Source organism: Pseudomonas sp. URMO17WK12:I7, from assembly GCF_003269045.1.
Taxonomy (GTDB): Bacteria; Pseudomonadota; Gammaproteobacteria; order Pseudomonadales; family Pseudomonadaceae; genus Aquipseudomonas; species Aquipseudomonas putida_J.
The window spans coordinates 1-55,049 of record NZ_QLTL01000027.1 but is presented as its reverse complement, the minus strand read 5'-3'; the positions used below and the strand labels follow the sequence as shown (position 1 = coordinate 55,049).

Below are 55,049 nucleotides of genomic sequence, written 5' to 3'. Positions count from 1 at the left end.
CCATGGCGCGGGGCCTGGCTGCCGTCGTCGCAGAGCAGGGCGAGGCTGACGGGTTGGCCGATGAGTTTTTCCGGGTCGTACTCGGTGTCCTGCACCAGCACGTCGAGGGTGTAGCGCGGGGTGCGGCCGATGCGCTCGACGCCGTGGGCGCGCAGGGCCTGCAGCTGATCGGCACCCAACGGGGTGGTCAGCTGCAGCAGGCGGCCGCTTTGCGAAAGCGGGGTGCCGAAGGTCAGGTCCATTGAAAAGTTCTCCATTTACTGACGATACACATCAGAGGCAACTTAACGCCGCGCCAGTACCAAGTGCCCGACCAACGCGCCCAAGGCTCTGGGCCACTGGCTCGCTCAGTCAGATCCTTGAGCGTTGTTGCTTACGCGTCTTTGAGGTTCGAAAACCGGAAGCTAGGCCTTCGGTCATAGACCGTCAACAAACGAAATGTTCAATGCGAAGGCATAGTTTGTAGGACGCGAACCACAATATGCCCAAGGCCGTTCGCGTCCTGCACGAAGTGAAGGGTGTGGCTGAGAGGTGTATGCCTTCGGATCTTCAGTCATACACCTGGGGCCCCTGCCGCAAGCAAAAACTCAGATAACCCGCTGTCCCTCAAACGGGTTCCAGCCATTCAGCCCTTTGGTCTGCTTCAGGTAGTAAGCCCGGTTGCTCAGGAAACTATAAAGAAATGCAAACGCCATGCTGAGCCCGTTATCCACCGGCCGCGGGATCTCACTCCCGGTCACCGCCTCGACGACGCCCAGCAGCAACCCAAGGGCAATCATGATCGCCAGCATGACCAGGTTCTTCTTCCACAACCCCAGCACGAACCAGTAGATCGGGCCAAAGAAAAAGCCGATGAAGTTATTGTTGATCAGCAGCTTCTTGCGAAATGGCAAGGCGCGGAAAGCAGCTTTGTAAGACGCTGAAGTCGGGGCGCCGTACTGATCGAAGAAGGCGAAACGCTCTTGCCATTTAGGCTTGAGGTTGCCAGCGGTGGATTGGGATTGCGGGATACCTTCCATGGGGAGCTCCGTGATGATCGTCCGTGGGTGTTAAATGGCCATGAACTTGGCCGGTTCGGAAGGTAGGTCAGCATTGGCTTGCCAGCAACTCCAGAAATGCCGGCAGAGCGCGAACCGGATCACGGAATGGGCAAAACGCCTGGTTTGGCGCTGCCATAAAGGCGTGACTGCCGTGTAACCCGGGGTTGGGTTACCATACCCGGCTCCGCGAAGCCCATCATTCACGCCAAGCCCCCCGGCTTGCTGACTCGACACCAACAGGTCATCCATGCGTCTGTTTCACACCTCCGACTGGCACCTGGGCCAAAGCCTGCACGGCCAGGAACGCGACTTCGAACACGCCTGCTTCCTCGACTGGCTGCTCGGCCAGCTGCGCCTGCGCCAGCCGGATGCGCTGCTGATCGCTGGCGACATCTTCGACACGGTCAACCCGCCGGTCAAAGCCCAGGAGCGGCTCTACGACTTCATCGTCCAGGCCCACGAGCAGCAGCCGAAGCTGGATATCGTGATGATCGCCGGCAACCACGACTCCGGCTCGCGCATCGAGCTGCCCGCCGCGCTCATGCGCCGCCTGCGCACCCACGCGCTGGGCCGGGTGCACTGGCTCGACGAAGGCCAGCTGGATGCCGAGCGCCTGCTCATTCCGCTGACCAACGGCCGTGGCAAGGTCGCCGCCTGGTGCCTGGCCCTGCCCTTCCTGCGCCCGGCCGAAGTGACCGGCCCGCAGCTGGGTGACGACTACCTGCAGGGCATCACCCAGGTGCATCAGCAGTTGATTGGCGCGGCGCAGAAAAAGCGCAAGAAGGACCAGGCGCTGATCGCCATCAGCCATGCGCACATGGCCGGGGGCGCGGTGTCCGAAGACTCCGAGCGCAGCCTGATCATCGGCAATGCCGAGGCCTTGCCGGCCAAGCTGTTCGACAAGTCGATCAGCTACGTGGCGCTCGGTCACCTGCACAAGCCGCAGAAGGTCAACCGCGAAAGCCGCATCCGCTACAGTGGCTCGCCGATCCCGCTGTCGTTCGCCGAAATCAACTACCCGCACCAGGTGCTGGAAGTCGAGCTCGATGGCAGCGAGCTGGTCAGCGTCGAGCCTCGCCCGGTACCGCGTGCGGTGGCCCTGCAGCGGGTCGGCCCGGCGCCGCTGGGCGAACTGCTCGAGCAACTGGCCGAGCTGCCCGTGATCGACCTGCTCGAAGACCCTAACCGCCAGCCTTGGCTGGAGGTGCGGGTACACCTGGACGAACCGCAACCGGACCTGCGCCAGCAGATCGAAGCCGCCCTGCATGGCAAGGCGGTGCGGTTGATCCGCATCAGCGCCGAGTATGCCGGCGCTGGCCGTGGCGAAGACGATGACCTGGCATTCGTCGAGCTGTCGCAAATGACCCCTCAGGACCTGTTCAGCCGTGCCTGGGAACAGGCCTACGGCAACCCCGTCGACGAACAGGCCCTGGCCGACTTCGCCCTGCTGCTGCAGGACGTTCAGCTGGAAGAGGAACAGCCATGAAGATTCTCGCCATCCGCCTGAAGAACCTGGCATCCCTGGCCGGCCCGGTCGACATCGACTTCACCGCCGAACCCTTGGCCAGCGCCGGCCTGTTCGCCATCACCGGGCCGACCGGCGCCGGTAAGAGCACGCTGCTAGACGCCTTGTGCCTGGCCCTGTTCGGCACCGTGCCGCGTTTGAACGACATCGGCCGCGAAGCCAAAGTGCCGGACGCCGACGGTGAAATTCCCACGTCCGACCCGCGCAACCTGCTGCGCCGCGGCACCGGCAGCGGTTTTGCCGAAGTCGATTTCGTCGGCATCGACGGCCACCGCTACCGCGCCCGCTGGGAAGCCAACCGCGCCCGCGACAAGGCCAACGGCAAGCTGCAATTGAGCCGCCAGAGCCTGTATGACCTGGACAGCGAGCAAATGCTGGGCAGCAGCAAGAACGAATACAAGCAACTGATCGAAGCCCGCCTGGGCTTGAATTTCGAGCAGTTCACCCGTGCGGTGATGCTGGCCCAGAGCGAGTTCGGCGCCTTCCTCAAGGCCGACGACAAAGAGCGCAGCGAGCTGCTGGAAAAGCTCACCAACACCGCCATCTACACCCGCCTCGGCCAGCGCGCGTTCAGCAAGGCGCGGGAAACTGCCGAAGCCCACAATACCCTCAAGGAGCGCGCCAGCCACTTGCTGCCAATGGCCAGCGAGGCCCGCGCCGAGCTCGACCAGCGCCTCGAGCTGGCGTTGCAGCAGTTCAAGGCCGACCAGGCCGGCGAGCGCCAGCTGGAGCAGCAGCGCAACTGGCTCAATGAACAACGCCAGCTGCAAACCCAGCACGGCGAAGCCGGCGCCGCCCTGCAAGCCGCCGAACAGGAATGGCAGCAACTGGCCGAGCAACGCCTCGACCTGCAGCGCCTGGAACGCCTGGCGCCGCAGCGCCACCAGTTCCACCGCCAGCAGATGCTCGCCGCGCAACTGGCACCCGTCGCGGCGCAGATCGCCGAGCAACAGCGCCAGCAAGACGCATTGCAAACGCGCACCGCAGCGCTGGAACAGGCGCTGCTGGCAACTCGTGAAGCCTTGGCACAAAGCCAGACCCTGCACAGCGAAAATGCGCCGCGCCTGCGCCAGGCCTTCGCCGGCCAGGACAACCTGGCGCGCCTCGAACAGCAACAGCTGGAACAGCAAACGGCCTGTCAGCAAGCCGAACAGCAAGTTGCCGAAGGTCAGAAGCAACTACAGCAAACGGAACAACACCAGCAGCGCAGCCAGCAGCAACTGGCCCAGATCGACACCGCCCTGGCCGACAGCCAGCACCTGGCCAGCCTGGCCAATGCCTGGCAGGCCTACCTGCCGCAACTCAAGCAAGTGATGCTGATCGGTGGCCGCCTGGCCAAAGGGCGTGAAGAGCTGCCAGGCCTGCAGGCCCAGGCCAGCCAGGCCAATGCCCAGCTGCAGGCCCAGCGCGACCACTTCGAGCTGCTGTTCCGCGAAGCCAAGGCTGAGCCCCAGGCCCTGGCCGAGCAGATCGACTTGCTCGGCAACATGCTGCAGGACAACCGCAAACAGCAACGCGCCGTCGAGGAGCTGTCACGCCTGCACGGCCGCGAACTGGAACTGCGCCAGCAGCTCGATGCCCTGCGTGAGCGCCAGCAGCAAGCCATGCAGCAACGCCAGCAACTGATCGGCGAAGGGACTGCGGCCAAGGCTGAACTGGAAGCCGCCGAACAGGCGCTCAACCTCACCCGCCAATTGCTGCAACGCCAGCGCCTGGCGCGCAACACCAGCGTTGAAGAACTGCGCGGCCAGTTACGCGATGGCGAGCCCTGCCCGGTCTGCGGCAGCGCCGAACACCCGTTCCATCAACCCGAAGCACTGTTGCAGAGCCTCGGTCGCCATGACCAGGCCGAGGAGGACGCGGCGCAGAAACAGGTCGAAACCCTCAACGGCAAGCTGGTCGAACTGCGCACCGAGCTCGGCGTGGTCAATGCCCAGCTCAAGGACTACCAGCAGCAACAGCAGCACTTGGGCGAGCAGCTGCAGCCGCTGGTGGCACAGGTGCAGGCGCACAGCCTCTGGCCCGCCCTCGCCCCGCAGGATGACAAGGCCCGCAGTGCCTGGCTCGACAGCCAGCTGCGGCGCCTGGACGAAGAAATCGGCAAGGACGAGAAACGCCAGAGTGCCCTGCTCGCCCTGCAGAAGGATGCCGCTCGCCTCAACCAGCAACTGCAGGCGGCGCAGGATGCCCAGCAGCAAGCCCAGCGTCATCTCGACCAGCAACACCAGGCGCTGGCCAATGATGAGCAGCAACTGGAACAAGGTCTCAATGACCTGGCCAATGTACTCCCGGGCGAGGTACTCAAAGCGCTTGGCGATGACCCGGCCAATGCTTTCCTCGCCCTCGACCAGCAGATCGCCCAGCGGCTGCAGCAACTGGAACAGCGCAAGGACGAGCAGGAAGAACAGCAGGCGCGCCAGCTGCAACTGGACAAGCTGCGTGACCAGCAACAAGCGCGCGTGCAGACCCTGGCGCATGCGCAGCAACAGCTCGCTGCACTCGACACGCAGCGCCAGCAAGCCCAGGGCGCGCTGGCCGAGCTGCTCGGCGAGCAGGCCAGCGCCGAAGCCTGGCAGCAGCATATGGACAACCAGCTTGCGCAGGCCCGTGCCGCAGATGCAGACACTGCCCAGCAGCTGCAAGACCTGCGCACCCAGGGCGTGCAACTGGCCAGCGAACTCAAGGCCAATACCCAGCAGCAGCAGGCACTGGAGCATGAGTGCCAGCAGCTGCAAGGCGACATTGCCCAGTGGCGCGCCGAGCATCCAGAGCTGGACGACGCCGGGTTGGATCGTCTGCTGGCCATCGACGATACCCAGCTGAACGCGCTGCGCCAGCGCTTGCAAAGCGCCGAGATGGCTATCGAACAGAGCCGCGTGCTGCTCCAGGAACGCGCGCAGCGCCTGCAGCAACACGCCGCACTGATGAGCGTCGAGGCTTCGGTCGAAGACCTTGAGCAAACACTGGCCGAGCTGCGCGAGCGGCTGACTGGCCATGAACAGCAATGCGCCGAACTGCGCGCACAGCAGGCCGACGACCAGCGCCGCCAGCAGGCGAGCCAGGCCCTGAGCGGGGAGATCGAACAGGCCTACCAGCAATGGCAGCGCTGGGCGCGGCTGAATGCACTGATCGGCTCGGCCTCGGGTGACGTGTTCCGCAAGATCGCCCAAGGCTACAACCTCGACCTGCTGCTGCACCACGCCAACGCCCAACTGCGCCAACTGGCGCGTCGCTATCGCCTCAAGCGCGGTGGCAGCGCCTTGGGCCTGCTGGTGCTGGACACCGAAATGGGTGACGAACTGCGCTCGGTGCACTCGCTGTCCGGCGGTGAAACTTTCCTGGTCTCGCTGGCATTGGCCCTGGGCCTGGCGTCGATGGCCTCAAGCACCTTGCGCATCGAGTCGCTGTTCATCGATGAAGGGTTCGGCAGCCTCGACCCAGAATCGCTGCAACTGGCCATGGATGCCCTGGACGGCCTGCAAGCGCAGGGCCGCAAGGTCGCGGTGATCTCCCACGTGCAGGAAATGCATGAGCGCATCCCGGTGCAGATCCAGGTACGCCGCCAGGGCAATGGCTTGAGCGACGTGGAGGTGTGCGGGTGATCCTCTACTCGTTCCGCCGCTGCCCATGGGCAATGCGCGCCCGCCTGGCGTTGCGCTATGCCGGCTGTGCGGTGGAAATCGTCGAGGTGGCGATGAAGAACAAGCCGGCAGAACTGCTGGCCTTGTCGCCCAAGGGTACGGTACCGGTGCTGGATACCGGTGCCGACGTGCTGGAAGAGAGCCTGGACATCATGCGCTGGGCGCTTGAACAGCACGACCCGCAGGACTGGCGCCTGCAGGCAGACCCGGCCGCCGCACAGCACGCCGAAGCCCTGGTGGCCCGCAACGACAGCACGTTCAAGGCGCAGGTGAACCTGTACAAGTATGCCGAGCGTTACCCCGAACATTCACGCGAGCACTATCGCCAACAGGCTGAAGCCTGGTTGGCAGAGCTTGAGCAGTTGCTCGAAGGCCGGCCGTACTTGCTGGCCGCCCACCCGAGCCTGGCCGATGCCGCCCTGTTGCCCCTGATGCGCCAGTTTGCCGGGGTCGAACCGCAGTGGTTCGCCGAGGCAGCTTATCCGCGGCTGCGGAGCTGGCTGGAGGGGTGGTTGGCGTCGGAGCTGTTCAAGTCGATGATGGCTCGCTAAGCATCTTCTTCAGGCATGTCACGGCCCCTGTGGGAGCGGGTTTACCCGCTCGCGAAGAAGCCACCACGGTGGATGGCACCGGCTTCGCCGGTGTTCGCGGGTAAACCCGCTCCCACAGGGTCCGAGTCAGGCCGGGATTAGTGGCTGTGCTTACCACTCAGCGCCGCATGGAAGTTGGCGCTCTGGCGCAGGTACTGCTCGGTGTAGCTGTGGGTGGCCGTGGGCTTGCTGCTGTCTGCATGGGCATGGGTCGGCAGCACGACGGAAGCGGAAATGGCGGATGCGGCAATCACGGGGAAGAGATTGAAGTTCATGGTGGCTGACCTCGACTTGAGTGGTTTGACGTTCAGCCGCTTGGGCCTTGGGTCAAACTTACGCCGCCGAGGTCGCCCGCAGAAATTCATTGCGCTGGTAAGGATTATTACCCGTATCGATAGTCCCTCCAGCGAACCTCACTCGATGAACTTGAGGTCCGAAGGCGCATCCTGAGTGAAGGTCTGCACTGTCTCGCCGAGCTTGCCACTGCGCGGGTCGCGGCGCATGACCACGATCTGGTTGCTTTTCTGGTTGGCCACCAGCAGGAAGTTGTCGCTCGGGTCCAGGGCGAATTCGCGCGGGTGGTCGCCTTCCACCGAACGGCGTTGCAGGAAGGTCAGCTGGCCATCGTCCTTGCCCACGCGGAACACCACGATCTCGTTCGCCGTGCCGCGGTTGCTGACATACAGGAAGCGCCCGTCCGCCGACAGATGCAGGCCACCCGAGGCCTTGGCGGCGGCATCCTGCTGTTCGGTAAGCGGCAGGCGCTGACGCTCCAGCAAGGCATCGTCCTTGACGTCGAACATCACCACTTCGCCACTCATCTCCAGTGTCAGGTAGGCATGCCGGCCCTTGGCATCGAACAGCAGATGACGCGGCCCGCTGCCAGGCGGCAGGTCCACCGACGCCGGGATTGCAGGGGTCAGCGGGTGATCGACGCTGGCGCCGTCATAGCGATAGATGAACACCTTGTCGGCTCCCAGGTCGCAGGCGTACAGGTGCTGGCCATCCGGGGACAGCACCAGCGAGTGCACATGGGCCCCGGCCTGCCGCTCGGGGTTGACGCCACTGGGCTTGTGCCGCAGCTGCTGGATCACCTCCTTGAGCTTGCCGTCCTTGGCCACCGGAATCACCACCAGGCTGCCACCCGGGGCGGGGGCGACGGCGTAGTTGGCGACGAACAGGTAACGCTGGTCGCGGCTGAGGCTGGCGTGGGTGGGCTCATCCCCACGGCTGCTCACTTGGTTCAGTGGCGTGATCTCGCCGTTGGCGCTGACGCTGAAACTGCTGACATGGCCATTGGGGGTTTCATTGACAGTGAACAACTGGCGCTGGTCGGCTGACAGCACCAGCCATGACGGGCTGACGCTCTTGACCACCTGCTGTGGCGTGGGGTCGATTTTCCCCGCCTTGCTGTCGAACGGGTAGCGATAGATGCCTTGGCTCTGGCCATCGGTGTAGCTGCCCACCAGCAAGGTGGCAGCGTGGGCGGTGATAGTCAGGCTCATCAGGCTAGCGGTCAGCAGGCTCGTCCAGATCCGGTTCATCGTCGTCTTCATCCGGGGCGCGAAAGGCACTCATACAGACTAGACGATGCTCGCCCTGGGCATCGTTGAGTTGCCACTCATCACCGGCGCCGACAGCGGCAGCGAGCTGCTCGGGGGTGAAGGACCAGCGGCGGTGTTGGCGGCCATCCATGCATTCGATGGTCAGGCCGGATTCGTCGCAGGTGAAATCGAAGGCGTGCAGGCCGTCGATCAGGAGCATGTCGCAGGAAGCGAGGGCGGTAGCGAGGGAGGACATGGGGGTACCGGTTTTGAATGAGCCGGCATTATAACCTCTGGGGCTGCTTTGCAGCCCATCGCGACACAAGGCCGCTCCTACAGGGGGCGCGTTTCTCTGTAGAAGCGGCCTTGTGCCGCGATGGGCCGCAAAGCGGCCCCCTGCGATTCAGTGGGCGAAAATGGATCCCCCTTCCTTACCCACCATTTTCTCAGGCTTGATCAGGAACCGCGCCAGCGCTGGCAGCAGCCACAACGCGCCAAACATGTTCCACAGCAACATGAAGGTCAGCATCAACCCCATGTCGGCCTGGAACTTGATCGCCGAGAAGATCCAGGTGCACACGCCGATCGCCAGGCACAGGCCGGTGAACAGCACGGCCTTACCGGTCGAGCGCAAGGTCTGGTAGTAAGCCTCCTGCAACGGCAGGCCGGCACGCAGGAAGCTTTCCAGCCGGCTGTAGATGTAGATGCCGTAGTCCACGCCGATGCCCACACCCAGGGCCACCACCGGCAAAGTAGCGACCTTCACGCCAATCCCCATGAAGGCCATAAGCGCGTTACCCAGCACCGATGTCAGCACCAGCGGCAGGACAATGCACAGGGTCGCGGCAAACGAACGGAAAGTGATCATGCACATCACCGCCACGCACAGGTAGACCAGAATCAGGATGGTCAGCTCGGCCGACTTGATCACCTCGTTGGTAGCCGCCTCGATCCCGGCGTTGCCCGCCGCCAGCAGGAACTGCAGGCCCTCCTTGTCATGGCTGTCGGCGAACGCCTTGGCCACAGCGGTGACACGTTCCAGGGTCTCGGCCTTGTGGTCGTTGAGGAACACCAGCACCGGTGCCAGCGAGCAGTCGGCGTTGTACAGGCCGTCGGCGCGCGCGATGGAGTTGTTGAGGATGTCCGGGTTGCGCGACAAGGTCTCCCACTTCAGGCTGCCCTCGTTCATGCCCTTTATCACCTGCTTGGACACGGTCACCAGGGAGATCGCCGACTGCACGCCGGGGGTGTTCTGCATGGTCCACATCAACTCGTCGATCGGCGCCATGGTCGAATGGATCGAGCAACTTTCCGGCGGGGTCTTGACCATGATCACCAGCACATCGGAACTGGTCGAGTAGTTGCTGATGATGAAGTGGTTGTCCTGGTTGTAGCGCGAATCCGGGCGCAGCTCCGGCGCACCCTGATCGAGGTCGCCGATCTTCAGGTTCTGGCTGTACCACAGGCCGCCGGCAAAGGCGATCAGCGCCAGGGTGATGGACACCGGGGCCACCTTGGCGCTGGCGAAGTTCGACAGCAGGCGCCAGAACGGATGCTCGCGGGTCGCGTCCCTCTTGCTGCGCTCGATGGCCTTCTTGCTGATGCCGACATAGGAAATCGCCACCGGCAGCAGGATCAGGTTGGTGAACACGATCACCGCCACGCCGATCGATGCGCCGATGGCCAGCTCGCGGATTACGCCGATGTCGATGATCAACAGGGTGATGAAACCCACGGCGTCGGCGAGGATGGCGATCATCCCCGGCAGGAACAACTGGCGGAAGGTGCGCCGGGCGGCGGTCAAGGCATTGTCGGCGTCACTGGACTGCAAGGCGATGCCGTTGATCTTCTGCACGCCGTGGGAAATACCGATGGCGAAGATCAGGAACGGCACCAGCATGGAGTACGGGTCCAGGCCGAAACCCACCGCATGCATCAGGCCCAGCTGCCAGACCACCGCCACCAGGGTGGTGATGAGCACGGCGATGGTGCTGCGGATGCACCAGGTGAACCAGTACAGCAAGACCCAGGTGATCACCAGGGCCACGCCGAAGAACATCGCCACCATCACCAGGCCGTCGATCAGGTCACCGACCTTCTTGGCGAAGCCGATGATGTGGATCTTCACGTTGGGGTTCTGTGCCTGGAACTTGTCGCGGATCTTCTCTTCCAGCTGGTGCGAGAACTGCTGGTAATCCAGTTTGACCTGTTTGCCGGGGTCCTGCGGGTCAGGGAAGCTTTCCAGCAAGGGCACGTCGACGATGCTGGACTTGAAGTTGTTGCCCACCAGGCGCCCGACCTGGCCAGACTTGAGCACGTTGTCGCGCAGGGTGTCGAGGCTGTCCTGGGAGCCGTTGTAGGTGTTGGGGATGACTTCACCGCCAGAGAAGCCCTCTTCGGTGACCTCGCTCCAGCGCACGCTGGGGCTCCACAGCGACTTCAGCCCGGCCCGGTCGACACCCGGAATGTAGAACACCTCGTCATGGATCTGCCGCAGCGTTTCCATGTAGTCCTTGTCGAAGATGTCGCCGTTGACCGCTTCGACCGAGATACGCACGGTGTTGCCCAGGTTGGCCAGGTCGTTGCGGTGCTCCATCATCTGCTCGATGAACGGGTGCTGCAGCGGGATCATCTTCTCGAAGCTGGTAGACGGGCGGATCTGCGTGGCCTGCCAGAACAGGAAAATGCTGACCAGCAGGCACAGGGCGATGACCACCGGGCGGTTGTTGAAGATCAGGCGTTCGAGCAGCGTGGCCTTGTCCTGATGATGCGGGTGCATGGTGATGCTCTCCCTGCTGGTCATGGACGCACCTCCTTGGCAGCTTGCTCTGCGCCTTCGGCGCTGGCCAGGTGTACGCCACCCTGCCCCACCAGCAGCAAGCCACCGTCGGCCAGGCCAGTGACGCCGGCCAGGGCGATGCGGTCGCTGCGGTTGTAGACGCTGAAGGTCTGGCCATCATCGGTGCTGCGCAGCACGCTGCCACCGTTGCCGACCAGCACCAGGCTGCCATCTTCGACAAGCGTAGCGCCTGCCAGGCCGAATTCGAGGTCGCCGCGCGCGGCCTTGAGCTCGATTGGCTGCCAGCTGTCACCGAAATCGCTGGAGCGGAACAGGTTGCCGCGCAGCCCGTAAGCCAGCAGGGTATTCGCCTTGGCAGTGCCGATCACGCCAAAAAGCGAGCCCTCGTAAGGGCCCTGGACCTTGGCCCAGGTCTGGCCGTTGTCGCTGGAGCGGTACATGCCACCCTGCTCGCCGACGATGAACAGGCCAGCGTCGCGCACCCGGGCGATGCCGTTGAGGTGCAGCTGGTCGGGATTGTCCAGGCGTTCAGCGATGTCCTGCCAATGCTGGCCGCCGTCGCTGGTTTCCAGCAGTGCGCCATAGGCACCCACGGCAAAGCCGTGCTGGGCGTCGAGGAAGGTGACATCGAGCAAGGGCGCTTCGCGGGACAGGTCTTCGAATTGCTTGCTCCAGGTGGCGCCCCCGTCGCTGCTGGCCAGGATCTGCGCATCGTGGCCGACCGCCCAGCCGCGCTTGTCATCAAGGAAGAACACGGCAGTGAGCAGTTGCCGGGTGGGCACCCGGGCCTGAGTCCAGGTGCTGCCCTGGTCGTCGGAGAACAGAATGTGGCCGCGATCACCGACCACCACCAGTCGCTTGCCGGCATGGGCGGCGCCGATCAGCAGGCTCTGGCTGGCCTTGGCTGATTCGGTCGAGTATTCATCGGCAGCAGCGGCCTGCGCGCTGTCAGCCCACATGCCCAGTGCCAGCGCCAGCATCGCGCCGGCCGCCAACGGCCAGGCACCACGCCTGGCCTGCGTCATCACCCGCTCCTTCATGACCATCCCCTGTTGTGTTCTTCTTGGTGGGTCTGTGCTGTGAAAAGCCTGTGTTAGAGGCTTGCAGGGATCGTATCGGGGTAGGTCGCGGGAATACAACGCGCGCTGCGTTATGTTTTGTTAACCGCCCAAAAGCTTCGCGGGTAAACCCGCTCCCACAGCGACCGCACAGACATTGAACCCTGTGCAGTACCTGTGGGAGCGGGTTTACCCGCGAAGAGGCCGGGGCAGGCTACAAAAAACTCAAGCCAGGCTCTTGCTCACCACTTCATACACATCGCTGGACAGCTCGCCGGACGCGAGAATCCGCTCCAGCTCGCCCTTCATCAGCACTTGCCGCGCGTCGTCATACTTGCGCCAGCGGGTCAGCGGTGCCAGTTGACGCGAAGCGATCTGCGGATTCAGCGCATTCAACTCGATCACCAGGTCCGCCAGGAAGCGATAGCCCGAACCATCGGCTGCATGGAAATTGACCAGGTTCTGCCCGGCGAAGGCACCGATCAGCGCCCGTACCTTGTTCGGGTTTTTCAGGGTGAACGCCGGGTGCTGCATCAGCGCCTTGACCCGCGCCAGCCCGCCCGGCAGCGTGCTGGCTGCCTGCACGCTGAACCACTGGTCCATGACCAGCGGGTTGTCCTTGAAGTGCTCGGCAAAGCTTTCCAGCGCCTTGGCGCGCTCGGTCTCGAACGGCGAGTTGACCAGCACGGCCAGCGCGGTCAGGCGCTCGGTCATGTTGTCGCACTGCTCGAACTGCTCCAGGGTCGCCTCCAGCACCTGAGGCTTGCCGCTTTGCATCAGGTACGACAGGGCAATGTTCTGCAGGCTGCGGCGGGCGAAGTGCTCGGCGGCGGCCACGTAAGGGGTGTTGCGCGACACTTCGCGGTTGGCCTGGTAACGCGCCCACAGGGCGTCGAACAGCTGCTCGGCGATCTGTTGCCGGGCAAACTCACGGGCGGCGTGGATGGCGTCCACATCGGCCACCTGGCTGATCTCGGTCAGGTAGGCTTCGCCTGGCAGAGAGAGCATCTCGGCGACCATGGCGGGGTCCAGCGATGCGTTGCCCAGCACGGTACCGAGGGCGGTGATCAGGCGCTGGTCGAGCTTCAGCGCTTCACCGCGCTGATGCTGGCCGATCAGCTCCTGCAGCACTTGCACCGACAGCTGCTGGCCCGCTTCCCAGCGGTTGAAGCCGTCGCTGTCGTGCTGCATGAGGAACATCAGCTGGTCGCGGTCATATGCGAAGCTCAGCTTCACTGGCGCACTGAAACCCCGCAGCAGCGAAGGCAACGGCTTGGCGGCGATACCCTGGAAGGTGAAGGTCTGCTCGGCTTCAGTCACCGACAGCACCCGGCTGGTACCAGCGGCAGTGGCTTCACCGGCCAGTTGCAGCGGCAGGTCGTTGCCTTGAGCATCGAGCAGGCCCAGCTCCACCGGGATCACGAACGGCAGCTTCTCGGCCTTGTCCGGGGTCTGCGGGCAGCTCTGGCGGAAGGTCAGGCTGTAGGTCTGGGCACCAGCATCAAAAGCCTCGCTCACGTCCAGGCGCGGAGTGCCGGCCTGGCTGTACCAGCGCTTGAACTGGGCCAGGTCGACGCCGTTGGCGTCTTCCATGGCCTTGATGAAGTCGTCGGTGGTCACCGCCTGGCCATCGTGGCGCTCGAAGTACAGGTCGCTGCCCTGGCGGAAGCCTTCGGCGCCCAGCAAGGTACGTACCATGCGTACCACTTCGGCGCCCTTCTCGTACACGGTCAGGGTGTAGAAGTTGGAGATTTCGATGAAGCTGTCCGGGCGCACCGGGTGGGCCATGGGGCCGGCATCTTCGGCGAACTGGTGGGTGCGCAGGTAGGCGACGTCCTCGATGCGCTTGACCGTGCGCGAGTTCATGTCAGCGCTGAACTCGGCATCGCGGAACACCGTGAAGCCTTCCTTGAGCGACAGCTGGAACCAGTCGCGGCAGGTCACGCGGTTGCCTGACCAGTTGTGGAAGTACTCGTGGGCGACAACACCCTCGACACGCTGGTGAGCGGCGTCGGTGGCGGTTTCGGCGCGGGCCAGCACGCAGCTCGAGTTGAAGATGTTCAGGCCCTTGTTTTCCATGGCGCCCATGTTGAAGTCGTTCACCGCGACGATCATGAAGATATCCAGGTCGTATTCACGGCCGTAGACTTCTTCATCCCAGCGCATGGACTTCTTCAGGCTGACCATGGCGTGGTCGCACTTGTCGATGTTCTCGGGCTCGACGTAGATACGCAGGGTCACGTCGCGGCCGGATTGGCGGACGAAGTTGTCTTCCACGCACCACAGGTCACCGGCCACCAGCGCGAACAGGTAGGCCGGTTTCATGAACGGGTCTTCCCAGGTCGCCCAGTGGCGGCCTTCTTCTGCCGGGCCGCTGCCGATCGGGTTGCCGTTGCTCAACAGCACCGGGTAGCGATGCTGCTCGGCGATCACCGTGGTGGTGAAAGTGCTCATCACGTCCGGGCGATCGAGGTAATAGGTGATCTTGCGGAAGCCCTCGGCCTCGCACTGGGTGCAGAACATCTTGCCGGACTTGTACAGGCCTTCCAGCGCGGTGTTGCTCTGCGGGTGGATCTTCACGCTGGTGTCGAGGGTGAAGCGTTCAGCCTTGGGCTGCACGGTCAGGCTGTCGGCGTCGAGCTGGTACTCGCCTGGTTGCAGTTCCTGGTCGTCCAGCGAGGCGCGCAGCAGCTCCAGCTGCTGGCCGTCGAGCTCCAGTGGCGGCAGGCCGGCACCACGTGCCGGGTTGCGGCGCATGACCAGTTGCGCGTGAACCAGGGTGTGGTCCTCGAACAGCTCGAAGGTCAGGTGCGTCTCGTCGATCAGGTACTCGGGCGCCTGGTAATCCTTGAGGTAGATCACTTGCGGTTGTTCGGTACGCATGTGCAGGTCCTTTTTACTGGAGCACGGCCAACTGGTAGGCCGTGTACTTGCGAATATTGATCACGCCGGTGTCAAAGATCAGGTACTGGCCCTTGATACCCAGCAGCGTGCCTTCGGCCACCGGGTCCTTGTCGAGGTTGAAGCTGACGATCTTTTTCGGATAGGCCTCGACCGGGTAGCGTATTTCCACCACCTCGGCGTCGGGCAGCGGCTGGATCGCCTGCAGGCCGAAACGGCCCTGCAGTTCGCGCAGCCCGTCGGCACAGGCCTCGAAAATCTGCTCGCGAATGGCCGGCAGGTCGAGCACTTCGGCGTCGCCCTTTAGCAGCGCGCGCCAGTTGGTGCGGTCCGGCACCTGGCTGCGCAGCACGTCCTCGACCAGGCCCGATTGCTGGCGGGTGGCCACGCGCATGATAGGCAGCGCCTGGCTTGCGCCCTGGTCGAGCCAGCGGGTGGGCAACTGGGTCGCGCGAGTAATGCCGACCTTGATCCCCGACGAGTTGGCCAGGTAGACCACATGGTCGGTCATGCAGAACTGCTCACCCCACGACGGCTCGCGGCAGGTGCCGGCGTCGTAGTGGCATTTTTCCGGGGCCATGATGCACACGTCACACTGGGCCAGCTTGGTCATGCACGGGTAGCAGTAACCCTGGCTGAAGCTGGTCTTGGTGCGCTTGCCGCAATGGCTGCAGTGAATGGCGCCGAGGTATTCCAGGCGCAGGCGCTGGCCGATCAGCGGGTTGACCGGCACCTGGGTGTCGTCCAGGCGGAAGCTGTATTGCACCACCGGCGCCTGCAGGCTGACCGCCATCTTGCTCAAAGAGCCACGAGCGAGTTCGATCAATGTACCGAGTCCGACTTGAACAGAATGTTGGCGATGGGCGCGGACTTGGACGCGCATTCCTGCGGGCCCATGTAACCGGTGCGCTGCTCTTCGGGCAGGTTCTTCATCTCCCAGGCGATTACCGCCTGCAGCGACAGTTCTTTCTGCTCGGCGGTAAGCTTGCGCCCGTCCGACCATTTGCCGATTTCCACGGCCAATTTCAGGCTCTCGTAGATTTCCGGGGTAATGTTTTCGATCATTTGCGCGAAAGTGGACATAGTGTCTCCTGGTTCAAGCCGACAGTTTACGCCGGGCCAGCGCCCCGCCCAAGAGCCCGGTCAGGCATCCGATGAGCAGCCCGCCGACGTGGGCGGCGTTGGCGATCTGGCCGAAGCCGAGCTGGCCGACCACACCGGTCAGGCAGATCACCAGCCAGATCAGCATCATCACCAGCACGCCCTTGGGCAGGTTGAAGTGAGGGTTGGGCGCCAGCCACTGGTACAGCCAGACGTGACCGAGCAAGCCGTAGAGCACGCCGGACAGGCCGCCGAACAGGCTCGGGCCACTGGTGTAGTGCTGGGCCAGGTTTGACACCAGGCTGAACAGCAGGGTCAGGCCCAGCAGTAGCCAGGGGCCCTGGCGCAGTTCGATGCGCTTGCCAAGCTCCCAGTACCACATGCCATTCATGGCCAGGTGCAGCACGCCGAAGTGCAACAGCATGGGCGACACCAGGCGCCACCACTGGCCCTCGGCCAGGCCCTGGGCCAGCGGGGTGAAATGCAGGTATTCCCCTTGGACGCGGAAGTCGAGGAAGGTGAACCAGCTGATGGCGTTGAGGTTGTCGCCCAGGCTGGTGAGGCCGGCGACGACCAGGCAGAGAACGAGGATGGTGGCGGTGACCTTGCAGGCTTTGGCCTGGTCCGCCAGGGAGGGCTGTGTGGGGGCCATCGCGGATGAGTCCGCGCCTACAGGGGCCTGCGCAAGCTGCACATCCGCGTTGCCATCGGGGAAACGCTGGTAGAGCTCGCGCACGTCGGCGGCCAGGCTGTCGGGGGCCCAGAGCACTTGCTCATCACCCTCTTCGCTGACCCGGTGCGGCAATTGCAGGCGCTGCAGCAGGTGGACGAAGCCGCTGAGGTCGACCGACAGCGGCAGGCGCATTACTTCGATGATATTCATTGGTTGGCCTGCGGGCGTTCGACGTCGACCCAGACGAACTTGTGCGGGTCGATGCGGGTTTCATCATCCAGCCGGTAGGCCGCCAGCTTTCCGTACAGCACCGCGCTGTAGTCCAGGCAGGCCAGGTTGGCGCGGATCGGCGCCGGGCGGCCGCTGCGCCAGTAGTGGCCGACGAACAGCATCGGTTCGTCCTCGGCATAGTGCAGCAGGGCGTTCTTTTCGGTATGGCTCAGTGGCGTGCGGGCAACGTCATCGGGCAACGCATCGGGCTGGAAGACGATGTCGCCGTAGGTTTTCGGGTCTTCTTCCCAGAACTTGGTACGGAAGAAGGCGCGGGTCAGTCCATCGCCGCCGGTGAGGGTCAGCCCATCCGGCAGGCGCATGTCGGTGCCCCGCAGCAGACGGTTGCACACGGTAGCGGCAAAGCTGCCGGAAACCGCCGAAGCCTGGATGAAGTGCTCGTCGATGCGCCCGTCCGGGTACTGCTGGCGCAGCGGTGCGATCAGCTGCGGGTCCCAGCAGGCATGCACCAGGCGGAAGCGCCCCGCGTCGACGAACAGCGGCATGTCGTAGAACCACTGCACGAAGTCGTGCCAGTCGCCGGGGTGGTGGACAAATTGGGTCAGGGTTTCGTCGATCAGCCGGGCGTGGCGCGGCGTGTGTTCGCGCACGAACGCCTTGCCGCTGCCGGGCAGTGCCGGGGTGACCCAGCCCAAAGCGTTGTACTCGTGGTTGCCCATGATGCAGAACGCCTGACCGGCCTCGACCATGTCATGCACGATATGCAGTGCCTCGCGGATGCGCGGGCCTCGGTCGACGATGTCGCCAAGGAACAATGCCTGCCGCCGCGGGTGGCGCCACACGCCAGCGACGCGTTTGTAGCCCAGGGCGTCGAGCAGGCGTTCGAGGGTCAGTGCACAACCGTGCACGTCGCCGATGATGTCGAAACTGCGCGCCGGATCGAGCATCAGTCGTCCCTGCCTCCCAGGCGGCTGCCCCAGCCGAGTTTGGTGCGACACACCTCATAGTAGTTGTGATCGAGCGGGTGGATCAGGCGCAGCTTCTGCGGCTTCTTGCTGACCGTGATGGTGTCGCCCGGGGCGCAGGTGAAGTGGTTCTGGCCGTCGCACGACACTTGCGGGTAGATCTGCAGGTCCTTGGACACCACGATCTTCAACTCGCTGTTGCCGTCGACCACGATCGGCCGGCCCGACAGAGTGTGCGGGTACATCGGCACGATGACAATGGCGTCGAGCTTGGGGTGCATGATGGGGCCGCCGGCCGACAGCGCATAAGCGGTGGAGCCGGTCGGAGTGGCGACGATCAGGCCGTCGGCCTTCTGGCTGCAGACGAACTGGCCGTCGATGTAGATCTCGAATTCGATCATCCGCGTCGACTTGCCCGGGTGCAGGACCACGTCGTTGAGCGCGTCGCCCTGGCCGATGGCTTCGTGATGACGGCGCACCTCGGCCTGCAGCAGGAAGCGGTTTTCAACCAGGTAGTGGCCGTCGAGCACTTCGGCGACTTTCTGCTCCAGTTCGTCCGGGCGGATGTCGGTGAGAAAGCCCAGGTTGCCGCGGTTGATACCCAGCACCGGAACATTGTGCCGGGCCAAGGCGCGGGCAGCGCCTAGCAGGCTGCCATCGCCACCGACGACGATGACCAGGTCGCAGACCTCACCGAGCAGCTTGCGCGTCGAGGTTTGCAGGCCGTGGCCAGGCAACACTTCGGCGATGGTGTCCTCGAGAATCACGTGCAGGTGGCGCTCGAGGAGGAATTTTTTCAGTCGGCGAATGGTGTCGAGCACCTGCGAGCTGCCAAGGCGGCCGATGATACCGATATTGCGAAATTGCTCCATGGGGCTCCTGCGAGGCTCTGCGGCGGGGTGACGATGCCGCGATTATGGGCGAAACGACCGGGCAGCGGCAAACCGGCTATGCTCGCAGCATGATGCCATTTGCCGAGCTCCATGAGCTGCCCCGCCGCTTGCGCCGCCCTGCCGTGCGCGACCTGGCCTGGACCCTGCTGTCGCCTGCGCTGCTCAGCGCCCCGCCCTGCCCCCAGCGCCACCCGCTGGCGGGCAGTGCCTGGGCGGGTGATCCGCAACGCCTGAAGGACTGGCTGTGCGCCCTGGATGCAGATGACCTGCCCTTGCGCGACTGGTTGGCCAAGCTCACCAGCCGCCGCCTGGGTTTGTACTACGAAGGCCTGTGGCAGTTTGCCCTGGCGCAAGCGCCCGGGGTCGAGTTGCTGGCATCCAACCTGGCAATTCGTGCGGGCGGGCGAACCTTGGGCGAGCTGGACATTCTGATGCGTGATGGCGAAGGCACTCAGCATCTGGAGCTGGCGATCAAGCTCTACCTGGGGCCGACGGTGGAAGACGGACGCGACCCGGCGCACTGGCTCGGGCCAGGCTGCCATGACCGCCTGGGGAGCAAGCTGGCGCACGTCGCCGGGCATCAGTTGCCCATGTCGGCAGACGTACAGAGCCGCGAAGCGCTGGCTGCCGTGGGGGTCGCCCATGTGCAGGCGCACCTGTGGCTGGGCGGCTATCTGTTCTACCCATGGCCAGGGCATGCCGCGCCGCCTGCAGGTGCCAACCCCCGGCATTTGCGCGGGCGCTGGGTACGGCGAAGCGATTGGCGCGTTGCAGCGGATGAACACTGGCAACCACTGGCACGGCATGCCTGGCTGGCGCCCGCGCGGGTCGAGACGGATGAATGCTGGACGGTGCAGCTGTTTGCAGACTGGCTGGAGCAGCTGGACGAACATACACCGGCGCAACTGCTGGTGAGGTTGGAGCTGGGTGACGATGGTGCCTGGCAGGAAGCCGAGCGCGTGTTTCTGGTGGCTGACAGCTGGCCACACCTACCCGGAAATTGAGGTTGCCTGCACCGGCCCTTTCGCGGCGGTTCGACGCGAAAGGGCCGAGACTGACAACACAAATTTCACCGGCCTGGCGCAAAACTTTCTTTCCAGATTGCGATTACAGTTACCCCAGAGCGCCAGCAAGAGCGCCATTCCAACCTGATGACGAGGACCGATCATGGTTTCATCCACCCCCGCGCCCCATTACGCACGCCTGTCCATCGCCCTGCATTGGCTGATGCTGGTGCTGCTGGCCGCTGTTTACGCCTGCATCGAGTTCCGCGGCCTGTTCCCCAAGGACAGCGCTGAGCGCAACCTGATGAAAGACCTGCACTTCATGCTCGGCCTGAGCGTGTTCGTGCTGGTCTGGCTGCGCCTGGCCGTGCGCCTGAGCCGCCCGACCCCGCCTATCGTGCCCAAGCCACCAGCCTGGCAGACCGGCCTTGCGCACCTGATGCACCTGGCGCTGTACCTGCTGATGATCGGCCTGCCCCTGGCCGGCTGGCTGATTCTCAGTGCCGCCGACAAACCGGTGCCGTTCTTCGGCCTGGAACTGCCGCACCTGATCGGCCCGAACCCGGACCAGGCCAAATTCATCAAGGGCTGGCATGAGCGGGTGGCGACCTGGGGTTACTGGCTGATCGGCCTGCATGCGCTGGCCGGGCTCTACCACCACTACGTGCAGCGCGACAACACGCTGCTGCGCATGCTGCCCTACAAGTAACCGCGACGGCCCTGCAGGCCGCCCGTGTGCAGGAAGATCAGGCGGGTACCGGGCGCGAACAGCCCGGCCTCGACCTGATCGCGCAGGGCCAGCAAGGCCTTGCCGGTATACAGGGCCTCGAACGGCACGCCCGTGTACTGCTCACTCTCGGCGACGAAGGCCAGCAACTCATCATCGAACTTACCGAAGCCGCCACGGCAGGCATCGTGCAACTGGTAGCCCTGCGTGCCGGCCAGTTCAGCGACTGCCTCCGGCACGCCATGATCCATCGGCACCGCCAAGGCGCCATGCACTGCATGCGCCCCTGCCTCGGCCAGCACCAGCCCTGCCAGCGTGGTGCCGGTACCTGCAGCCAGCCACCAGGCGTCGTAGTCTGGCCATCCCAGTGCCGACAATTGCGCACGCGCCTGCTGGACGACCAGCGCACAACCCTCGGCGCCTGCTGCCCCGCCACCGCCCTCGGGAATGCAGTGCCAGCCTGGATAACGCGCCTGCCAAGGCTGCCAGAACCCAGCCTCATGGCGTGCCCGATAGCCGCCGTAGCCTAGCCAGTGAAGGTCCATGCCCAATGCTTGCAGGTCGCGCACCGTGGGGGTTTCCTGGGGGTGGCCGCGCAACAGCCCGGCGGTGGCGAAGCCGAAGCGTTTGCCGGCTGCAGCCAGGGCGTGGAGGTGGTTGGAATGATTGCCGCCCAGGCTGATCAGGCCGGGGGCACTGGAATGATGGGCTTGCTGCAGGTGGTGGCGAAGCTTGAACCACTTGTTGCCGCTGATCAGCGGGTCGATCAGGTCCAGGCGCAGGATGGCGGCCTGAATTTCAGCTTGCTGGAGCCAAGGCAGATCAAGAGGCTGGAGCGGGGCTTGGGGTAGATGCAGGTACATGGAGCGGAGTCTATCAGTGAAATTCTGGGGGCGCTGCGCCCCCCTTTCACGACACAAGGCCGCTCCTACAAGGGAACGTGTCGCCTGTAGGAGCGGCCTTGCGTTGCGAAAGGGCCGCACAGCGGCCCCGGCGATCTCAAAGTTCAGCGGCCAATCGAGACCCTTGGTTGATGGCCCGTTTGGCATCCAGCTCGGCTGCCACATCGGCGCCACCGATCAGGTGCACCGACTGCCCTGCCGCCAGCAGCCCTTCGTGCAGCTCACGCAACGGCTCCTGCCCGGCGCAGATCACCACGTTGTCCACGGCCAGCACCTGCGGCTCGCCGTCGCCAACACGAATATGCAGGCCGGCGTCGTCAATCTGCAGGTACTCGACGCTGTTGAGCATCTGCACCTGTTTGTTTTTCAACCCGGTACGGTGAATCCAGCCGGTGGTCTTGCCCAGGCCATCGCCGACCTTGGACTTCTTGCGCTGCAACAGGTACACCTGCCGCGCCGGCGCGTGTGGCTCGGCCTTGATCCCGGCAACCCCACCGCGCGCCTCCAGGTGGGTATCAATCCCCCACTCTTTCCAGAACGCTTCGCGGTCCTGGCTGCTGGACACGCCCTGATGCACCAGGTACTCGGAAACATCGAAACCGATGCCGCCCGCGCCAATCACCGCGACCGATTTGCCGACCGGTTTGCGCTCGAGCAGCACGTCCAGGTAGCTCAGCACCTTGGCATGTTCGACACCGGGAATGGCCGGGGTACGTGGCGCAATACCACTGGCGAGGATGATCTCGTCGTATCCACCGCTTACCAGCGCCTGCACATCGACCCGGGTATTCAGGCGCAGGTCGACACCGGTGCTTTTCACCTTGTTGCGGAAGTAGCGCAAGGTCTCGTGGAATTCCTCCTTGCCCGGCACCCGTTTGGCCACGTTGAACTGCCCACCAATCTCGCTGGCGGCTTCGAACAACGTCACCTCATGGCCACGCTCGGCCGCCACGGTGGCCGCTGCCAGGCCTGCAGGGCCTGCGCCAACCACGGCGATGCGCTTCACGGCGCGCACCGGCAGGTAGTTGAGCTCGGTCTCGTAGCAGGCCCGCGGGTTGACCAGGCAACTGGTCAGCTTGCCACCGAAGATGTGGTCCAGGCACGCCTGGTTGCAGCCGATGCAGGTATTGATTTCGTCAGCACGCCCTTCTGACGCCTTGTTGACGAAGTCCGGGTCGGCAAGGAATGGCCGGGCCATCGACACCATGTCGGCATCACCCTCGGCCAGCACCGCTTCGGCCACTTCCGGGGTATTGATGCGGTTGGTGGTGATCAGCGGAATGTTCACCACGCCACGCAGCTTGGCGGTGACCTTGCTGAACGCCGCACGCGGCACTTTGGTGGCGATGGTCGGGATGCGCGCCTCGTGCCAGCCGATGCCGGTATTGATCAATGTTGCGCCAGCCTGTTCGATGGCCTTGGCCAGCACCTCGATCTCGTCCCAGGTGCTGCCGCCCTCGACCAGGTCGAGCATCGACAGGCGGAAAATGATGATGAAGTTCGGCCCCACCGCATCGCGCACGCGGGTGACGATCTGCACCGCCAGGCGCATGCGGTTTTCGTAGCTGCCGCCCCAGCGATCAGTGCGGTGGTTGGTATGGGCAGCGAGGAACTGATTGATGAAGTAGCCTTCCGAGCCCATGATCTCGACACCGTCGTAGCCCGCGCGCTGTGCCAGCGCGGCGCAATTGACGAAGTCGGCGATCTGCTTCTCGATACCCGCTTCGTCCAGTTCCTTGGGTTTGAACGGGTTGATCGGTGCCTGGATCGCGCTCGGCGCTACCAGGCGCGGGCTGTAGGCGTAGCGCCCGGTATGCAGGATCTGCAGGCAGATCTTGCCACCTGCGGCATGCACGGCCTCGGTGACGATGCGATGCTTGTCAGCCTCTTCCTCGGTGCTGAGCTTGGCAGCGCCGGAGTACCCCCCACCTTCATCGTTCGGTGCAATGCCACCCGTAACCATGAGGCCGACACCACCCCGGGCGCGCTCGGCAAAATACGCCGCCATGCGTTCGAAACCGCCCGGGCGCTCCTCGAGGCCGGTGTGCATCGAGCCCATCAGGGTGCGGTTGCGCAATGTGGTAAAGCCCAGATCCAGCGGGGCCAGCAAATGCGGGTAGCGGTCGGCAGCCATGGTACGGTTCCCCAGGTGGCGTGATCACGGAGTGCGAGCACCTCTGCGGGTGCCCGTCGTTTGTCTGCCTGCGACATTAAACAGCCGTTTGAACGCGCTCAATGATCGAAACTGACAACTTATTGATCCTTGCGCACAGCAGTACTACCCTAGGTAACCCTCTTATCCAAGGCGCTGCACCGCTTCATGCGAAAACTCCTGGCAGGCGCCCTGGCGCTGGTGACGATTGCCGCGCTTTGCGGTTACGGCTTCTGGACCCAACAGCGCCCGGAAGGCCACTACCTCTCCGATTTGCGCATCGAACTGGCGCTCAACCACGGCGTGCCTGGCGAGCATGGCAATCTGCTGGGTATCGAGCCGTTGCTGTTCCCCAGCGACTACCAGAACCTGCAACGTCTGCACCGCAAGCTTTCTGCCTACCTGGAGCAGGCTCGCACCCAGGGCCTGGTTGGCCCGCGCACGGTCGTGGTGCTGCCCGAGCACATCGGCACCTGGCTGTGGGCGCGAGGCGAAAAAAACGAGCTGTACCAGGTCACCCGCAACCGTGACGCCGAGCAGTGGCTGGAGCTGAGCAACCCGTTGCGCTATGGCCTGGCGATGCTGAGCGCCAATGGCGACGATCGGCGCGCCGATGCCCACCTGCGCATGAAAGCCCAGCAGATGGCCAGCGATTACCAGCAACTGTTCGGCGGCCTGGCCAAGGAGTTCGGCGTGACCCTGGTGGCAGGCTCGATCGTACTGCCCGCGCCCTACGTCGATCAGGGCGTGCTGCACATTGGCCACGGGCCGCTGTTCAACAGCAGCATGGTGTTCGCTGCGGACGGCTCGCTGCTGGGCCAACCCCAACACCAGCAATACCCCGACAGCGAAACACGGCGCTACATCCACCCTGGCCGGGATTACCCGTTGCAGGTACTGCAGACTCCCGCCGGGCGCCTCGGCGTACTGATTGGCAGCGACAGCTGGTACCCCGAAAACCAGCGCCAATTGCAGCAGCAGCAAGTCCAGCTGATCGCCAACCCGGTGTTCCTCAGCGGCAAAGGTAGCTGGAATGCCCCCTGGCGCGGCAATCGCCATCAGGACGCCGCTGCCGAGCTGGCCCTGCAGCGCGGCGAGGTCAGCGAGCAGACCGCCTGGCAACGCCTGACCCAGGCCGCAGGTGACAGTGTCAGCAGCATGAGCGTGTTCATGCGTGGGCAGTTCTGGGAACAGGGGAGCGACGGCCAGGGCTTTGCCCATCAGTCAGGTGAGTTGCTGGCAGGCCCTCCCAGCCACGGCGCGCGCCTACTGAACGTGTGGCTGTAGGCACATGAGCCGCCCCCGCGTGCGCCTTGGCGACCTTTCGGTAGGTTTCGTCCAGCCTCTTGCCGAGGCGCTGCGCGAGCTGGGCCATGATCCGGCTTCGCTGTTGCAGCAATACGGGCTCGATACCGCACGCCTGGCCGAAGCCGGTGCGCGCCTGTCGATCCCGCGCTACATGCACTTGGGGCATGCGGCCATCGCGCTGTGTGGCGAGCCTGCGCTGGGCCTGCGCATGGGGCAACTCAGCCGCCTGGCCCAGGCCGGTTTGGCCGGCGTCACAGCGGCCCAGGCCCCGACCCTGGGAGAGGCGGCACACACACTGCTGCGATTCGAGCCACTTTACGCCGCCAACTATCGTGGCCATTCCAGCTACCAGGAAGACGCCCAAGGCGCATGGCTGAGCTTCTATTCGATCAGCCCCTACAACGACTACAACCGCTTTGTGGTCGATTCGCTATTGGCCGGCTGGCTGACTCAGCTCGCCGCCCTGGCTGGCGCCCCTTTGCAGGCCGAGCGCCTGGAAGTCGAATTCGATGCACCCGGCTACGCCGCCAGGTATCAATCCCTTTGCAGCACGCCGGTGCAATTCGCCGCCAGTGCCAACCGCTTGCGCCTGAGCCGCAGCACGCTCGAGCTGGCCAACACACAGCACTGCCCAAGCACCTTCGCCCACCTGCTGCAGTTGTGTGAAGCGCAGATGCTCCAGAGCACACGGGTACGCAGCCTGGGCGAGCGCATCACCCACCTGCTCGGGCCGTTGCTCAATGGCGGTCGTGAACCCGACCTGGAAGAAGTGGCATTGCACCTGCAACTGCCCACCTGGACATTGCGGCGCAAACTGGCTGAAGAAGGCACGCGTTTTCGCGACCTGCTCAATGACACACGACGCGACCTTGCCGAAGCCTATATCCGTGATACGGAGCTGGCCTTTGGCGAAATCGCCTATCTGTTGGGGTTTGCATCGGCAGAGGCCTTCCAGCGCGCATTCAAGCGCTGGACGGGCCTTACGCCGGGGGAGTTTCGCCGCAACCAGCGGCGGGCAGGTTAGAGCTCTGTGGCGTCGTCTGCCGGTTCTGGCGGGTCCAGTTCGTAAGCCTGAAATTCGAGCAGCTCTTCCTGATAGTCATCCATCGCCCTGCGTCCTCTACTCATCTGTCTTCGTTGGTCATGCCTTCAACCTAAGGGAGCCGGGTGAAGGAATGATGACAAGCTCATGAGTGGTAAACGTAGCAGGTGTTCAGGAACTTATCGCCGCTCATCTGTAACAGCTGATTAAAGCGACGGCGATGCCGACGCAGCAGGCTCTGCGTCCTGCTGCACCTGAATCGGTGCAGCCTCCGCGGGCGGTGCCACCGGTTGCGAACCCTGGCTGTCATCGACCACCGGTTTGGCAACTGCTTCACTGGCAGGAGCAACCGCCGCAGGTGCGGGAGAGCTCTCAACCAGCGGGGCTGCCGTTGGCGGTGCGGCTGCTGGCGCCACTGCTGCCTGTTCCGGCAAGCCCAGGTCTGGCGCGGGCTTTTCGGGCTTGACGACAGGCGCCTCGACCTTCGCCTTGGCGACCTTCTTCGGCTTGGGCAGGAAACTTTCGACAAGGGCGAAGTAACGGTCGTAGAACTGGGCCGCCGTGACCGTCTCGCTGGCGACCTTGACCATCGAGTCGTCGCTGGAGCCAATCGGCATGGATACCGAACCGAGCACACCGACACCCAGGCTGGCCGAGCTGTTGGACTTTTTAAGGCTGTAGCGGTCCTGCAGCGCGTTGGCGAACATGGTCGAACGCTTGTCGTCGTTGACATCTGGCGCACAGGTCACGTTGAAGCTGATCTGCAGGTGGTTTTCGCTGTTCTGCTGGAAGCTCTTGTTGCCCATCACCTGGTTGGAGCCACTGCTGGTGATGATGTAGCCCTGGCTGAGCAGTGCACGGCGGGCTGCTTCGCAGGAGCCGGCATCGGTCACCGGGAAGCTGCGCGAATAGGTCCCCGAATCGTCGAAGTTCTCGTGCTCGTAGATGGCGGCTTTCTTCGAGGAGCAACCGGTCACGCCCGCCAGCACCAGGGCCAGCCCGAGCGCACCAAAGACGGATGATCTGGTCATTGCGTATTCCGGGTAAGTCAAAAAGAGGCCTATTGTGCATCACAGCAGGCAAGCACAGGAACCGTTGATCGGTGAAGAGTCTGTCAGGTTCGTGTAAATCTGGTCATCGCCGAGGCCCATAAACGAAAAAAGCGACCCGAAGGTCGCTTTCTCGTTGCCTCAAGGCGTTCAAGGGCCTTGTAGCGAAGATGGCGCAGCGGACGGGACTCGAACCCGCGACCCCCGGCGTGACAGGCCGGTATTCTAACCGACTGAACTACCGCTGCGTATCATTCAGGCTTGCGCCCGATTGAAACCTGGGTCTACCCTTCCGGCGCGATGGCCTCAGGGCAGGCACAAAAAAAGCGACGTGAGATCGCTTCATCTGTGATTGCTTCAAGGTGTTCTAGGGACCTCGAAACGAAGATGGCGCAGCGGACGGGACTCGAACCCGCGACCCCCGGCGTGACAGGCCGGTATTCTAACCGACTGAACTACCGCTGCGTATCGTTCAGGCTTGCGCCTGATTGAAACTGGGATCAGCCTCAGGCGTTTTGCCTTCGGCTTCAGACCGGTGCCAAGCACCCATCTGTTACTGAAAAATGGCGCAGCGGACGGGACTCGAACCCGCGACCCCCGGCGTGACAGGCCGGTATTCTAACCGACTGAACTACCGCTGCGCAGTGCGTTTCTCTCCGGCTATGGCTTCATCAGAAGCGTCCAGCGCTAGAAACAATCTCAGGAAGTGGTGGGTGATGACGGGATCGAACCGCCGACCCTCTGCTTGTAAGGCAGATGCTCTCCCGGCTGAGCTAATCACCCTCGCGATGTTGCTTGTTGCGTTTGCTTCGCTGAGGCCGCGAAATTTACGCAGGTACCGAAGCTAAGTCAATAGCCCCGTTGAATTTTTTTCAAAAAAGGCAAAAACGGAAAAGGGACCTTTCGGTCCCCTTCCCTTAGGGCTGCCAGCTCAGGTGTAGATCATCTTGCGGGTCATGCCGCCGTCGACCACGAACTCCTGGCCGGTGACGAACCCGGCCTGGCGCGACAGCAGCCAGGCGACCATGGCCGCAACATCTTCCACGGTCCCTACCCTGCCGGTCGGATGCTGAGCATGATCGGCATCGGTCAACGGCTCGGCACGGCGCTGGGAAGGGTCACGCGCATCGATCCAGCCCGGGCTCACCGCATTGACACGGATCTCCGGGCCCAGGCTCATGGCCAGGGCATGGGTCAAGGCCACCAGGCCGCCCTTGCTCGCCGCGTAGGCCTCGGTGTCCGGCTCGGACTGCCGGGCACGGGTAGAGGTCAGGTTGACGATTGCGCCATTGTGCGCACGCAGGTACGGCGCACAATGCTTGGCCAGCAGCATGGGGCCATTGAGGTTGACGGCCAGCACCCGGTTCCACTGCGCCAGGCTCAGGCTTTCCAGGGTCTGGTTGTGCGGGTTGGCGATCGCCGCGTTGCACACCAGCGCATCCAGCCGCCCGAACTGGCCGAGCACCTCGGACACCCCGGCACTGACCTGGGCCTCGTCGGCCACGTCCATGGTGATGAACCAGGCGTTTTCACCCAAGGCCTTGGCAACCTTGTTGCCGCGCTGGCGGTCAAGGTCGCTGAGCACCACTTGCCAACCTTCGCAGATAAGCCAGGCGGCAATGCCCAGGCCGATGCCGCGAGCGGCACCGGTGACCAGGGCAACCCGACCGTTATGGCCTGGCACACCGCCTCGGATTTCCATCACAGCACCGCCAACCCACGGGCGAGGTCCGCCTGCAGGTCGGCCACGTCTTCCAGGCCCACGGCAACCCGGATCAGGTTGTCACGGATACCTGCAGCCTCACGCTCCTGCGGCGACAGACGGCCGTGGGAGGTGGTGGCCGGGTGGGCGATGGTGGTCTTGCTGTCGCCGAGGTTGGTGGTGATCGAAATCACCCGGGTCGCATCGATGAAGCGCCAGGCGCCCTCTTTGCCACCTTTGACCTCGAAGCTGACCACCGCACCAAAGCCACTCATCTGGCGCTTGGCCAGTTCGTGCTGCGGGTGGCTCGGCAGGCCGGCGTAATGCACCTTCTCCACGCCGTCCTGCTGCTCCAGCCACTCGGCCAGCAGCTGGGCGCTCTCGCAGTGCGCACGCATGCGCAGCTTGAGGGTTTCCAGGCCCTTGGTGAAGATCCAGGCGTTGAACGGGCTGAGGGTCGGCCCGGCGGTACGCAGGAAGCCCACCACTTCTTTCATCTGTTCGGCTCGGCCGGCAACCACACCCCCCATGCAACGGCCCTGGCCATCGATGAACTTGGTGGCCGAGTGGAACACGATGTCGGCACCGAGCTTGAGCGGTTGCTGCAAGGCCGGGGTGCTGAAGCAGTTGTCTACCACCAGCAAGGCGCCACGGGCGTGGGCAATTTCAGCCAGCGCACGGATGTCGACCAGTTCGGCCAGTGGGTTGGACGGCGATTCGACGATCAGCAGCTTGGTATTGTCCTTGATGGCCTTTTCCCAGCCAGCGAGGTCGACCAGTGGCACGTAGTCCACTTGCACGCCGAAGCGCTTGAAATACTTCTCGAACAGGCTGATGGTCGAGCCGAACACGCTCTGCGACACCAGCACGTGGTCACCAGCACTGCACAGTGACATGACCACGGCAAGGATCGCTGCCATGCCGGTGGAAGTGCCCACGGCCTGCTCGGCACCTTCCATGGCCGCCAGGCGCTCTTCGAACGCACGCACGGTCGGGTTGGTATAGCGCGAGTAGACGTTGCCCGGCGTTTCGCCGGCAAAGCGCGCAGCGGCATCGGCTGCCGTGCGGAACACATAGCTGGAGGTCAGGAACAGCGCTTCGCTGTGCTCGGCCTCCGGTGTACGGTTTTGACCAGCGCGCACCGCCAGGGTGTCGAAACCGACACCCTCGAGGTCACTGTCCAGTCGTCCGGCATCCCATTGATCCGTCATGCCGTCGCTCCCAAATCAGTTGTTGTAGAGGTCGATGATCGCGCTGACCGCCTGGTTCTTGACCTTGGCCAAGTCGTTACGGGCCTGCTCGATGCGGTCGAGGTAGGCTTCGTCGATGTCGCCGGTGACGTATTCACCGTTGAACACCGCGCAATCGAAATGATCGATCTTGATCTTGCCGCCACCGACCGAGTCGATCAGGTCTGGCAGGTCCTGGTAGACCAGCCAGTCGGCGCCGATCAACTCGGCCACCTGTTCGGTGGTACGGTTGTGGGCGATCAGTTCGTGAACACTCGGCATGTCGATGCCGTAGACGTTGGGGTAGCGCACCGCAGGGGCTGCGGAGCAGAAGTAGACGTTCTTGGCGCCGGCTTCGCGGGCCATCTGGATGATCTGCTTGCAGGTGGTGCCGCGCACGATCGAGTCGTCCACCAGCATCACGTTCTTGCCGCGGAACTCCAGCTCGATGGCGTTGAGCTTCTGGCGCACCGATTTCTTGCGCGCAGCCTGGCCAGGCATGATGAAGGTACGGCCGATGTAGCGGTTCTTGACGAAGCCTTCGCGGAATTTCACGCCCAGGCGGTTGGCCAGTTCCAGCGCGGCAGTACGGCTGGTGTCCGGAATCGGGATGACCACGTCGATATCGTGCTCAGGGCGCTCGCGCATGATCTTGTCGGCGAGCTTTTCACCCATGCGCAGACGGGCCTTGTACACCGAGATACCGTCGATGATCGAGTCAGGGCGGGCCAGGTAGACGTGCTCGAAGATGCACGGTTGCAGCTTCGGCGCTTCGGCACACTGCTTGGTGAACAGCTGGCCTTCTTCGGTGATGTATACCGCTTCGCCTGGCGCCAGGTCGCGGATCAGGGTGAAACCGAGCACGTCCAGGGCGACGCTTTCCGAGGCGATCATGTATTCCACGCCTTCGTCGGTGTGGCGCTGGCCGAACACCACCGGGCGGATGCCATGCGGGTCACGGAAGCCGACGATACCGTAGCCGGTGATCATCGCGACGACTGCATAGCCACCGACGCAGCGGCTGTGCACGTGGGAGACCGCGGCAAACACGTCTTCTTCGGTCGGCTGCAGCTTGCCACGCACGGCCAGCTCATGGGCGAACACGTTCAGCAGCACTTCCGAGTCGGAATTGGTGTTGACGTGGCGCAGATCAGACTCGTAGATCTCCTTGGCCAGCTGCTCGACGTTGGTCAGGTTACCGTTGTGCGCCAGGGTGATGCCGTATGGCGAGTTGACGTAGAACGGCTGGGCTTCGGCCGAAGTCGAGCTGCCCGCGGTCGGGTAGCGCACGTGGCCGATGCCGATGCTGCCGACCAGGCGCTGCATGTGGCGCTGCTGGAACACGTCGCGCACCAGGCCATTATCCTTGCGCAGGAACAACCGGCCGTCGTGGCTGGTCACGATACCGGCAGCGTCCTGGCCGCGGTGCTGGAGGACCGTAAGCGCGTCATACAGCGCCTGATTGACGTTCGACTTACCGACGATACCGACGATGCCACACATGCGACGCAACCCCTACTTTGATGAAACTTGAACGAACAGCGCTCAGGGCTTTGCCGGCCCGAGCAACTGCTCCTTGAATGGAAGATCAGCCGGAGCGCTGATCAGCCCACTGGAAGTCCACTGCCCGGTGAAACCCAGAATCAGGTTTTTCGACCAGTCAGCGACCAATAGAAACTGTGGTATCAGGCGTGATTCCTGCCACCAGGTGTCTTGTTGCACCGGCCCCAGGCTGAGCAGCCCGACGGCCACCACCACCAGCAAGCCCCCGCGCGCGGCGCCAAAGGCCATGCCGAGGAAACGATCGGTACCGGACAGCCCGGTCACGCGGATCAGCTCACCGATGAGGAAGTTGAGCATGGCCCCCACCAGCAGGGTGGCGACGAAAAGAATGGCGCAGCCGGCGATGATGCGCATCGACGGCGTCTGGATGTAGCTTTCAAGGTACACCGAAAGCGACCCGCCGAACATCCAGGCAACCGCCCCTGCAACGATCCAGATGAGCAGGGACAAGGCCTCCTTGACGAAGCCGCGCTTGAGACTGATCAGTGTGGAGACGGCGATGATCGCGATGATCGCCCAATCAACCAGGGTAAAGGCCACGGTGCTGCCTGCAGACGTTTGAGGCGGCGCATTTTACCAGAGCGAAAGGCTGGGAGTAAGCGGAATGTCAGGTGGATCGGCGGGTCAGGTTTTCAGGCCTGCGGCGCCCTTTTGTGAGCGCCCCGGCAAGGCAGTTCCTACCATGGCGGCAGTGCGCAGCTTCAGCCTTTTTCAGGCTGGAATCGCGTCACGAAGCCATTGAGCTTCTGCTGGCGGTTGATCACGTCTTTCAGCCTGTCAGCTTCGGCTCGCTCGATCAGCGGCCCGACATACACCCGGTTCATGCCACCGGCCGAGCGGATATAGGCGTTGTAACCCTGGCTGCGCAGGGTCTTCTGCAGGTTCTCGGCGCCGGCACGGCTGGACAGGCTGGCCAGCTGGATCGACCAGCTCACCGGCAAGCCATTGACGTCGATCTTCGACGGCGCAGGCGCAGACGCTACGGGCGCCGCTGCCTTGGCAGCAGGTGCGGGCGCTGGCGTCGGCACAGGCGTCTGCGGCTTGGGCTGGGCTTGCACCTGGGGCTGAGGCTGGGTCTGCGGCGACGGCGTGATCGGCTGGCTCGGCGCCCTCACCGGCGCTGTCGACTCGCTGACCACCACCGGCTGTTGCTGGGGCTCCTCCGGCAGCGGCTGCGGCTCAGGCACTGCCACCTGCTCGACCTTGACCTCCGGCAGGCTCGGCATGGCCGGCGCCTGTGGGGCGTCGACACGCACCTGGCGCATCTCGTCCTGGCGGGTGAACAGCATCGGCAGGAATATCACCGCCAGCGCCACAAGCACCAACGCACCCACCATGCGCTGCTTCATCCCTTTGTCCAGCACTGCCATCTAGTCACCCCTCCAGGGCCTGCCGCTCCAGCCATTCCAGGGCCTCGGCGACACAGAAAAACGAACCGAACAGCAGAATCTGGTCATCCGCTGTCGCCTGCGCGCATTGCCCTTCAAGGGCGGCGTCGACACTGGCGTAAGACTTCACCGCAGCGCCGTGGTTCGTCAAGGCAGCGGCCAATTCGGCAGCCGGACGGCTGCGTGGCGTGTGCAGAGGCGCAACTGCCCAGTCGTCGACCAGCCCATTTAGGGGCGCAATGACACCTTGCAGGTCCTTGTCGGCAAGCAGGCCGAACACCGCCAGGCGACGACCTTTCAGCGGTCGCGCCGCCAGACGCAGGGCCAGATACTCCGCAGCATGCGGGTTGTGCCCGACATCCAGCAGCAGTTCCACAGCCCGGCCCTGCCAGGTCAACTGACGACGATCGAGGCGACCGGTGATGCGGGTGTCGAGCAGGGCCTGGCGGATCTGGCTGGCATCCCACGGCAAGCCCATCAGCAGGTAGGCCTGCAAGGCCAGGGTAGCGTTCTCCATGGGCAGGTCGAGCAGCGGCAGGCCATGCAGCTCGACCGGCTTGCCGTCTACCGTGACCCCGCGCCAGTCCCAGCCAGCTTCGCTGCTTGCCAGATCGAAATCACGGCCGCGCAGGAACAGTGGCGCAGCCAGTTCGGCGGCCTTGTCCAGCAGCGGTTGTGGTGGATCGAGATCACCGCACAGTGCCGGTTTACCCTGGCGGAAGATGCCGGCCTTCTCGAAGGCCACCAGCTCGCGAGTATCGCCCAGGTAGTCGACATGGTCGACGCCGATGCTGGTCACCAGCGCCAGGTCGGCATCCACCACGTTCACGGTGTCCAGGCGGCCACCGAGGCCCACTTCAAGTACCACGACATCCAGCTGCGACTGGTAGAACAACCAGAACGCTGCCAGCGTACCCATCTCGAAGTAGGTCAGGGAAATTTCGCCCCGCGCCGCCTCGACGGCGGCGAAGGCTTCGCACAGGCGCTCATCGCTGGCTTCACGGCCATCGATCACTACCCGTTCGTTGTAGCGCAACAGGTGAGGCGAACTGTACACGCCCACCTTCAGCCCCTGGGCACGCAGCAGCGAGGCCACGAAGGCGCAGGTCGAGCCCTTGCCGTTGGTGCCAGTCACCGTTACCACGCGTGGCGCCAGCTTGCCCAGCGCCAGCCGGGCAAGCACCTTTTGCGACCGCTCCAGGCCCATGTCGATGGCCGAGGGGTGCAACTGCTCGAGGTAGGCGAGCCACTCGCCCAGGGATCGTTGTTTCATCACGCGACCGCAGCGACCTCACGGGCCTGCTCAGGGGTTTCCTGGCCGGTCATCTGTGCCAGCAGGCGAGCCAGGCGCGGGCGCAACTCACCACGGGAGATGATCAGGTCGATGGCGCCGTGCTCCAGCAGGAACTCACTGCGCTGGAAGCCTTCCGGCAGTTTTTCGCGCACGGTCTGCTCGATCACGCGCGGGCCGGCGAAGCCGATCAGCGCCTTCGGCTCACCGACAATGACGTCGCCAAGCATTGCCAGGCTGGCGGAAACACCACCGTACACTGGGTCGGTCAGCACCGAGATGAACGGAATGCCTTCTTCGCGCAAGCGAGCCAGTACGGCCGAGGTCTTGGCCATCTGCATCAGCGAGATCAGCGCTTCCTGCATGCGCGCCCCGCCGGAGGCAGAGAAGCAGACCATGGGGCAACGGTTTTCCAGGGCGTAGTTGGCGGCACGCACGAAGCGCTCACCGACGATGGCACCCATGGAGCCACCCATGAACGAGAACTCGAAGGCGCTGACCACGATGGGCATGCCCATCAGGGTGCCGCTCATGGAGATCAGGGCGTCTTTTTCGCCGGTCTGCTTCTGCGCACCGGTCAGGCGGTCCTTGTACTTCTTGCCGTCACGGAACTTCAGGCGGTCGACCGGCTCCAGCTCGGCACCCAGCTCGGCGCGGCCTTCCGGATCGAGGAAGATGTCGATGCGGGCACGTGCGCCGATGCGCATGTGGTGGTTGCACTTGGGGCAGACATCCAGGGTCTTTTCCAGCTCCGGACGATACAGCACGGCCTCGCAGGCTGGGCACTTGTGCCACAGGCCTTCCGGCACCGAGCTCTTCTTCACCTCGGAACGCATGATCGAAGGGATCAGTTTGTCGACTAACCAGTTGCTCATGCTTTTTTTCTCCAGTATTGGCGGACGGGGACCGGACTGGCCGGCCATGCCCTGCCCTTGAGCTCAAATTCTTCTATGAAACGATGACGGCCCGGCCACAGGGGCTGCCTGCGTGCCGCGCCGTCTTCAATCTGTCGTTTGGCCAAACGGCATGCCGCTGGCCGCCCCGCAGGGCTGCGAAACCTATGGACGATGGCGCGCCGCCAGCCGTCACATCTGCCGTCACGCCTGCTTCACCGCACGCATGAAGGCTTCGATCTTCGCTGCGTCCTTGATGCCTTTCGCCTGCTCCACCCCCCCGCTGACATCCACCGCGTACGGCCGCACCTGGGCGATCGCCTGGCCGACATTGTCGGCCGACAGCCCGCCTGCAAGGATGATTGGTTTGCTCAGCCGCGCCGGCACCAACGACCAGTCGAAGGCCTCGCCGGTACCGCCAGGCACACCGGCCACGTAGGTGTCGAGAAGGATGCCGCGAGCGCCGGCATAGTGCTTGCAGGCCGCTTCCAGGTCATCGCCCGGGCGCACCCGCAGGGCCTTGATCCAGGGGCGGTGATAGCCTTCGCAATCGGCCGGGGTTTCGTCGCCGTGGAACTGTAGCAGGTCCAGCGGCACCACCTCGAGAATCTCGTTCAGCTCGCAACGCGAGGCATTGACGAACAACCCGACAGTGGTCACGAACGGTGGCAGCTCGGCAATGATCGCCCGCGCCTGGCGCACGTCCACGGCACGCGGGCTTTTGGCATAGAAGACGAAACCGATGGCATCGGCCCCTGCCTCGGCGGCGGCCAGCGCGTCTTCGACGCGGGTGATCCCGCAGATCTTGCTGCGAACGTTGCTCATGGACAGCAAACCCTGAGTGAGTGGTGAAAGGCCCGATGGTAGCAAATGACTACCGACGCGTCAGTCGGCCAGCGCCTCGTAACCGGTCAAAAAGTGTGGACCGATGTAACGCTGCGGCAGCTGGAATTCTTCCGGGTACTCCACCTGTACCAGGTACAGGCCATAGGGGTGCGCGGTAACCCCGCCTTCGCGCCGGTTGCGCCCCTCCAGCACTTCGCGCGCCCACTCGACCGGGCGTTCGCCGGCACCAATGGTCATCAGCACCCCTGCGATGTTGCGCACCATGTGGTGCAGGAACGCGGTAGCACGCACGTCCAGCACGATCATCTGGCCGTGGCGGGTCACGCGCAGGTGGTGGATGTGCTTGATCGGCGACTTGGCCTGGCACTGGCTGGCGCGGAAGGCGCTGAAGTCATGGGTGCCGAGCAGGTACTGGGCGGCCTGGGCCATGCGCTCGACGTCCAGCGGGCGGTGGTTCCAGGTGACTTCCTCGGCCAGATGAGCGGGGCGGATCGGGTCGTTGTAGATTACATAGCGATAGCGCCGGGCACAGGCCTTGAAACGCGCATGGAAGTCGGCCGGCATCGGGCGCGACCAGACCACGCTGATGTCGTGGGGCAGGTTGAAGTTGGTACCGAGGGTCCAGGCGCGCTCGTCACGCACGGCACGGGTGTCGAAATGCACGATCTGCCCGCAGCCGTGCACGCCGGCATCGGTGCGCCCGGCGCAGATGACACTGATCGGCTCGTCGGCCACCTTCGACAATGCTTGCTCCAGTGCCTGCTGAACACTGGGCACGCCGCTGGCCTGGCGCTGCCAGCCACGGTAGCGTGAACCTTTGTATTCCACCCCCAGGGCAATGCGGGTGAAGCCTTCGGCGGCCGATTCGGTGGCGGCGGTGTCGATGATGTCCAAGAGCGTGAAACCTGTGGGTAATACGGAATGGCGGGATTATAACGATAACGGCTGTGGGAGCGGGCTTGCCCGCGAAGCAGGCACCGCGCTGGATGGCACGGGCAGCCCGCTCCCACAAGGCTCGTGCAAGCGTTCAAGTGTCGAGCATGACAGCTGCCCCCACAAGGACCGATTTCAGCTGCAGCTTTCAGACCAGGCGTGACAGCATCTCTTCGGCTTCCTGACGCTGGCCGTCGTCACCATCCTTGACCACTTCGTCAAGGATGTCGCGGGCGCCTTGGTGGTCGCCCATGTCGATGTAGGCACGCGCCAGGTCGAGCTTGGTGGCCACCTCGTCGGCACCGGAGAAAAAGTCGAAGTCGAGGTCGTCCAGTGGTGCGGGTTCGGCGGCGGCGCCCTCAGCGGTGAAGTGGGGCTCCAGCGATGGCGACTCCAGGCTCTGCGACAGCTTGTCGAGCTCGGCGTTGACGTCGCTCAGCTCCGAGGCGAAGCTTTTGGCAGCCGGTGAGTCGTCATCCAGCGACAGCGACAGGTCGAAGTCTTCAGGCAGTTCCAGCTCGGAAATCGGGTCGAATTCCGGGATGGCGTCGAAGGCTGCCAGCTCGGCAGCGACATCCACCGGCTCTTCATCCGCTGCAACCGGGGTTGCCGGGGCTGCCGCTTCACCGCCACCCAGATCGAAATCAGACAGGTCGAAATCGGCCAGGTCGTCGACACTCTGCGGCTCGGCCTGGGCCTGGGCCAGCAAGGCTTCGAAATCGTCATCGGCATCGGTTTCCGGTTCGGCGACTGCCTGCGACGCTTCGGCCAACGGAACCTCACCCAGCCTTGGCGGCTCGAGCTGATCATCAGCTGGCAGATCATCACCCAGACTCAGGTCGAAGGCGCTGTCCAACGCATGGTCATCGAGCACCGAGGTCTCGGTGAAGGCCTCGGCGGCGGCTTCAAGCTCGGGCTCAGCTTCAGGTTCTGGCTCGACGACCGCCTGCGGTTCTGGTTCTGGTTCTGCTTCAGGCTCTGGTGCTGCTTCAGCTGGCGCTTGCGGCTCTTCCTGAAGCAGCTCCTGTACATACTGCTCGTCCATTTCGGCGGCCAGGGCCGCAGCACCCACGCCAACGGCAGCGAGACCCAGCATGGCCGGGTAGCGCTCCTTGAGGTTGCTGACCTGAGCAGTATTCGCTTCGTTGCCAGGCAGCTTGCGCTCTTGCTCGACGAAGGCGCTGTGGTCGCCCTGACGGGCATAGACGTCCATCAGCTTGAGGCGCAGGGTGTCATTTTCCGGCTGCGCCGCCACGGCCTTTTCCAGCAGGTCAGCCGCGTGGTTCAGGCGACCACGCGACACACTCAGGTCCACTTCGGCCAGCAGCTCGGCATTCGGGTCCTGCACCGGTTCGGGCTCGACAATCGGCGACGCAGGTGCATCCAATTTTTCCGCGGCCACGGCGGCGGCGGCCGAGGCGGCCACCACGGCAGGCGAGAGGGTCACGCTCGGCGCGGACACTTCCAGCTGATCGAAGCTGCTCGGCGGCAATTCGAGGTCCGGGCTGCGCTCGCCCTCTTCGGCCAGCGCACGGGCCATGCGCAGGTGTTTTTCCGCTTCTTGCTGGGCCTTGCGCTTGCGCGCCAGCAGCAACAGCAGGAGCAACAGCACGAGGAACGCGGACCCGGCAATCAGGCCCAATACGACCGGATTGCCCAGCATTTCGTCCAGGGTGCCTGGCTGTTGTTGCGCAGCCGCCTCGTCGGCTGGGGCCTCGGCAGGCGCGGTATCGACAGCTGCCGGTGCTGGCGCGACCACAGGCTCGGCCGGGGCGGCATCGGCTGCAGGGGGCTGTGCAGGGGCCGGCTCGCCAGGCAAGGCGGCCGCAGGCGGCGCCTCAGGTGCCGCGCCTTGGGCTTCAAGGCGCGCCAACTGGTCGTTCTTCAGCTGGATCAGCTTCTGCAGCTTGTCCATCTGGCTCTGCAGGTCGCTCACCCGGCTCTTCAGTTCGTCGTTGTCACGGCGGCTGGTATCCAGGCTTTCCTGGGCCACGGCCAGCTTGTCGTTGATGGCCTTGGCACTGTTACCGCCAGCCTGGTTGCCGGGGCTGACCAGGCGCAGGTTATCGCCCTGGGTGATACGTTCGGGCGCGGCGTCGGCGGCACCGCGGCGGGTGGCATCGAGCTGTCGCGCACGCGGCCCCAGGCGCCGGCCTTCACGCCAGGCCGCATACTGCTCGGCCACTTCACGATTGGCTTCGCCCTGAGGGATGTTCTGGATCTGCTGCTGGTCCGGCAGGCGCAGAACCTGGCCAACCTTCAGCTGGTTGATGTTGTTACCGATGAAGGCATCCGGGTTGAGCGCCTGGATGGCGATCATGGTCTGCTGCACCGAGCCACCGCCCTGGGTATTGCGGGCGGCGATCTGCCACAAGGTGTCGCGGCGTTTGGTGGTGTAGCTACCTGCGCTGCTGGTGGCCGGATTGACATTGCCTGCCGCGGGCTGCTGACCCTGGGCCTTGGCCTGGTCGAGCAGCACGCTGTAGTCACGCAACAGGCGGCCTTGGGGCCACATCACCTGGACCAGAAACTTGACCACCGTGCCGGGCAGCGGCTGGCTGGAAGTGACCCGCAGCACGCTCTTGCCGTTGGGGTTGATCACCGGGGTGAAGGTCAGGTCTTCGAGGTAACTCGGAAACTCCACCCCGGCCTTGCTGAACTCTTCCGGTGGCGCCAGGCTCGGCGCCACTTCGGCTGCGGTGAGGTCGCGCACGTCGAGCAGTTCGATCTCGGCATCCAGAGGCTGGTTCTGCGCCGACTTCAATGTCAGTTCACCCAACCCCAGGGCATTCGCCATGCCCGACGTCAGCGCAGACGCTGCCGCCATGGCCAGAACCAGTTTGCGAATTCGAAGCATGACCTCTTCCCTTGTATGAATCGTCCCAAAAACCTGCGTGCGGCGCGGGACAAAAGTGCTCGCCAGTATCTTTTACGCCATGTGTTTAATCAACAATTGCGCCACCTGCACGGCATTCAGCGCAGCACCCTTGCGCACATTGTCGGTGGTCAACCAGAGGTTGAGCTGCTGGTTTTCGTCAATTCCATGGCGTACACGACCAACATAGACCACGTCTTGGCCGACTGCGTCACCGACCGGGGTCGGATAATCATCGTTTTCCACCAGCTCAACGCTTTCGGCATGTTCCAGTGCCTGGTTGACCTGTGCGAGATCGACCGGGTTGCGGCTCTGCACCGCCACACTGAAGCTATCGCCGAAAAACACCGGGACTTGAATACAGCTCACAGAAATCTTCAGTTCCGGCAGCCCCAGCAGCACGCGCAGCTCGCCAACAAGGCGGCGCTCCACGGCAGTATGGCCATGCTCGTCGACGGCACCGACCTGGGCCAGCAGGTTGAAGGCCATTTGCCGATCAAAGAAACGTGGCTCCAGCGGGCGGGCATTGAGCAGCTCGGCGGTTTGCCGGGCCAGTTCGCTGACCGCCTCGCGACCTTGCGCGGACACCGCCAGGGCGGCCATGACTTGCACCCGCTCAATGTCCAGTTGGCCCTTGAGCGGTGCCAGGGCAACGGCCAGGGCAACAGCTGCGCAGCTGGGGCTGGTGATGCGCGCTGGCCGCTTCAGTGTGGCAACGCTGTCACCATTGGCTTCCGGCACCACGGCCAAGGCATCTTCCAGGCCCCCGGAAAGGTCGATGACCGTGCAACCGCCCTGCTCGGCCTTGCTGGCAAAGCTGCGGCTGACGGCCGGGCTGGCGGCGAAGAAGGCCAGCTTGACCTGGGCGAAGTCGAAACTGTCGACCTCACGTACCTTGATCTTCTTGCCGGCGAACATCACGCTGCTGCCCGCCGATTCCATGCTGGCCAGCAGGTGCAGGGTACCGACCGGGAAGGCCAGCTCCTCAAGGATCTGTACGAGGGTTTCACCGACGCTGCCGGTGGCGCCAACAATGGCGATGTCCAGGGGAGTGGTCATGGTAGAGATCCTTTTGCTGAAACGGCGGGGGCGGCACTTTACTTGGATTGTAGGCTTTTGTCTGTGCTGGCCTCTTCGCGGGTGAACCCGCTCCTAGAGGGAAATCACAGCGCCAGACGATCGCGCTTTATCTGTGGGAGCGGGTTTACCCGCGAAGGGGCCAGCACAGGCATAAAAAAACCCGCGCTGTCACCAGCACGGGTTTTTGGTGCAGCAAGAACGATCAACGCTCCAGCAGGATCCGCAGCATGCGACGCAGCGGTTCGGCGGCGCCCCACAGCAGCTGGTCACCCACGGTGAACGCGCCCAGGTACTGGGAACCCATGTTCAGCTTGCGCAGGCGGCCAACCGGGATGTTCAGGGTGCCGGTAACCTGGGTCGGGGTCAGCTCTTGCATGCTGATTTCGCGCTGGTTCGGCACCAGTTTCACCCACGGGTTGTGCTGGCTGATCATGCCTTCGATATCGGCAAGCGGCACATCCTTGTTCAGCTTGATGGTCAGCGCCTGGCTGTGGCAGCGCATGGCACCGATGCGCACGCAGATACCGTCGACCGGGATCGGGCTCTTGAAGCGGCCGAGGATCTTGTTGGTCTCGGCCTGAGCCTTCCACTCTTCGCGGCTCTGCCCATTCGGCAGTTCCTTGTCGATCCACGGGATCAGGCTGCCGGCCAGCGGCACACCGAAGTTCTCGGTCGGGAACGCTTCGCCACGCATGGTTTCTGCCACCTTGCGGTCGATGTCGAGGATGGCGCTGGCGGGGTTGGCCAGGTCATCGGCAACGGCCGCATGGGTAGCGCCCATCTGCTTGATCAGCTCGCGCATGTTCTGCGCGCCGGCACCGGACGCCGCCTGGTAGGTCATGGCGCTCATCCACTCGACCAGGCCGGCTTCGAACAGGCCACCCAGGCCCATCAGCATCAGGCTGACGGTGCAGTTGCCGCCGATGTAGTTCTTGGTACCGGCGTCGAGCTGCTGGTCGATGACCTTGCGGTTGACCGGGTCGAGGACGATGACCGCGTCATCCTGCATGCGCAGCGAAGAGGCGGCATCGATCCAGTAACCCTGCCAGCCGGCTTCACGCAGCTTGGGGAACACCTCGTTGGTGTAGTCGCCACCCTGGCAGGTCAGGATCACGTCGAGGGTCTTGAGTTCTTCAATCGAATAAGCGTCCTTGAGCGGAGCAATATCCTTGCCCACGTTCGGGCCTTGGCCACCCACGTTGGACGTGGTGAAGAACACTGGCTCGATAAGGTCGAAATCCTGCTCCTCCAGCATCCGCTGCATGAGCACGGAACCGACCATACCGCGCCAACCGATCAGACCTACACGTTTCATCGCAACTACACCTTTGCTAAAAGTGGGCCGCCACCTCGAAAGTTTGGTGGCGGGCCAGAGAGATTACAGATTCCGCAACGCTGCGACTACTGCGTCGCCCATTTCCTGCGTGCCTACTTTGTCGCAGCCAGCCGACCAGATGTCACCGGTACGCAGGCCCTGGTCCAGCACGACGCTGACCGCCTTCTCGATCGCCTCGGCCGCCGCGTGCTGGTTGAAGCTGTAACGCAGCATCATCGACACCGACAGGATGGTCGCCAGCGGGTTGGCGATGCCCTGCCCGGCGATGTCCGGAGCCGAACCGTGGCAAGGCTCGTACATGCCCTTGTTGTTGGCGTCCAGGGAGGCCGACGGCAGCATGCCGATGGAACCGGTCAGCATGGAAGCTTCATCCGACAGGATGTCACCGAACATGTTGTCGGTCACTACCACATCGAACTGTTTCGGTGCGCGGACCAGCTGCATGGCGGCGTTGTCAACATACATGTGGCTCAACTCGACGTCCGGGTAGTCCTTGGCCACGTCTTCGACCACTTCACGCCACAGCTGGCTGGAGGCCAGGACGTTGGCCTTGTCCACCGAGCACAGCTTCTTGCCACGCACGCGGGCCATGTCGAAGCCGACACGGGCGATACGGCGCACTTCGCTTTCGCTGTAAGGCAGGGTGTCGTAGGCCTGACGCTCGCCACCTTCCAGCTCGCGCTGGCCGCGCGGGGCGCCGAAGTAGATGCCGCCGGTCAGCTCACGGACGATGAGGATATCCAGGCCCGAGACGATTTCCGGCTTCAGCGAGGAAGCGTCGGCCAGTTGCGGGTAGAGGATGGCTGGGCGCAGGTTGGCGAACAGGCCCAGCTGCGAACGGATTTTCAGCAGGCCGCGCTCCGGGCGGATGTCACGCTCGATCTTGTCCCACTTCGGGCCACCCACGGCGCCCAGCAGCACGGCGTCGGCCTTGCGTGCACGGTCCAGGGTTTCATCGGCCAGCGGCACGCCGTGCTTGTCGATGGCGGCGCCGCCGATCACGTCATGCTCGAGGCTGAAGCCGAGCTGGAACTTGTCGTTGGCCAGCTCCAGCACCTTGACCGCCTCGGCCATGATTTCCGGGCCGATGCCATCACCTGGGAGAATCAGAATCTGCTTGCTCATGCTTTCCTCTATCCATTCACGCGGTGCGGCCAAGCGGGCCCCACCGAAAAGTTCTTATCGCTCGGCCCACAACACCAGCACATCGGTGCTGAACGAGCCATCGGCCTCGATCTGGTAATACTGCCGTACTTCTTCGCCCATGGCTTGCTGCAATTGGCGGATGGCAACGCGCATCGGCTCCGGGGTGCGCATGCGTTCGACCCAGCTGGCAAACTCCAGGCGCAATGGCTGGCGCGTGTGGCTGCGCACGTGCAGGCCGGCTTCGCTGACCTGGCGCTGCCATTCGGCGGCCGAGTAGTCGCGCACATGGCTGGTGTCGCGCAGCACTTCGACGGTCTGCAGGTAGGTGTCGAGCAACGGGCTGCCCGGCGACATCACATCGATAAATGCTGCCACACCACCCGGCTTGAGCACCCGGCGCACTTCGCGAAGGGCCACGCCGAGGTCGCTCCAGTGGTGCGCCGAGTAGCGGCTGAAGACGAAGTCGAACGAAGCGTCGGCGAACGGCAGGCGTTCGGCGGCACCGCATTCGGTGATGATATTGCCCAGGCCGCGCTCACTGGCGGCACTGGCGACCACGTCGAGCATCGATTGCGAGAGGTCGTAGGCGACCACTTCGGCGACCAAAGGCGCGACGTGAAAACTGACATGGCCAGCACCGCAGCCCAGGTCCAGCACGCGGGCACTGCCCTGCCCCGCCAGCTCGGCCTGCAGCAGGGCGAATTCGCTGCCCTGGGCATGCACGGCGCTGCTGAGGTAGGCGCTTGCCTGTTCGCCGAACTGGCGCTGGACCACATCGGTGTGGGTGGTGCTGGTCATGACTAAATCCTTTTGGTTATTTGTTGCTTGTGCCGGCCCTTTCGCGGGTGAACCCGCTCCCACAGGTACAACGCTGCCCTCAGGTCCTGTGGTACCTCTTGTGGGAGCGGGTTTACCCGCGAAAAGGCCAGTACTGCTAACACCGAACTTCAGGCGTCACGGAACAGCCAAGGCTGGCTGGCGCGGTGCTTGCCTTCAAATGCCTTGATCGCATCGCTGTCCTGCAAGGTCAGGCCGATGTCGTCCAGGCCATTGAGCAGGCAGTGCTTGCGGAACGCATCGATCTCGAAGTGCAGCACCTTGCCATCCGGGCGGGTCACCGCCTGCGCCTGCAGGTCGATGGTCAACTGATACCCCGGATTGGCTTCGACCTGCTTGAACAACTCGTCGACTTCCTCGTCGCTGAGGATGATCGGCAGCAAACCGTTCTTGAAGCTGTTGTTGAAGAAGATGTCTGCGAAACTTGGCGCAATCACGCTACGGAAGCCGTATTCATCCAGCGCCCACGGTGCGTGCTCACGGCTCGAACCGCAGCCAAAGTTTTCCCGCGCCAGCAGCACGCTGGCACCCTGGTAACGTGCATGGTTGAGCACGAACTCCTGGTTCAGCGGGCGCTTGCTGTTGTCCTGATACGGCTGGCCGACATCCAGGTAACGCCACTCGTCGAACAGGTTGGGGCCGAAACCGGTGCGCTTGATCGACTTGAGGAACTGCTTGGGGATGATCTGGTCGGTGTCGACGTTGGCACGATCCAACGGCGCAACGAGACCGGTGTGCTGGGTAAAGGCTTTCATGCTGCGCTCCCTTGGATCAACTCGCGGACATCGATGAAGTGGCCGGTCACCGCGGCAGCGGCAGCCATGGCCGGGCTGACCAGGTGGGTACGGCCACCGGCGCCCTGACGGCCTTCGAAATTGCGGTTGGAGGTGGACGCGCAATGCTCGCCGCTTTCCAGGCGGTCCGGGTTCATCGCCAGGCACATCGAGCAGCCAGGTTCACGCCATTCGAAGCCAGCTTCGAGGAAGATCTTGTCCAGGCCTTCACGCTCGGCCTGGGCCTTGACCAGGCCCGAGCCCGGCACCACCAGCGCCTGTTTGACCGTCGCGGCGACCTTGCGGCCCTTGGCGATTTCGGCGGCGGCGCGCAGGTCTTCGATGCGCGAGTTGGTGCACGAACCGATGAATACGCGGTCAAGCTTGATGTCGGTGATCGCCTGGTTGGCGGCGAGGCCCATGTACTTGAGGGCACGCTCGATCGAACCACGTTTGATCAGGTCTGGCTCGGCGGCCGGGTCCGGCACGCGCTGATCCACGGCCAGCACCATCTCCGGCGAAGTACCCCAGCTGACTTGTGGCTTGATTTGCGCAGCGTCGAGCTCGACTACGGTGTCGAACACGGCATCGTCGTCGGAAACCAGGTCTTTCCACGCTTCGACGGCACGCTTCCAGTCCTCGCCCTTCGGCGCATACGGGCGGCCTTCAACGTAGGCAACGGTGGTGGCGTCGGTCGCCACCAGGCCCACACGGGCACCGGCTTCGATGGACATGTTGCAGATGGTCATGCGGCCTTCCATCGACAACGCGCGGATGGCGCTGCCGGCGAACTCCATGGCATGGCCGTTACCACCGGCGGTGCCGATCTTGCCGATCACGGCAAGGACGATGTCCTTGGCGGTGACGCCGGCCGGCAACTGGCCTTCGACACGCACCAGCATGTTCTTCATCTTTTTGGCGACCAGGCACTGGGTGGCGAGCACGTGCTCGACCTCGGAAGTACCAATGCCATGGGCCAAGGCACCGAAAGCGCCGTGGGTGGAGGTGTGCGAGTCACCGCAGACCACGGTCATGCCTGGCAAGGTGGCGCCCTGCTCCGGGCTGATGACGTGGACGATGCCCTGGCGCTCGTCGTTCATCTTGAATTCGACGATGCCATACTCGTCACAGTTCTCATCGAGGGTCTGCACCTGCAGGCGCGACACTTGGTCGGCGATGGCTTCGATGCCGCCCTTGCGCTCTGGCGTGGTCGGTACGTTGTGGTCCGGGGTGGCGATGTTGGCATCGATGCGCCACGGTTTGCGATTGGCCAGTCGCAGGCCTTCGAAGGCCTGGGGCGACGTCACTTCGTGAATGATATGGCGGTCGATGTAGATCAAGGACGAGCCGTCATCACGGCGCTTGACCTCATGGGCTTCCCAGAGTTTGTCGTAGAGCGTTTTGCCAGCCATCAGACTGTTCCTCATCAGCGTCTTTCTATGCCAAAGACCCCTTGGCTTGTACGGACGATGCTATGGGGTTAGATTGAATAACTCAAATTCATAATTTTTATGCTTTGGATAACCAACAGGAATTCTATGCCGTGGATCTGGCCAACCTGAGTGCCTTCATCGCCATTGCCGAAACCGGCAGCTTTTCCGGCGCAGGCGAGCGCCTGTTCCTGACCCAGCCAGCCATCAGCAAGCGCATCGCCGGGTTGGAGCAGCAACTGAACGTGCGCCTGTTCGATCGCCTGGGCCGCGAGGTCAACTTGACCGAAGCCGGCCGCGCGCTATTGCCCCGCGCGTACCAGATCCTCAACGTTCTCGATGATACCCGACGGGCGCTGACCAACCTCAACGGCGAGGTGAGCGGTCGCCTGACCCTGGCAACCAGCCACCACATCGGCCTGCACCGCCTGCCGCCGCTACTGCGGGCATTTACCCGTCAGCACCCCGCCGTGGCGCTGGATATTCAGTTCATGGATTCGGAACAGGCCTACGATGAAATCCTCCATGGCCGCGCTGAAATTGCCGTGATCACCCTCGCCCCCGAGCCTCACCACCTGGTCAAGGCCGTAGCCGTGTGGGACGACGCCCTGGATTTCGTGGCAGCCCCCGAGCATCCGCTGGCCAGCAACCACGCTGTCAGCCTGGCCGACGTGGCCCGCCACCCGGCCGTCTTCCCCGGCGGCAACACCTTCACCCACCACATTGTCCAGCGCCTGTTCGAAAGCCAGGGCCTGACGCCGAACATCGCCATGAGCACCAACTACCTGGAGACCATCAAGATGATGGTCTCGATCGGCCTGGCCTGGAGCGTGCTGCCCCGGACTATGCTGGACGATCAGGTTGCACCCATCGCCTTGCCCGGCATACAGCTGTCGCGCCAGCTAGGCTACATTCTGCACACGGAGCGCACGCTGTCGAACGCTGCAAGGGCCTTCATGGCCCTGCTCGATAGCCACGCAGGGTCCGCCTGACCGGTCGTCAGCTCGGCATTTCCAACTCATGGACGCGTCAAACGCCAAAGGTCTGGTACCAATGCCCAAATCAGCAAATCGCTTTCCGCGCCTGCCGCGCATCCCTGCGGCCGACCCTCAGGAATCGGAACAGGCCTGGCAGAACGCCCCGCAACTGCTGGCCGCGCTCAATGGCGCCCGCCTGGGCGCCTGGCTGTGGGACATCGACACTGGCCGGATCAGCTGGTCACGGGGCACCCAGGCGCTGTTCGGCTTCGACCCGCAACGGCCGCTGCCCAACGACGTCGACTACCTCGACCTGCTGCCAGAGGAAGACCGCGCGCGAACCCGCCAGCTGTTCCACGCGGTGGTCAATGGCGAGCCAGTAGAACAGGCCATGCGCCATCGCATCCGCTGGCCGGACGGCAGCCTGCATTGGCTGGAAATCAACGGCAGCCTGACCCACGACCGTCATGGCCGCAGGCAGATGATCGGGGTGATCCGCGAAATCACTCGCCAGCGCGAACGGGAAAACGCGCTGATCAACTCGGAAAAGCGCTTCGCCACCCTATTTCACCTGAGCCCCAACGCGATTTTGCTGAGCCGCCGCCAGGACGGCATGATCATCGAGGTCAACCAGCACTTCGAGGACATGTTCGGCTGGCCTGGCGACCAGGTAATCGGCAAGACCAGCATCGAACTGGGCCTGTGGGTCAATCCCGAACAGCGTCACCAGGTCATCGAAGCAACCCGCGGCAACCAGGGCCCGGCAATCATGGAGGTGCAGTTCCGCGCCAGCACCGGCAAGCTCCACGACGGCATTCTGTGCACCCAGAGCATCGACATGGAGGGCGTCACTTACCTGATCAGCACCTTCGTCGACACCACCGAACGCAAACGCGCCGAGCAGGCCCTCAAGGACAGCCAGGAACGCCTGGACCTGGCACTGGATTCCGCGCAGCTGGGCACCTGGGACTGGCACATCCCCAGCGGCATGCTCTACGGCTCGGCCCGCGCCGCGCAATTGCACGGGCTGGACCCGGTGCCGTTCCATGAGTCGTTCGACTCGTTCTTCGAAGGTGTGCCGGAGCACGAGCGTGCCAGCATGCGCCAGGCCTACCGCAGCCTGCGCGAAGGCCCGGCAGGCAACTACCAGATCACCTACCGCGTACAGCTGGAAAATGGCACCTCACGCTATATCGAAAGCCGTGCACGCCTCTATCGCGACGACCAGGGCAACCCGTTGCGCATGGCCGGCACCTTGCTCGATATCACCGAGCAGGTAGAACGTGAACAGCGCCTGAGCGCCTCGGAAGAAAAATTCGCCAGCCTGTTCCAGGTCAGCCCCGACCCGATCTGCGTAACCCGCCAGGACACTGGCCAGTTCATCGAGATCAACCCGGCCTTCACCCAGACCTTCGGCTGGAATGCCGAACAGGTGATCGGCCGCACCGCCGAAGAGATTGGCCTGTGGGCCGAATCGATCGAACGCGCCCAGCGCATCGAGCGGGTGATCCGCGAACAGGCGCTGAGCAATGTCGCGGTGGTGGTCAACCACCGCAATGGCTCGCCACTGACCTGCGTGATTGCCAGCCGCCTGATCACCGTCGACGACCAGCCCTGCAGCGTCACCACCTTGCGCGACATCACCCAGCAGCAACGTGCCGAGGCGGCGCTCAAGTCCAGCGAAGAGAAGTTCGCCAAGGCCTTCCATTCCAGCCCCGACGCCATCACCATCACCGAACGCCGCAGCGGCCGCTACCTGGAAGTCAACGACGGATTCTGCCGCCTGACCGGCTACAGCGCCGGCGAAGTGATCGGCCGCAGCGTCTACGAAATCGGCATCTGGGCCGATGACAAGCAGCGCGGCGCCCTGCTCAGCGAGCTCAAGGCGCGTGGCCGGGTGCACCACCGGGAGATGCTTGGGCGCAACAAGCGTGGCGACATCCTCACCGTCGAGGTGTCGGTGGAGCCGATCAGCCTCAACGAGGTCGACTGCCTGCTGCTGACCGCCCGCGATGTGAGCCAGCTGAAGAACGCCCAGGCCCAGATCCGCCACCTCGCCTACCACGACCCACTGACCAACCTGCCCAACCGCGCCTTGCTGATGGACCGCCTGAGCCAGCAGATCGCCCTGCTGCGCCGGCACAACCTGCGTGGCGCGCTGCTGTTCCTCGACCTGGACCACTTCAAGCACATCAACGACTCGCTCGGGCACCCGGTGGGCGACACGGTGCTGAAGATCATCACAGCACGCCTGGAGGCCAGCGTGCGCCTGGAAGACACCGTGGCGCGCCTGGGTGGCGATGAGTTCGTGGTGCTGCTCAGCGGCCTGGAAGGCAGCCGCGAAGCAGTGGAGGCCAAAGTCCGCGAGCTGGCCGACACCCTGCGCGAACTGCTGGCCGAACCGATGTCGCTGGACGGCCAGCGCCTGCAGGTGACGCCGAGCATTGGCGTGGCGCTGATCCCGGACCATGGCGCGACCCCGGCCGATCTGCTCAAGCGCGCCGACATCGCCCTGTACCGGGCCAAGGATTCGGGGCGCAACACCACCCAGCTGTTCCACACCACCATGCAGAAGGCCGCCAGCGAGCGCCTGCGCATGGAAAGCGACCTGCGCCTGGCCCTGGCCCGCGGCGAGCTGGCCTTGCATTTCCAGCCTCAGGTCGACGCCCGCGACAATCGCATCGTCGGCGCCGAAGTGCTGCTGCGCTGGCACCATCCGCAACTTGGCCAGCAACCTCCCTCGCAGTTCATCCAGGTGCTTGAAGAAAGCGGCCTGATTCTGGAAGTTGGCAGCTGGATCCTCGACGAAGCCTGCGACGCCTGCGCACGCATGCTGGAAGACCGCCTGATTGATGCCGACGATTTCAGCCTGTGCGTGAACATCAGCCCGCGGCAGTTCCGTCAGAATGATTTTGTCGAGCGGGTACTACGCAGCCTCGACGACTACCACCTGCCGCGGCAGATGCTGAAGCTGGAAATCACCGAGGGCATCGTCATCCAGAACCTCGAAGACACCATCAGCAAGATGCGCGAGCTCAAGCGCTATGGCGTAAGCTTTGCGATGGACGATTTCGGTACCGGTTACTCCTCGCTGACTTACCTCAAGCGCCTGCCGGTGGACGCGCTGAAAATCGACCAGACCTTCGTCCGCGACGCCCCGGAAGACCCCAACGATGCCGAAATTGTCCGCGCCATCGTGGCCATGGCTCGTAGCCTTGACCTGGCAGTGATCGCCGAAGGGGTGGAGCTGACCGAGCAACTGGCGTTTCTCGAACGCCTGGGCTGCCACCTGTATCAAGGCTACCTGCACAGCCGGCCACTGCCGCTGCCGGAATTCCGTCAGATGTTGCTGGAGGCGCCGGAGGATTACTGAAACGAAAAAAGGGCACCCGAAGGTGCCCTTTCTATCAGCCCGCCTGAATCAGTTCAGTGCAGGCTTGTCGCCATTGATCGGGATGCGCTTGGCCTTGGCTTCTTCCGGCACGATGCGCAGCAGGTCGATGCTGAGCAGGCCGTTGGCCAAGCCTGCCGATTTGACCTCGATATGGTCCGCCAGGCGGAACGACAGTTTGAAGGCGCGCTGGGCAATACCCTGGTGCAGATAGGTCACTTCAGCGGCGCCGTCTTCGCGCTTGCCACCGATCACGGTCAGGACGCCTTTTTCGACCTGCAGGTCGAGGTCCTGTTCCTGGAAACCGGCTGCGGCAACCACGATACGGTAGTGGTCATCGCCATGTTTTTCCACGTTGTAGGGAGGGTAGCTGCTACCCGCCTCATTACGTGCCGCGGACTCGAACAGGTCGTTGAAACGGTCGAAGCCAACGGAATGGCGGAACAGTGGAGCAAGAGAGAAAGCGCTGGTCATGGTCATAAACTCCTGAAATTCAGCAAGTAGGTCATCACGCGACCCGACTTCGGCATCGCGTACTCAAGAGATATGGCCTGCGGAAAAGCTTTCAAGGGGAAGGGTAAAAAAATCCGAAATCAGCTTTGGGCTTTATGGCCTCTTTGCGGCTAAAGCCGCCCCAACAGGTTCTGCGCTGCCCCTATTGGAGCGGCTTTAGCCGCGAAGAGGCCGGATCAGGCGACACAGGCCTCGAAAGAGGCTGCCTCAACCCCAAGCAACCGGCTGATACGGGCGCAATCATCTTCACGGCGCAACTCGGCAAACAGCACCACCGCCTCGGGATAACTGCGGGTCATCATCGCCAGCCACTGCTTCAACCGCCCCGGTGCGTAGCGCGGCGACAGCTTGGCCTGGGCTTGGCGCCAGAACTCACGCAACAACGGCAACAGCTCATTCCAACTCATCGGCTGGTATTCGCGCCCATCCCGTGCTGCGGCGATCTGCAAGGCCAGGTCCGGCCGTGACACCAACCCGCGCCCCAGCATGATGTCTTCGGCACCGCTGACCTCGCGGCACCGACGCCAGTCGTCGACAGTCCAGATTTCACCGTTGGCGAATACCGGCACCTGCACCACATCCTGCACCCGCGCCACCCACTCCCAATGGGCAGGCGGCTTGTAGCCTTCCACCTTGGTCCGCGCGTGCACCACCAGGTGCGCCGAACCGCCCTCGGCCAAGGCCGTGGCGCAGTCCAGCGCGCCGTCCGGGCTGTCGAAGCCCAGGCGCATCTTGGAAGTCACCGGGATATGCGCCGGCACCGCGCGGCGCACTTCACGCACGATGGCATGCAACAGCTCCGGCTCCTTGAGCAACACCGCACCGCCACGCGATTTGTTCACGGTCTTGGCCGGGCAGCCGAAGTTCAGGTCGATGACCGGCGCACCCAGCTCACAGGCCAAGGCGGCGTTTTCCGCCAGGCATACCGGGTCAGAACCCAGCAACTGCACGCGCATCGGCACGCCGGCTGCCGTGCGCGCGCCCTGGCGCAGCTCAGGGGCGAGCTTGTCGAACGAGGATGCCGGCAGCAGGCGGTCGCACACGCGGATGAACTCGGTGACGCACCAATCGATGCCGCCCACTCGGGTCAGGACGTCGCGCAGGATGTTGTCGACCAGCCCCTCCATGGGGGCCAGGGCAATTTGCATGTCTGGGTCTCGGCGGAAAAGGCGGCAGTCTAGCAAAAAAAGCCATCGCTTCAGTTGCCGATCAGCGCCGGACCGTAACCGTCGAGGAACTCAGCCGGCATGCGCTTGGGCTTGCCGCTGGACAATTCGATACAGGCGAAGGTGGTCTGCGCACGCAGCAAGGTGACGCCGTCGCGTGGGCGCTTTAGCTGAAAGCGCCGGGTCATGCGCAAGCGCTTGTCCCAGTCGATGATCCAGGTGCCCAATTGCAGTTCATCATCCTCGTACCCTGCGGCAAGGTAGTCGATTTCGTGACGCACCACCGCCATGGCCCGGTCCAGGCGCCGGTATTCGGCCAGGTCCAGGCCAAGGTGCTGGGAGTGACGCCAGGCGCAGCGCTCCAGCCAGGTCACGTAGACCGCGTTGTTGGCGTGACCGAGGCCGTCGATATCCTCGCTGCCGACGCGCAGGTCGATGATGAATGGCGTTGCCAGGTCCCAACTCATGCCCGCTCCTGTGGTTCAATTCGCAATTGCTGGGGGCGCCTTTCGCCCTGTCGCGACACAAGGCCGCACCTACAGAAGTCGCGATTCTCTGTAGGAGCGGCCTTGTGTCGCGATAGGGCTGCACAGCAGCCCCAGAATTTGCCCGAGTGTAACGGATGTTCAAGCACTCTGCCGCGCCGGCGCAGTTGCGCGAGCAAGCAATTCGAGCACCGCTTCGCTCAACTGCGGGTCGGCCAGTACGCGCTGGTGGCCGCCCTCTTCCAACAGCATCAGCCGGCTGTCGAACCAGGCCTTGTGGATGACCTGCGCCTCGCCAGCAGGCACCAGCGCGTCATCAACGGCATGCACCACCAAGCCCGGCAGTTCCAGCTGATAGCCACTGACATCGAGGCGGGCGATCTGCATGCCGACGTCCTGTTCGACCTGGCGGATGAAGGCCGCCCTGGCACGCGCTGGCAAACCCAGGCGGCGGGCAAAACCACGCAGCACGCCGAGCAACTGCGCTGGCGCTGCAATGCTCACTGCAGCCTCGGCACGCAGCCCCATCTGTAGTGCCAGCAGCACGCTGGCGCCCCCCATTGAATGACCGATCACGGCACGCAGCGGCGGCAGCTCGGCCGCCGCCTCCAGCAGCGCCCGGGCAAACAGCACCACATGCGCCCGCTGGCCGGGCGAGCGGCCATGGGCCGGGCCTTCCAGCGACACCACCGTATGCCCGGCCTGCACCAGGGTTTCGATCAACGCCGCAAACTGGGTGGGGCGCCCTTCCCAGCCGTGCATCAACAATACCGTTGGCCCCTTGCCCCAGCGCAAGGCCGATAGCCCGAAGCGCAAGGTGATGCGCTCGGCGCTGGCCAGCAGCGGCAGCTCCCATTGCCGGGGCGGCACGTTGCGCGGGGTCATGAAGGCACGGCGCATCTTGCCGGCAATGTGCTCGGGGGCCAGCCGGCCCAGGGTGCCATTCACGCCACGAATCCAGTTCAGGGTATTCATCGCCTTGCTCCAGGATCAGAGGTATCAGAGAACTGCCGACTTGGCGGCACGCAGAATGCGGTCGGACAACTCGCCCGGGCCCAAGGCACGTGCCAGGGCCAGACCACCGATCATCAACGCCAGATCAGCCAAGGCTTTGTCGGCGTCTTCCGGACGGTCGACCATGGCCGCCGTCATCAGCTCGATATGCTCGGCCAGCACCTCGCGGAAGGCTTCGGGCAGGCGCTGTATCTCACCGAGCGAGTTGGGCAACGGGCAGGCATGCACCTCAGCGTCACGGTGCTTGCGCGACAGGTAGAAGGCGCTGACCAAGGCGCGACGACCTTCCCCGTCCAGGCTTGGGTCGACCTGGGCAAGCAAGGCACGACGCTCGTTCAGCAATTGGCGGAAGGCCTCAAGCATGAGCTCGTCCTTGCTCTCGAAGTGCGCATAGAACCCGCCTACAGTCAGGCCTGCCGCGCCCATCACCTGGCTGACACTCGGCTCGGCCGGGCCGTGCTGGATCAATGCGCTGCGGGCTGCTTCGAGGATGCGCTCGCGGGTCTTGCTCTTCTTGTCGCTCATTCGCCGCCTCGCCGATAAAAATATGATGATCGAAATATTATTCTCATCATATTTTTTGGCAAGCGAAATCTGCTGCCGCTTGTCGGCGCCAGCATTTTAGGGAGGGGAGAAAAACAAAAGGCTCATTCAATAAGCGAATGAGCCTTTAAAGTCCCGCAAAACGCGGGTAAAAATGGCGTCCCCTAGGGGACTCGAACCCCTGTTACCGCCGTGAAAGGGCGGTGTCCTAGGCCACTAGACGAAGGGGACGTAACCTTCGCGAAGATTCGACGTATCGAACCCTGGCAGAAATGGTGGAGCTAAGCGGGATCGAACCGCTGACCTCCTGCATGCCATGCAGGCGCTCTCCCAGCTGAGCTATAGCCCCGAAACAAAAGACTCATTCAATATACGAATGAGCCTTTTAAAGTCCCGCAAAACGCGGGTAAAAGTGGCGTCCCCTAGGGGACTCGAACCCCTGTTACCGCCGTGAAAGGGCGGTGTCCTAGGCCACTAGACGAAGGGGACGAA

Annotated in this window: 45 protein-coding genes, 7 tRNA genes and 1 pseudogene; 9 read left to right on the top strand and 44 right to left on the bottom strand. The window is 63.8% G+C overall.

The window, feature by feature from the left end; translation table 11 throughout:
• Positions 1–242: pseudogene (locus H040_RS26040) on the bottom strand (hypothetical protein); the annotation flags it as partial.
• A gap of 345 nt (positions 243–587) precedes the next feature.
• A complete protein-coding gene (locus H040_RS26035) occupies positions 588–1,019 on the bottom strand; it encodes a DUF2628 domain-containing protein (protein ID WP_027919120.1) in 432 nt (143 codons plus the stop codon).
• A 268-nt stretch (positions 1,020–1,287) separates the two neighbouring features.
• Here H040_RS26035 and H040_RS26030 point away from each other — a divergent pair, with 268 nt between their 5' ends.
• The 3 genes from H040_RS26030 to H040_RS26020 are packed head-to-tail and all read left to right on the top strand — an operon-like array spanning position 1,288 to position 6,757.
• Complete coding sequence (locus H040_RS26030; protein ID WP_027919121.1) at positions 1,288–2,526, top strand: exonuclease SbcCD subunit D C-terminal domain-containing protein; 1,239 nt, start codon at positions 1,288–1,290, stop codon at positions 2,524–2,526.
• Positions 2,523–6,167 (top strand): AAA family ATPase, encoded by a 3,645-nt coding sequence (locus tag H040_RS26025; protein WP_027919122.1) that lies wholly within the window; start codon positions 2,523–2,525, stop codon positions 6,165–6,167. The genes H040_RS26030 and H040_RS26025 overlap by 4 nt, the downstream gene beginning before the upstream one ends.
• Positions 6,164–6,757 carry a glutathione S-transferase gene (locus H040_RS26020; RefSeq protein ID WP_027919123.1) on the top strand — a complete coding sequence of 198 codons (594 nt, stop codon included), beginning with the start codon at positions 6,164–6,166 and terminating at the stop codon, positions 6,755–6,757. Before H040_RS26025 ends, H040_RS26020 begins: the two co-directional genes overlap by 4 nt.
• A 137-nt stretch (positions 6,758–6,894) precedes the next feature.
• Here the strand turns inward: H040_RS26020 and H040_RS27555 are convergent, their stop codons facing one another.
• From H040_RS27555 to H040_RS25965, 11 genes are all read right to left on the bottom strand, one after another.
• Positions 6,895–7,071: a hypothetical protein gene (locus H040_RS27555; RefSeq protein WP_177326699.1), complete on the bottom strand. Its 177-nt coding sequence runs from the start codon at positions 7,069–7,071 to the stop codon at positions 6,895–6,897.
• Positions 7,072–7,209: 138 nt separating this feature from the next.
• Positions 7,210–8,340 carry a lactonase family protein gene (locus tag H040_RS26010; RefSeq protein ID WP_027919124.1) on the bottom strand — a complete coding sequence of 377 codons (1,131 nt, stop codon included), beginning with the start codon at positions 8,338–8,340 and terminating at the stop codon, positions 7,210–7,212.
• Complete coding sequence (locus H040_RS26005; RefSeq protein WP_027919125.1) at positions 8,306–8,596, bottom strand: DUF5629 family protein; 291 nt, start codon at positions 8,594–8,596, stop codon at positions 8,306–8,308. Before H040_RS26005 ends, H040_RS26010 begins: the two co-directional genes overlap by 35 nt.
• A gap of 147 nt (positions 8,597–8,743) precedes the next feature.
• Complete coding sequence (locus H040_RS26000) at positions 8,744–11,119, bottom strand: efflux RND transporter permease subunit (RefSeq protein WP_027919126.1); 2,376 nt, start codon at positions 11,117–11,119, stop codon at positions 8,744–8,746.
• Between the two features lie 20 nt (positions 11,120–11,139).
• Positions 11,140–12,165 carry a WD40/YVTN/BNR-like repeat-containing protein gene (locus H040_RS25995; RefSeq protein ID WP_371260253.1) on the bottom strand — a complete coding sequence of 342 codons (1,026 nt, stop codon included), beginning with the start codon at positions 12,163–12,165 and terminating at the stop codon, positions 11,140–11,142.
• Positions 12,166–12,423: 258 nt separating this feature from the next.
• Positions 12,424–15,081, bottom strand: a complete 2,658-nt coding sequence (gene pepN / locus H040_RS25990; protein WP_027919128.1) for an aminopeptidase N — start codon at positions 15,079–15,081, stop codon at positions 12,424–12,426.
• A 13-nt stretch (positions 15,082–15,094) separates the two neighbouring features.
• Positions 15,095–15,925, bottom strand: a complete 831-nt coding sequence (locus tag H040_RS25985) for a DUF2797 domain-containing protein (protein ID WP_027919129.1) — start codon at positions 15,923–15,925, stop codon at positions 15,095–15,097.
• Positions 15,922–16,182, bottom strand: coding sequence for a YeaC family protein (locus H040_RS25980; RefSeq protein ID WP_016485539.1), 261 nt, complete (start codon positions 16,180–16,182; stop codon positions 15,922–15,924). The genes H040_RS25985 and H040_RS25980 overlap by 4 nt, the downstream gene beginning before the upstream one ends.
• 13 nt (positions 16,183–16,195) lie before the next feature.
• The gene (locus H040_RS25975) at positions 16,196–17,083 is read right to left on the bottom strand and encodes a rhomboid family intramembrane serine protease (RefSeq protein ID WP_027919130.1); all 888 of its coding nucleotides are present in this window, start codon (positions 17,081–17,083) and stop codon (positions 16,196–16,198) included.
• Positions 17,080–18,051, bottom strand: coding sequence for a metallophosphoesterase (locus H040_RS25970; RefSeq protein ID WP_027919131.1), 972 nt, complete (start codon positions 18,049–18,051; stop codon positions 17,080–17,082). Before H040_RS25970 ends, H040_RS25975 begins: the two co-directional genes overlap by 4 nt.
• Positions 18,051–18,941 carry an NAD(+) kinase gene (locus H040_RS25965; RefSeq protein ID WP_027919132.1) on the bottom strand — a complete coding sequence of 297 codons (891 nt, stop codon included), beginning with the start codon at positions 18,939–18,941 and terminating at the stop codon, positions 18,051–18,053. Before H040_RS25965 ends, H040_RS25970 begins: the two co-directional genes overlap by 1 nt.
• A gap of 44 nt (positions 18,942–18,985) precedes the next feature.
• Here H040_RS25965 and H040_RS25960 point away from each other — a divergent pair, with 44 nt between their 5' ends.
• Both H040_RS25960 and cybB read left to right on the top strand, forming a co-directional pair.
• Positions 18,986–19,966, top strand: coding sequence for a DUF1853 family protein (locus H040_RS25960; RefSeq protein WP_027919133.1), 981 nt, complete (start codon positions 18,986–18,988; stop codon positions 19,964–19,966).
• 163 nt (positions 19,967–20,129) lie between these two features.
• On the top strand, positions 20,130–20,675 hold the full coding sequence (gene cybB / locus H040_RS25955; protein WP_027919134.1) for a cytochrome b561: 546 nt from the start codon (positions 20,130–20,132) through the stop codon (positions 20,673–20,675).
• Here cybB and H040_RS25950 read toward each other — a convergent pair.
• Both H040_RS25950 and H040_RS25945 read right to left on the bottom strand, forming a co-directional pair.
• Positions 20,666–21,556, bottom strand: coding sequence for a 1-aminocyclopropane-1-carboxylate deaminase/D-cysteine desulfhydrase (locus H040_RS25950; protein ID WP_112312923.1), 891 nt, complete (start codon positions 21,554–21,556; stop codon positions 20,666–20,668). The genes cybB and H040_RS25950 overlap by 10 nt on opposite strands.
• Positions 21,557–21,692: 136 nt before the next feature.
• On the bottom strand, positions 21,693–23,729 hold the full coding sequence (locus tag H040_RS25945; protein WP_027919136.1) for an NADPH-dependent 2,4-dienoyl-CoA reductase: 2,037 nt from the start codon (positions 23,727–23,729) through the stop codon (positions 21,693–21,695).
• A 186-nt stretch (positions 23,730–23,915) separates the two neighbouring features.
• Between H040_RS25945 and H040_RS25940 the strand changes: the two genes are divergently transcribed.
• Together H040_RS25940 and H040_RS25935 are read left to right on the top strand one after the other, a co-directional pair.
• Positions 23,916–25,034: a nitrilase-related carbon-nitrogen hydrolase gene (locus tag H040_RS25940; protein ID WP_027919137.1), complete on the top strand. Its 1,119-nt coding sequence runs from the start codon at positions 23,916–23,918 to the stop codon at positions 25,032–25,034.
• 4 nt (positions 25,035–25,038) lie between these two features.
• Positions 25,039–26,079, top strand: a complete 1,041-nt coding sequence (locus H040_RS25935) for an AraC family transcriptional regulator (RefSeq protein WP_027919138.1) — start codon at positions 25,039–25,041, stop codon at positions 26,077–26,079.
• A 224-nt stretch (positions 26,080–26,303) separates the two neighbouring features.
• Here H040_RS25935 and H040_RS25930 read toward each other — a convergent pair whose 3' ends face one another.
• The 21 genes from H040_RS25930 to leuC all read right to left on the bottom strand — a co-directional run bounded on the left by H040_RS25930 (position 26,304) and on the right by leuC (position 46,450).
• Entirely contained in the window at positions 26,304–27,128 is an 825-nt protein-coding gene (locus H040_RS25930; RefSeq protein WP_027919139.1) for a DUF2242 domain-containing protein, read from the bottom strand.
• Between the two features lie 189 nt (positions 27,129–27,317).
• A tRNA-Asp gene (locus H040_RS25925) sits at positions 27,318–27,394 on the bottom strand.
• Between the two features lie 140 nt (positions 27,395–27,534).
• A tRNA-Asp gene (locus H040_RS25920) sits at positions 27,535–27,611 on the bottom strand.
• A 99-nt stretch (positions 27,612–27,710) separates the two neighbouring features.
• Positions 27,711–27,787 (bottom strand) — tRNA-Asp (locus H040_RS25915).
• A 66-nt stretch (positions 27,788–27,853) separates the two neighbouring features.
• A tRNA-Val gene (locus H040_RS25910) sits at positions 27,854–27,929 on the bottom strand.
• Between the two features lie 148 nt (positions 27,930–28,077).
• Positions 28,078–28,848 (bottom strand): SDR family oxidoreductase, encoded by a 771-nt coding sequence (locus tag H040_RS25905; protein ID WP_177326700.1) that lies wholly within the window; start codon positions 28,846–28,848, stop codon positions 28,078–28,080.
• Positions 28,848–30,059 carry an O-succinylhomoserine sulfhydrylase gene (locus tag H040_RS25900; protein ID WP_027919141.1) on the bottom strand — a complete coding sequence of 404 codons (1,212 nt, stop codon included), beginning with the start codon at positions 30,057–30,059 and terminating at the stop codon, positions 28,848–28,850. Before H040_RS25900 ends, H040_RS25905 begins: the two co-directional genes overlap by 1 nt.
• A gap of 15 nt (positions 30,060–30,074) precedes the next feature.
• On the bottom strand, positions 30,075–31,580 hold the full coding sequence (gene purF, locus H040_RS25895; RefSeq protein ID WP_027919142.1) for an amidophosphoribosyltransferase: 1,506 nt from the start codon (positions 31,578–31,580) through the stop codon (positions 30,075–30,077).
• Positions 31,581–31,622: 42 nt separating this feature from the next.
• The gene (locus H040_RS25890) at positions 31,623–32,180 is read right to left on the bottom strand and encodes a CvpA family protein (RefSeq protein WP_027919143.1); all 558 of its coding nucleotides are present in this window, start codon (positions 32,178–32,180) and stop codon (positions 31,623–31,625) included.
• A 161-nt stretch (positions 32,181–32,341) separates the two neighbouring features.
• Entirely contained in the window at positions 32,342–33,010 is a 669-nt protein-coding gene (locus tag H040_RS25885; RefSeq protein ID WP_027919144.1) for an SPOR domain-containing protein, read from the bottom strand.
• 4 nt (positions 33,011–33,014) lie between these two features.
• Complete coding sequence (gene folC, locus H040_RS25880; RefSeq protein ID WP_027919145.1) at positions 33,015–34,301, bottom strand: bifunctional tetrahydrofolate synthase/dihydrofolate synthase; 1,287 nt, start codon at positions 34,299–34,301, stop codon at positions 33,015–33,017.
• Complete coding sequence (gene accD / locus H040_RS25875) at positions 34,301–35,194, bottom strand: acetyl-CoA carboxylase, carboxyltransferase subunit beta (protein ID WP_027919146.1); 894 nt, start codon at positions 35,192–35,194, stop codon at positions 34,301–34,303. The genes folC and accD overlap by 1 nt, the downstream gene beginning before the upstream one ends.
• A gap of 222 nt (positions 35,195–35,416) precedes the next feature.
• Positions 35,417–36,037: a phosphoribosylanthranilate isomerase gene (locus tag H040_RS25870; RefSeq protein WP_027919147.1), complete on the bottom strand. Its 621-nt coding sequence runs from the start codon at positions 36,035–36,037 to the stop codon at positions 35,417–35,419.
• Positions 36,038–36,097: 60 nt separating this feature from the next.
• Positions 36,098–36,952 carry a tRNA pseudouridine(38-40) synthase TruA gene (gene truA / locus H040_RS25865; RefSeq protein ID WP_027919148.1) on the bottom strand — a complete coding sequence of 285 codons (855 nt, stop codon included), beginning with the start codon at positions 36,950–36,952 and terminating at the stop codon, positions 36,098–36,100.
• Positions 36,953–37,139: 187 nt separating this feature from the next.
• Entirely contained in the window at positions 37,140–39,848 is a 2,709-nt protein-coding gene (locus tag H040_RS25860) for a FimV/HubP family polar landmark protein (protein WP_027919149.1), read from the bottom strand.
• 72 nt (positions 39,849–39,920) lie between these two features.
• Positions 39,921–40,925: an aspartate-semialdehyde dehydrogenase gene (locus tag H040_RS25855; RefSeq protein ID WP_027919150.1), complete on the bottom strand. Its 1,005-nt coding sequence runs from the start codon at positions 40,923–40,925 to the stop codon at positions 39,921–39,923.
• Between the two features lie 223 nt (positions 40,926–41,148).
• Positions 41,149–42,261, bottom strand: coding sequence for an aspartate-semialdehyde dehydrogenase (asd, locus tag H040_RS25850; protein WP_027919151.1), 1,113 nt, complete (start codon positions 42,259–42,261; stop codon positions 41,149–41,151).
• A gap of 63 nt (positions 42,262–42,324) precedes the next feature.
• Positions 42,325–43,407, bottom strand: a complete 1,083-nt coding sequence (gene leuB, locus H040_RS25845) for a 3-isopropylmalate dehydrogenase (RefSeq protein ID WP_027919152.1) — start codon at positions 43,405–43,407, stop codon at positions 42,325–42,327.
• 54 nt (positions 43,408–43,461) lie between these two features.
• Positions 43,462–44,226 (bottom strand): class I SAM-dependent methyltransferase, encoded by a 765-nt coding sequence (locus H040_RS25840; protein ID WP_027919153.1) that lies wholly within the window; start codon positions 44,224–44,226, stop codon positions 43,462–43,464.
• 149 nt (positions 44,227–44,375) lie between these two features.
• Positions 44,376–45,020, bottom strand: a complete 645-nt coding sequence (leuD, locus tag H040_RS25835; protein ID WP_027919154.1) for a 3-isopropylmalate dehydratase small subunit — start codon at positions 45,018–45,020, stop codon at positions 44,376–44,378.
• On the bottom strand, positions 45,017–46,450 hold the full coding sequence (gene leuC, locus H040_RS25830; protein WP_027919155.1) for a 3-isopropylmalate dehydratase large subunit: 1,434 nt from the start codon (positions 46,448–46,450) through the stop codon (positions 45,017–45,019). Before leuC ends, leuD begins: the two co-directional genes overlap by 4 nt.
• A 131-nt stretch (positions 46,451–46,581) precedes the next feature.
• On the opposite strand from leuC, the gene H040_RS25825 reads away from it, so the two are divergent.
• Both H040_RS25825 and H040_RS25820 read left to right on the top strand, forming a co-directional pair.
• The gene (locus tag H040_RS25825; protein WP_027919156.1) at positions 46,582–47,460 is read left to right on the top strand and encodes a LysR family transcriptional regulator; all 879 of its coding nucleotides are present in this window, start codon (positions 46,582–46,584) and stop codon (positions 47,458–47,460) included.
• Between the two features lie 61 nt (positions 47,461–47,521).
• Entirely contained in the window at positions 47,522–50,818 is a 3,297-nt protein-coding gene (locus tag H040_RS25820) for a PAS domain S-box protein (protein ID WP_027919157.1), read from the top strand.
• Between the two features lie 48 nt (positions 50,819–50,866).
• Here the strand turns inward: H040_RS25820 and H040_RS25815 are convergent, their stop codons facing one another.
• From H040_RS25815 to H040_RS25780, 8 genes are all read right to left on the bottom strand, one after another.
• The gene (locus H040_RS25815) at positions 50,867–51,310 is read right to left on the bottom strand and encodes an Hsp20 family protein (RefSeq protein ID WP_027919158.1); all 444 of its coding nucleotides are present in this window, start codon (positions 51,308–51,310) and stop codon (positions 50,867–50,869) included.
• A 215-nt stretch (positions 51,311–51,525) separates the two neighbouring features.
• The gene (locus H040_RS25810) at positions 51,526–52,497 is read right to left on the bottom strand and encodes a tRNA dihydrouridine synthase (protein ID WP_027919159.1); all 972 of its coding nucleotides are present in this window, start codon (positions 52,495–52,497) and stop codon (positions 51,526–51,528) included.
• Between the two features lie 50 nt (positions 52,498–52,547).
• A complete protein-coding gene (locus tag H040_RS25805) occupies positions 52,548–52,982 on the bottom strand; it encodes an acyl-CoA thioesterase (RefSeq protein WP_027919160.1) in 435 nt (144 codons plus the stop codon).
• A gap of 159 nt (positions 52,983–53,141) precedes the next feature.
• Positions 53,142–53,975: an alpha/beta fold hydrolase gene (locus H040_RS25800; RefSeq protein ID WP_027919161.1), complete on the bottom strand. Its 834-nt coding sequence runs from the start codon at positions 53,973–53,975 to the stop codon at positions 53,142–53,144.
• A gap of 24 nt (positions 53,976–53,999) precedes the next feature.
• Positions 54,000–54,539, bottom strand: coding sequence for a TetR/AcrR family transcriptional regulator (locus tag H040_RS25795; RefSeq protein WP_027919162.1), 540 nt, complete (start codon positions 54,537–54,539; stop codon positions 54,000–54,002).
• 173 nt (positions 54,540–54,712) lie between these two features.
• A tRNA-Glu gene (locus H040_RS25790) sits at positions 54,713–54,788 on the bottom strand.
• A 42-nt stretch (positions 54,789–54,830) separates the two neighbouring features.
• A tRNA-Ala gene (locus H040_RS25785) sits at positions 54,831–54,906 on the bottom strand.
• A gap of 64 nt (positions 54,907–54,970) precedes the next feature.
• Positions 54,971–55,046: transfer RNA gene (locus H040_RS25780), tRNA-Glu, on the bottom strand.
• Positions 55,047–55,049 lie beyond the last annotated feature (3 nt).

Coding starts and splice junctions, on each gene's coding strand:
- H040_RS26035 (WP_027919120.1), bottom strand. CDS start 1,019: ATGGAAGGTATCCCGCAATCCCAATCCACCGCTGGCAACCTCAAGCCT.
- H040_RS26030 (WP_027919121.1), top strand. CDS start 1,288: ATGCGTCTGTTTCACACCTCCGACTGGCACCTGGGCCAAAGCCTGCAC.
- H040_RS26025 (WP_027919122.1), top strand. CDS start 2,523: ATGAAGATTCTCGCCATCCGCCTGAAGAACCTGGCATCCCTGGCCGGC.
- H040_RS27555 (WP_177326699.1), bottom strand. CDS start 7,071: ATGAACTTCAATCTCTTCCCCGTGATTGCCGCATCCGCCATTTCCGCT.
- H040_RS26010 (WP_027919124.1), bottom strand. CDS start 8,340: ATGAACCGGATCTGGACGAGCCTGCTGACCGCTAGCCTGATGAGCCTG.
- H040_RS26005 (WP_027919125.1), bottom strand. CDS start 8,596: ATGTCCTCCCTCGCTACCGCCCTCGCTTCCTGCGACATGCTCCTGATC.
- H040_RS26000 (WP_027919126.1), bottom strand. CDS start 11,119: ATGCACCCGCATCATCAGGACAAGGCCACGCTGCTCGAACGCCTGATC.
- H040_RS25995 (WP_371260253.1), bottom strand. CDS start 12,165: ATGACGCAGGCCAGGCGTGGTGCCTGGCCGTTGGCGGCCGGCGCGATG.
- pepN (WP_027919128.1), bottom strand. CDS start 15,081: ATGCGTACCGAACAACCGCAAGTGATCTACCTCAAGGATTACCAGGCG.
- H040_RS25980 (WP_016485539.1), bottom strand. CDS start 16,182: ATGTCCACTTTCGCGCAAATGATCGAAAACATTACCCCGGAAATCTAC.
- H040_RS25975 (WP_027919130.1), bottom strand. CDS start 17,083: ATGAATATCATCGAAGTAATGCGCCTGCCGCTGTCGGTCGACCTCAGC.
- H040_RS25970 (WP_027919131.1), bottom strand. CDS start 18,051: ATGCTCGATCCGGCGCGCAGTTTCGACATCATCGGCGACGTGCACGGT.
- H040_RS25965 (WP_027919132.1), bottom strand. CDS start 18,941: ATGGAGCAATTTCGCAATATCGGTATCATCGGCCGCCTTGGCAGCTCG.
- H040_RS25960 (WP_027919133.1), top strand. CDS start 18,986: ATGGGCGAAACGACCGGGCAGCGGCAAACCGGCTATGCTCGCAGCATG.
- cybB (WP_027919134.1), top strand. CDS start 20,130: ATGGTTTCATCCACCCCCGCGCCCCATTACGCACGCCTGTCCATCGCC.
- H040_RS25950 (WP_112312923.1), bottom strand. CDS start 21,556: ATGTACCTGCATCTACCCCAAGCCCCGCTCCAGCCTCTTGATCTGCCT.
- H040_RS25945 (WP_027919136.1), bottom strand. CDS start 23,729: ATGGCTGCCGACCGCTACCCGCATTTGCTGGCCCCGCTGGATCTGGGC.
- H040_RS25940 (WP_027919137.1), top strand. CDS start 23,916: ATGCGAAAACTCCTGGCAGGCGCCCTGGCGCTGGTGACGATTGCCGCG.
- H040_RS25935 (WP_027919138.1), top strand. CDS start 25,039: ATGAGCCGCCCCCGCGTGCGCCTTGGCGACCTTTCGGTAGGTTTCGTC.
- H040_RS25930 (WP_027919139.1), bottom strand. CDS start 27,128: ATGACCAGATCATCCGTCTTTGGTGCGCTCGGGCTGGCCCTGGTGCTG.
- H040_RS25905 (WP_177326700.1), bottom strand. CDS start 28,848: ATGGAAATCCGAGGCGGTGTGCCAGGCCATAACGGTCGGGTTGCCCTG.
- H040_RS25900 (WP_027919141.1), bottom strand. CDS start 30,059: ATGACGGATCAATGGGATGCCGGACGACTGGACAGTGACCTCGAGGGT.
- purF (WP_027919142.1), bottom strand. CDS start 31,580: ATGTGTGGCATCGTCGGTATCGTCGGTAAGTCGAACGTCAATCAGGCG.
- H040_RS25885 (WP_027919144.1), bottom strand. CDS start 33,010: ATGGCAGTGCTGGACAAAGGGATGAAGCAGCGCATGGTGGGTGCGTTG.
- folC (WP_027919145.1), bottom strand. CDS start 34,301: ATGAAACAACGATCCCTGGGCGAGTGGCTCGCCTACCTCGAGCAGTTG.
- accD (WP_027919146.1), bottom strand. CDS start 35,194: ATGAGCAACTGGTTAGTCGACAAACTGATCCCTTCGATCATGCGTTCC.
- H040_RS25870 (WP_027919147.1), bottom strand. CDS start 36,037: ATGAGCAACGTTCGCAGCAAGATCTGCGGGATCACCCGCGTCGAAGAC.
- H040_RS25860 (WP_027919149.1), bottom strand. CDS start 39,848: ATGCTTCGAATTCGCAAACTGGTTCTGGCCATGGCGGCAGCGTCTGCG.
- H040_RS25855 (WP_027919150.1), bottom strand. CDS start 40,925: ATGACCACTCCCCTGGACATCGCCATTGTTGGCGCCACCGGCAGCGTC.
- asd (WP_027919151.1), bottom strand. CDS start 42,261: ATGAAACGTGTAGGTCTGATCGGTTGGCGCGGTATGGTCGGTTCCGTG.
- leuB (WP_027919152.1), bottom strand. CDS start 43,407: ATGAGCAAGCAGATTCTGATTCTCCCAGGTGATGGCATCGGCCCGGAA.
- H040_RS25840 (WP_027919153.1), bottom strand. CDS start 44,226: ATGACCAGCACCACCCACACCGATGTGGTCCAGCGCCAGTTCGGCGAA.
- leuD (WP_027919154.1), bottom strand. CDS start 45,020: ATGAAAGCCTTTACCCAGCACACCGGTCTCGTTGCGCCGTTGGATCGT.
- leuC (WP_027919155.1), bottom strand. CDS start 46,450: ATGGCTGGCAAAACGCTCTACGACAAACTCTGGGAAGCCCATGAGGTC.
- H040_RS25820 (WP_027919157.1), top strand. CDS start 47,522: ATGCCCAAATCAGCAAATCGCTTTCCGCGCCTGCCGCGCATCCCTGCG.
- H040_RS25815 (WP_027919158.1), bottom strand. CDS start 51,310: ATGACCAGCGCTTTCTCTCTTGCTCCACTGTTCCGCCATTCCGTTGGC.
- H040_RS25810 (WP_027919159.1), bottom strand. CDS start 52,497: ATGCAAATTGCCCTGGCCCCCATGGAGGGGCTGGTCGACAACATCCTG.
- H040_RS25805 (WP_027919160.1), bottom strand. CDS start 52,982: ATGAGTTGGGACCTGGCAACGCCATTCATCATCGACCTGCGCGTCGGC.
- H040_RS25800 (WP_027919161.1), bottom strand. CDS start 53,975: ATGAATACCCTGAACTGGATTCGTGGCGTGAATGGCACCCTGGGCCGG.
- H040_RS25795 (WP_027919162.1), bottom strand. CDS start 54,539: ATGAGCGACAAGAAGAGCAAGACCCGCGAGCGCATCCTCGAAGCAGCC.